General features: G+C 70.6%; 55 protein-coding genes, 1 tRNA gene and 1 pseudogene (1 of these 57 only partly in view). 24 read left to right on the top strand and 33 right to left on the bottom strand.

Annotated elements, in window-relative coordinates; translation table 11 throughout:
- The 5 genes from thrC to argS all read right to left on the bottom strand — a co-directional run.
- A protein-coding gene (gene thrC / locus Acy02nite_RS29230) for a threonine synthase (protein WP_203746559.1) crosses the window boundary here: on the bottom strand, nucleotides 1-741 show its 5' portion. 309 nt of this gene lie to the left of the window's left edge; 741 of the gene's 1050 nt are visible here — the first part of the coding sequence; it begins with the start codon at nucleotides 739-741; the stop codon falls past the left edge of the window.
- 78 nt (nucleotides 742-819) lie between these two features.
- Entirely contained in the window at nucleotides 820-1191 is a 372-nt protein-coding gene (locus tag Acy02nite_RS29225; RefSeq protein WP_203746557.1) for a VOC family protein, read from the bottom strand.
- On the bottom strand, nucleotides 1191-2489 hold the full coding sequence (locus Acy02nite_RS29220; RefSeq protein ID WP_203746547.1) for a homoserine dehydrogenase: 1299 nt from the start codon (nucleotides 2487-2489) through the stop codon (nucleotides 1191-1193). Before Acy02nite_RS29220 ends, Acy02nite_RS29225 begins: the two co-directional genes overlap by 1 nt.
- Nucleotides 2486-3871: a diaminopimelate decarboxylase gene (gene lysA / locus Acy02nite_RS29215; protein WP_203746545.1), complete on the bottom strand. Its 1386-nt coding sequence runs from the start codon at nucleotides 3869-3871 to the stop codon at nucleotides 2486-2488. Before lysA ends, Acy02nite_RS29220 begins: the two co-directional genes overlap by 4 nt.
- A gap of 3 nt (nucleotides 3872-3874) precedes the next feature.
- The gene (argS, locus tag Acy02nite_RS29210) at nucleotides 3875-5536 is read right to left on the bottom strand and encodes an arginine--tRNA ligase (protein ID WP_203746543.1); all 1662 of its coding nucleotides are present in this window, start codon (nucleotides 5534-5536) and stop codon (nucleotides 3875-3877) included.
- A gap of 86 nt (nucleotides 5537-5622) precedes the next feature.
- Between argS and Acy02nite_RS29205 the strand changes: the two genes are divergently transcribed.
- The 5 genes from Acy02nite_RS29205 (at nucleotide 5623) to Acy02nite_RS29185 (ending at nucleotide 9222) form a co-directional block, all read left to right on the top strand.
- Nucleotides 5623-6438 (top strand): thioredoxin-like domain-containing protein, encoded by an 816-nt coding sequence (locus Acy02nite_RS29205; RefSeq protein WP_203746534.1) that lies wholly within the window; start codon nucleotides 5623-5625, stop codon nucleotides 6436-6438.
- Nucleotides 6438-7097: a DUF305 domain-containing protein gene (locus tag Acy02nite_RS29200; RefSeq protein ID WP_203746532.1), complete on the top strand. Its 660-nt coding sequence runs from the start codon at nucleotides 6438-6440 to the stop codon at nucleotides 7095-7097. Before Acy02nite_RS29205 ends, Acy02nite_RS29200 begins: the two co-directional genes overlap by 1 nt.
- A gap of 54 nt (nucleotides 7098-7151) precedes the next feature.
- A tRNA-Arg gene (locus Acy02nite_RS29195) sits at nucleotides 7152-7223 on the top strand.
- Between the two features lie 473 nt (nucleotides 7224-7696).
- Nucleotides 7697-7993: a helix-turn-helix domain-containing protein gene (locus Acy02nite_RS29190; protein WP_239175339.1), complete on the top strand. Its 297-nt coding sequence runs from the start codon at nucleotides 7697-7699 to the stop codon at nucleotides 7991-7993.
- Nucleotides 7990-9222 carry a type II toxin-antitoxin system HipA family toxin gene (locus Acy02nite_RS29185; RefSeq protein ID WP_203746529.1) on the top strand — a complete coding sequence of 411 codons (1233 nt, stop codon included), beginning with the start codon at nucleotides 7990-7992 and terminating at the stop codon, nucleotides 9220-9222. The genes Acy02nite_RS29190 and Acy02nite_RS29185 overlap by 4 nt, the downstream gene beginning before the upstream one ends.
- A gap of 10 nt (nucleotides 9223-9232) precedes the next feature.
- Here the strand turns inward: Acy02nite_RS29185 and Acy02nite_RS29180 are convergent, their stop codons facing one another.
- The 8 genes from Acy02nite_RS29180 to Acy02nite_RS29145 all read right to left on the bottom strand — a co-directional run bounded on the left by Acy02nite_RS29180 (nucleotide 9233) and on the right by Acy02nite_RS29145 (nucleotide 19375).
- Nucleotides 9233-9382 (bottom strand): hypothetical protein, encoded by a 150-nt coding sequence (locus Acy02nite_RS29180; protein WP_203746527.1) that lies wholly within the window; start codon nucleotides 9380-9382, stop codon nucleotides 9233-9235.
- Between the two features lie 146 nt (nucleotides 9383-9528).
- Nucleotides 9529-10740, bottom strand: coding sequence for a glycoside hydrolase family 16 protein (locus tag Acy02nite_RS29175; protein ID WP_203746525.1), 1212 nt, complete (start codon nucleotides 10738-10740; stop codon nucleotides 9529-9531).
- Nucleotides 10741-10753: 13 nt separating this feature from the next.
- On the bottom strand, nucleotides 10754-10912 hold the full coding sequence (locus Acy02nite_RS29170) for a hypothetical protein (protein ID WP_203746523.1): 159 nt from the start codon (nucleotides 10910-10912) through the stop codon (nucleotides 10754-10756).
- A gap of 20 nt (nucleotides 10913-10932) precedes the next feature.
- Entirely contained in the window at nucleotides 10933-12048 is a 1116-nt protein-coding gene (locus Acy02nite_RS29165) for a glycosyltransferase family 2 protein (protein WP_203746521.1), read from the bottom strand.
- Nucleotides 12049-12160: 112 nt separating this feature from the next.
- Nucleotides 12161-13507: a polysaccharide deacetylase family protein gene (locus Acy02nite_RS29160; protein ID WP_203746519.1), complete on the bottom strand. Its 1347-nt coding sequence runs from the start codon at nucleotides 13505-13507 to the stop codon at nucleotides 12161-12163.
- Nucleotides 13508-13958: 451 nt separating this feature from the next.
- Nucleotides 13959-14588, bottom strand: a complete 630-nt coding sequence (lepB, locus tag Acy02nite_RS29155) for a signal peptidase I (RefSeq protein ID WP_203746517.1) — start codon at nucleotides 14586-14588, stop codon at nucleotides 13959-13961.
- Nucleotides 14589-14634: 46 nt separating this feature from the next.
- Nucleotides 14635-17133 (bottom strand): valine--tRNA ligase, encoded by a 2499-nt coding sequence (gene valS, locus Acy02nite_RS29150; RefSeq protein WP_203746716.1) that lies wholly within the window; start codon nucleotides 17131-17133, stop codon nucleotides 14635-14637.
- A gap of 91 nt (nucleotides 17134-17224) precedes the next feature.
- Complete coding sequence (locus Acy02nite_RS29145) at nucleotides 17225-19375, bottom strand: bifunctional polysaccharide deacetylase/glycosyltransferase family 2 protein (RefSeq protein WP_203746515.1); 2151 nt, start codon at nucleotides 19373-19375, stop codon at nucleotides 17225-17227.
- A 97-nt stretch (nucleotides 19376-19472) separates the two neighbouring features.
- On the opposite strand from Acy02nite_RS29145, the gene Acy02nite_RS29140 reads away from it, so the two are divergent.
- Complete coding sequence (locus Acy02nite_RS29140; protein WP_239175328.1) at nucleotides 19473-20498, top strand: glycoside hydrolase family 18 protein; 1026 nt, start codon at nucleotides 19473-19475, stop codon at nucleotides 20496-20498.
- On the opposite strand, the gene Acy02nite_RS29135 is transcribed toward Acy02nite_RS29140, so the two are convergent.
- Both Acy02nite_RS29135 and Acy02nite_RS29130 read right to left on the bottom strand, forming a co-directional pair.
- The gene (locus tag Acy02nite_RS29135) at nucleotides 20495-20761 is read right to left on the bottom strand and encodes a hypothetical protein (protein WP_203746506.1); all 267 of its coding nucleotides are present in this window, start codon (nucleotides 20759-20761) and stop codon (nucleotides 20495-20497) included. The two genes, Acy02nite_RS29140 and Acy02nite_RS29135, sit on opposite strands and share 4 nt — an antisense overlap.
- Nucleotides 20762-20859: 98 nt before the next feature.
- Entirely contained in the window at nucleotides 20860-21624 is a 765-nt protein-coding gene (locus Acy02nite_RS29130) for an isocitrate lyase/PEP mutase family protein (protein WP_203746504.1), read from the bottom strand.
- Between the two features lie 59 nt (nucleotides 21625-21683).
- Here Acy02nite_RS29130 and Acy02nite_RS29125 point away from each other — a divergent pair, with 59 nt between their 5' ends.
- Both Acy02nite_RS29125 and Acy02nite_RS29120 read left to right on the top strand, forming a co-directional pair.
- Complete coding sequence (locus Acy02nite_RS29125; protein WP_203746502.1) at nucleotides 21684-22658, top strand: ArsR/SmtB family transcription factor; 975 nt, start codon at nucleotides 21684-21686, stop codon at nucleotides 22656-22658.
- Nucleotides 22659-22669: 11 nt separating this feature from the next.
- Nucleotides 22670-23386 carry a hypothetical protein gene (locus Acy02nite_RS29120; protein WP_203746500.1) on the top strand — a complete coding sequence of 239 codons (717 nt, stop codon included), beginning with the start codon at nucleotides 22670-22672 and terminating at the stop codon, nucleotides 23384-23386.
- 27 nt (nucleotides 23387-23413) lie between these two features.
- Here the strand turns inward: Acy02nite_RS29120 and Acy02nite_RS29115 are convergent, their stop codons facing one another.
- A complete protein-coding gene (locus tag Acy02nite_RS29115) occupies nucleotides 23414-25180 on the bottom strand; it encodes a serine/threonine-protein kinase (protein WP_239175327.1) in 1767 nt (588 codons plus the stop codon).
- Nucleotides 25181-25236: 56 nt separating this feature from the next.
- Between Acy02nite_RS29115 and Acy02nite_RS29110 the strand changes: the two genes are divergently transcribed.
- Nucleotides 25237-26880 carry a CocE/NonD family hydrolase gene (locus Acy02nite_RS29110; protein ID WP_239175326.1) on the top strand — a complete coding sequence of 548 codons (1644 nt, stop codon included), beginning with the start codon at nucleotides 25237-25239 and terminating at the stop codon, nucleotides 26878-26880.
- Here the strand turns inward: Acy02nite_RS29110 and Acy02nite_RS29105 are convergent.
- Entirely contained in the window at nucleotides 26837-27205 is a 369-nt protein-coding gene (locus Acy02nite_RS29105) for a nuclear transport factor 2 family protein (RefSeq protein ID WP_203746490.1), read from the bottom strand. The genes Acy02nite_RS29110 and Acy02nite_RS29105 overlap by 44 nt on opposite strands.
- A gap of 73 nt (nucleotides 27206-27278) precedes the next feature.
- On the opposite strand from Acy02nite_RS29105, the gene Acy02nite_RS29100 reads away from it, so the two are divergent.
- Nucleotides 27279-27737, top strand: coding sequence for a hypothetical protein (locus tag Acy02nite_RS29100; RefSeq protein WP_203746488.1), 459 nt, complete (start codon nucleotides 27279-27281; stop codon nucleotides 27735-27737).
- Here the strand turns inward: Acy02nite_RS29100 and Acy02nite_RS29095 are convergent.
- Nucleotides 27727-28065: a winged helix-turn-helix transcriptional regulator gene (locus Acy02nite_RS29095; RefSeq protein ID WP_203746486.1), complete on the bottom strand. Its 339-nt coding sequence runs from the start codon at nucleotides 28063-28065 to the stop codon at nucleotides 27727-27729. The genes Acy02nite_RS29100 and Acy02nite_RS29095 overlap by 11 nt on opposite strands.
- A 68-nt stretch (nucleotides 28066-28133) precedes the next feature.
- Between Acy02nite_RS29095 and Acy02nite_RS29090 the strand changes: the two genes are divergently transcribed.
- Genes Acy02nite_RS29090 through Acy02nite_RS29080 form a run of 3 tightly spaced genes read left to right on the top strand, consistent with a single transcriptional unit; the run spans nucleotide 28134 to nucleotide 31182 of the window.
- Nucleotides 28134-28943 carry an alpha/beta hydrolase gene (locus tag Acy02nite_RS29090; protein WP_203746484.1) on the top strand — a complete coding sequence of 270 codons (810 nt, stop codon included), beginning with the start codon at nucleotides 28134-28136 and terminating at the stop codon, nucleotides 28941-28943.
- A gap of 41 nt (nucleotides 28944-28984) precedes the next feature.
- Nucleotides 28985-29611, top strand: coding sequence for a TetR family transcriptional regulator (locus tag Acy02nite_RS29085; RefSeq protein WP_203746482.1), 627 nt, complete (start codon nucleotides 28985-28987; stop codon nucleotides 29609-29611).
- The gene (locus Acy02nite_RS29080; protein ID WP_239175324.1) at nucleotides 29608-31182 is read left to right on the top strand and encodes an MDR family MFS transporter; all 1575 of its coding nucleotides are present in this window, start codon (nucleotides 29608-29610) and stop codon (nucleotides 31180-31182) included. Before Acy02nite_RS29085 ends, Acy02nite_RS29080 begins: the two co-directional genes overlap by 4 nt.
- Before the next feature lie 138 nt (nucleotides 31183-31320).
- Here Acy02nite_RS29080 and Acy02nite_RS29075 read toward each other — a convergent pair whose 3' ends face one another.
- Nucleotides 31321-31677, bottom strand: a complete 357-nt coding sequence (locus tag Acy02nite_RS29075) for an STAS domain-containing protein (RefSeq protein WP_014694448.1) — start codon at nucleotides 31675-31677, stop codon at nucleotides 31321-31323.
- Between the two features lie 323 nt (nucleotides 31678-32000).
- Here Acy02nite_RS29075 and Acy02nite_RS29070 point away from each other — a divergent pair, with 323 nt between their 5' ends.
- Complete coding sequence (locus tag Acy02nite_RS29070) at nucleotides 32001-32996, top strand: helix-turn-helix transcriptional regulator (RefSeq protein ID WP_203746480.1); 996 nt, start codon at nucleotides 32001-32003, stop codon at nucleotides 32994-32996.
- A 3-nt stretch (nucleotides 32997-32999) separates the two neighbouring features.
- Here the strand turns inward: Acy02nite_RS29070 and Acy02nite_RS29065 are convergent, their stop codons facing one another.
- Nucleotides 33000-33356, bottom strand: a complete 357-nt coding sequence (locus tag Acy02nite_RS29065) for a hypothetical protein (protein WP_203746478.1) — start codon at nucleotides 33354-33356, stop codon at nucleotides 33000-33002.
- Between the two features lie 314 nt (nucleotides 33357-33670).
- Here Acy02nite_RS29065 and Acy02nite_RS29060 point away from each other — a divergent pair, with 314 nt between their 5' ends.
- The gene (locus Acy02nite_RS29060; protein WP_203746476.1) at nucleotides 33671-33859 is read left to right on the top strand and encodes a hypothetical protein; all 189 of its coding nucleotides are present in this window, start codon (nucleotides 33671-33673) and stop codon (nucleotides 33857-33859) included.
- A gap of 42 nt (nucleotides 33860-33901) precedes the next feature.
- Here Acy02nite_RS29060 and Acy02nite_RS29055 read toward each other — a convergent pair whose 3' ends face one another.
- Nucleotides 33902-34798, bottom strand: a complete 897-nt coding sequence (locus Acy02nite_RS29055; protein ID WP_203746474.1) for a Gfo/Idh/MocA family protein — start codon at nucleotides 34796-34798, stop codon at nucleotides 33902-33904.
- A gap of 78 nt (nucleotides 34799-34876) precedes the next feature.
- Between Acy02nite_RS29055 and Acy02nite_RS29050 the strand changes: the two genes are divergently transcribed.
- Nucleotides 34877-35242: a hypothetical protein gene (locus Acy02nite_RS29050; RefSeq protein ID WP_203746472.1), complete on the top strand. Its 366-nt coding sequence runs from the start codon at nucleotides 34877-34879 to the stop codon at nucleotides 35240-35242.
- The gene (locus tag Acy02nite_RS29045; protein WP_203746470.1) at nucleotides 35235-35666 is read left to right on the top strand and encodes a hypothetical protein; all 432 of its coding nucleotides are present in this window, start codon (nucleotides 35235-35237) and stop codon (nucleotides 35664-35666) included. The genes Acy02nite_RS29050 and Acy02nite_RS29045 overlap by 8 nt, the downstream gene beginning before the upstream one ends.
- 361 nt (nucleotides 35667-36027) lie before the next feature.
- On the opposite strand, the gene Acy02nite_RS29040 is transcribed toward Acy02nite_RS29045, so the two are convergent.
- From Acy02nite_RS29040 to Acy02nite_RS29015, 6 genes are read right to left on the bottom strand one after another with little or no spacing between them, the layout of a single operon-like run.
- A complete protein-coding gene (locus Acy02nite_RS29040) occupies nucleotides 36028-37494 on the bottom strand; it encodes a glutathionylspermidine synthase family protein (RefSeq protein WP_203746468.1) in 1467 nt (488 codons plus the stop codon).
- 7 nt (nucleotides 37495-37501) lie between these two features.
- Complete coding sequence (locus Acy02nite_RS29035) at nucleotides 37502-37924, bottom strand: hypothetical protein (protein WP_239175321.1); 423 nt, start codon at nucleotides 37922-37924, stop codon at nucleotides 37502-37504.
- 36 nt (nucleotides 37925-37960) lie between these two features.
- A complete protein-coding gene (gene fabG / locus Acy02nite_RS29030) occupies nucleotides 37961-38725 on the bottom strand; it encodes a 3-oxoacyl-ACP reductase FabG (RefSeq protein ID WP_203746466.1) in 765 nt (254 codons plus the stop codon).
- A 51-nt stretch (nucleotides 38726-38776) separates the two neighbouring features.
- A complete protein-coding gene (locus Acy02nite_RS29025) occupies nucleotides 38777-40423 on the bottom strand; it encodes an alpha-amylase family protein (protein WP_203746464.1) in 1647 nt (548 codons plus the stop codon).
- Complete coding sequence (locus Acy02nite_RS29020; protein ID WP_203746462.1) at nucleotides 40416-41390, bottom strand: hypothetical protein; 975 nt, start codon at nucleotides 41388-41390, stop codon at nucleotides 40416-40418. The genes Acy02nite_RS29025 and Acy02nite_RS29020 overlap by 8 nt, the downstream gene beginning before the upstream one ends.
- Nucleotides 41387-41725 (bottom strand): PadR family transcriptional regulator, encoded by a 339-nt coding sequence (locus Acy02nite_RS29015; protein WP_425548222.1) that lies wholly within the window; start codon nucleotides 41723-41725, stop codon nucleotides 41387-41389. The genes Acy02nite_RS29020 and Acy02nite_RS29015 overlap by 4 nt, the downstream gene beginning before the upstream one ends.
- Nucleotides 41726-41807: 82 nt before the next feature.
- Between Acy02nite_RS29015 and Acy02nite_RS29010 the strand changes: the two genes are divergently transcribed.
- Nucleotides 41808-42452 carry a DedA family protein gene (locus Acy02nite_RS29010; protein WP_203746454.1) on the top strand — a complete coding sequence of 215 codons (645 nt, stop codon included), beginning with the start codon at nucleotides 41808-41810 and terminating at the stop codon, nucleotides 42450-42452.
- A gap of 38 nt (nucleotides 42453-42490) precedes the next feature.
- Here Acy02nite_RS29010 and Acy02nite_RS29005 read toward each other — a convergent pair whose 3' ends face one another.
- The 5 genes from Acy02nite_RS29005 to Acy02nite_RS28985 form a co-directional block, all read right to left on the bottom strand.
- Entirely contained in the window at nucleotides 42491-43684 is a 1194-nt protein-coding gene (locus Acy02nite_RS29005; RefSeq protein WP_203746452.1) for a glycosyl hydrolase family 18 protein, read from the bottom strand.
- 29 nt (nucleotides 43685-43713) lie between these two features.
- Complete coding sequence (locus Acy02nite_RS29000; RefSeq protein ID WP_203746450.1) at nucleotides 43714-44973, bottom strand: glycosyl hydrolase family 18 protein; 1260 nt, start codon at nucleotides 44971-44973, stop codon at nucleotides 43714-43716.
- 169 nt (nucleotides 44974-45142) lie between these two features.
- Nucleotides 45143-46543 (bottom strand): carbohydrate-binding protein, encoded by a 1401-nt coding sequence (locus Acy02nite_RS28995; RefSeq protein ID WP_203746442.1) that lies wholly within the window; start codon nucleotides 46541-46543, stop codon nucleotides 45143-45145.
- A gap of 561 nt (nucleotides 46544-47104) precedes the next feature.
- Nucleotides 47105-47824: a YidC/Oxa1 family membrane protein insertase gene (locus Acy02nite_RS28990; RefSeq protein ID WP_203746440.1), complete on the bottom strand. Its 720-nt coding sequence runs from the start codon at nucleotides 47822-47824 to the stop codon at nucleotides 47105-47107.
- 82 nt (nucleotides 47825-47906) lie between these two features.
- The gene (locus Acy02nite_RS28985) at nucleotides 47907-48179 is read right to left on the bottom strand and encodes a DUF6412 domain-containing protein (RefSeq protein ID WP_203746438.1); all 273 of its coding nucleotides are present in this window, start codon (nucleotides 48177-48179) and stop codon (nucleotides 47907-47909) included.
- Between the two features lie 79 nt (nucleotides 48180-48258).
- Here Acy02nite_RS28985 and Acy02nite_RS28980 point away from each other — a divergent pair, with 79 nt between their 5' ends.
- Together Acy02nite_RS28980 and Acy02nite_RS28975 are read left to right on the top strand one after the other, a co-directional pair.
- Nucleotides 48259-49440 (top strand): carboxylate-amine ligase, encoded by a 1182-nt coding sequence (locus tag Acy02nite_RS28980; RefSeq protein ID WP_203746436.1) that lies wholly within the window; start codon nucleotides 48259-48261, stop codon nucleotides 49438-49440.
- A gap of 349 nt (nucleotides 49441-49789) precedes the next feature.
- Entirely contained in the window at nucleotides 49790-50992 is a 1203-nt protein-coding gene (locus Acy02nite_RS28975) for a polysaccharide deacetylase family protein (protein ID WP_239175317.1), read from the top strand.
- 192 nt (nucleotides 50993-51184) lie between these two features.
- On the opposite strand, the gene Acy02nite_RS28970 is transcribed toward Acy02nite_RS28975, so the two are convergent.
- Complete coding sequence (locus tag Acy02nite_RS28970) at nucleotides 51185-51991, bottom strand: Fpg/Nei family DNA glycosylase (protein ID WP_203746432.1); 807 nt, start codon at nucleotides 51989-51991, stop codon at nucleotides 51185-51187.
- 162 nt (nucleotides 51992-52153) lie between these two features.
- Here Acy02nite_RS28970 and Acy02nite_RS28965 point away from each other — a divergent pair, with 162 nt between their 5' ends.
- From Acy02nite_RS28965 to rocD, 4 genes and pseudogenes are all read left to right on the top strand, one after another.
- Complete coding sequence (locus tag Acy02nite_RS28965) at nucleotides 52154-52756, top strand: ATP-dependent Clp protease proteolytic subunit (RefSeq protein WP_203746430.1); 603 nt, start codon at nucleotides 52154-52156, stop codon at nucleotides 52754-52756.
- Between the two features lie 110 nt (nucleotides 52757-52866).
- Nucleotides 52867-53460 (top strand): hypothetical protein, encoded by a 594-nt coding sequence (locus tag Acy02nite_RS28960; protein ID WP_203746428.1) that lies wholly within the window; start codon nucleotides 52867-52869, stop codon nucleotides 53458-53460.
- Between the two features lie 289 nt (nucleotides 53461-53749).
- Nucleotides 53750-54550, top strand: a pseudogene (gene ddaH / locus Acy02nite_RS28955) (dimethylargininase); the annotation flags it as partial.
- Nucleotides 54551-54587: 37 nt separating this feature from the next.
- Nucleotides 54588-55802, top strand: a complete 1215-nt coding sequence (gene rocD / locus Acy02nite_RS28950; RefSeq protein WP_203746424.1) for an ornithine--oxo-acid transaminase — start codon at nucleotides 54588-54590, stop codon at nucleotides 55800-55802.
- The last annotated feature ends 187 nt before the right edge of the window (nucleotides 55803-55989 follow it).

The following is a 55989-nucleotide window of genomic DNA, read 5'->3' as shown; positions in this document are numbered from 1 at the left end:
CCAGCTCGCCGGGTTGCCGATGCGGATCGCGGTGGCGATCGTGGACGGCTGCTCCACCACCTTGCCGTTGACGATCGGCGCGGCGCCGGAGGCCTGGAAGCCGTACATCTTCGGCAGTCGCGTGCTGTTCCCGGCCTCCCTGTCCTCCTGGTAACCCATCCAGTACGCCGAGATGTTGCCGGCGTTGCCGACCGGGAGGCAGTGGATGTCCGGCGCGTCGCCGAGCGCCTCGACGATCTCGAAGGCCGCCGTCTTCTGCCCGTGCAGGCGGAAGATGTTCACCGAGTTGACCAGCGCGACCGGGAAGTCCTGCGAGAGCTTCGAAGCGAGCGCGAGGCAGTCGTCGAAGTTGCCCTCGACCTGCAGCAGCTTGGCGCCGTGCACCAGGGCCTGGGAGAGCTTGCCGAGCGCGATCTTGCCCTGCGGCACCAGCACCGCGCAGCCGATCCCGGCGCGGGCCGCATACGCCGCCGCGGACGCCGAGGTGTTGCCGGTGGACGCGCAGATGATCGTCTTCGCGCCCTCCTCGACGGCCTTGGAGACCGCCATGGTCATGCCCCGGTCCTTGAACGAACCGGTCGGGTTGGCGCCCTCCACCTTCAGGTAGACGTCCGCTCCGACCCGCTGGGACAGCACCGGCGCCGGCACCAGCGGCGTGTTGCCCTCGTGCAACGTGACCACCGGGGTGGCCTCGGTCACCGGGAGCCGGTCCCGGTACGCCTCGATCAAACCCCGCCACATGGTCGTACTCCCTCGCTTCAGACCGGGCAACCGCGCACAGCGTGCCCCACGCATCCGATCTCTGGGACCGGATGTCCACTATTCAGGACGGTGGCTCACGGCCTCGACATTGTTGCCGTCCGGGTCACGGACGAACGCACCGTAGTAGTGCTCGTGGTACTCGGGGTGCAGTTTCGGCTCGTGCAGCACCTCGGCGCCGGCCGCGACCGCCGCCGCGAAGAAAGCGTCGACAGCGGCCCGGTCGTCTGCCGCGAACGCGATGTGCGACTCGCGGAAACCGTCGCCCTCGCTCAGCACCCCGATCCAGAAGTCGGCGTGATCACCGCTGCCGTAACCGATCGCGACCTGGAAATCCATCCGCCGGGCCACCCCCAGCGGGGCGAGCGCCGCGTCGTAGAACGCGGCACTGGCGGCCAGATCCGAGCACTGGAAGCCCACATGGTCGAGCACTAGCCGGCCCCTCCCTCGACGCGCAGCACGCTGGCGATCGAGCGGACGATGTCCAGGCTCGCCAGTTCCTCGACGGTAGCCGCCAGCGCGGCGTCCGGAGCGCTGTGGGTCACGATGACCAATTTCGCGTCATCCGCCCGGCCGGACTGGCGGACCGTCGCGATCGAGACCTCGTGCTGGGCGAAGACCCCGGCCACGGTCGCCAGGACGCCCGGCCGCTCGGCCACGTCGAGGCTGATGTGGTACCGCGTGAGGGATTCGCCGATCGGGCGTACGCGCAGCTTGGCGTAGTTGCTCTCACTGGGCGCCCGGGTGCCGGACAGCTTGTTGCGGGCCGCCGCGACGATGTCGCCGAGCACCGCGCTGGCCGTCGGGCGCCCGCCCGCTCCCCGCCCGTAGAACATCAGCGGGCCGGCCGCCTCGGTCTCCACGAACACCGCGTTGAACGCGTCGCCCACGCCGGCCAGCGGGTGGCTCAGCGGGATCATCGCCGGGTGCACCCGCACGGAGACGGTGTCGTCCCGGCGCTGCGCGATGCAGAGCAGCTTGATCGTGCAGCCCATCTCCTTCGCGCTGGCCATGTCGCCGGCGGTCACGCCGGTCATGCCCTCACGGAACACGTCCGCCGCGGTCACCCGGGTGTGGAACGCCAGCGAGGCGAGGATCGCGGCCTTGGCGGCGGCGTCGAAGCCCTCGACGTCGGCGGTCGGGTCGGCCTCCGCGTACCCCAGCTCGGTGGCCTCCTCGAGGGCCTCGTTGAAGCCGGCGCCGGTCGTGGCCATCGAGGAGAGGATGAAGTTGGTGGTGCCGTTCACGATGCCGGTCACCGCGGTGACCCTGTCCCCGTGCAGCGACTCGCGCAGCGGCCGCAGCAGCGGGATCGCGCCGGCCACCGACGCCTCGTAGTACAGGTCGGCGTTGCCCTCGGCGGCGGCGTCGTGCAGGGTGCCGCCGTCCTCGGCGAGCAGCGCCTTGTTCGCCGTGACCACGCTCTTGCCGGCCCGCAGCCCCTCGACCAGCCACGTCCGGGCCGACTCGATGCCACCGACGACCTCGACCACCAGGTCCACGTCGTCGCGCTTGATCAGGCCCAGCGCGTCCGTGGTGAACAGCGACGGATCGACCGGAAGATCACCACGGTCGCGGCCGAGCCGGCGCACGGCGATGCCGGCGATCTCCAGCGGGGCGCCGATCCGGGCGGTCAGGTCGTCGGCCTGCTCGTGCAGCAGCCGGACGACTTCGGTACCGACGGTGCCGCAGCCGAGCAGGGCGAGGCGGACCGGTCTCGTTGGGCTCATCCAACATCCAATGCAAGCAGGTCGTCCTCGGTCTCGCGCCGCACGATGACGCGGGCCGCGCCGTCGCGCACCGCCACGACGGGCGGCCGAGGAACGTGGTTGTAGTTGCTGGCCATGCTCCGGCAATAGGCACCGGTGCCCGGAACGGCAACAAGATCTCCGGGCTGCACGTCGGCGGGCAGGAATTCATCCTTCACGACGATGTCCCCGGACTCACAATGTTTTCCCACTACGCGGGCGAGCATCGCCTCCGCGCCGGAGCGCCGGTTCGCCAGAGTGGCCGAGTACGACGCGTCGTAGAGGGCGGTCCGGATGTTGTCGCTCATCCCGCCGTCCACACTCACGTACGTCCGGATGCCGTCGACGTCCTTGACCGTGCCCACCTCGTAGAGCGTGAAGACGGCCGGCCCGACGATCGCCCGGCCCGGCTCGATCGACAGGTGCGGCACCCGCAGCGAGGCCAGCTCGCACTCCGACTCGACGATCTTGTTGATGCGCTTGGCCAGGTCGCCCGGCGTGGCGGGATCGTCCTGGGTGGTGTACGCGATGCCGAACCCGCCGCCCAGGTCGAGCTCCGGCAGCTCCACCCCGCGCGCGTCCCGGACCTGCGCCTGCAGCTCCACGATGCGCCGGGCGGCCACCTCGAACCCGCTGGTGTCGAAGATCTGCGAGCCGATGTGCGAGTGCAGGCCACGCAGGTCCAGCACGTTCTCGTCGAGGATCTGCGCGCAGGCCGCGAACGCCGCGCCGCCGGCCAGCGAGAACCCGAACTTCTGGTCCTCGTGCGCGGTCGCGATGAACTCGTGGGTGTGCGCCTCGACGCCGACCGTGACCCGGACCAGCACGCCGGGGCGCTTGTTCAGCTCGCGCGCCAGCTCGGAGAGCCGGGCGATCTCCTGGAACGAGTCGACGATGATCCGGCCGACCCCCGCCTCCAGCGCCCGGCGCAGCTCGGAGAGCGACTTGTTGTTGCCGTGGAAACCCATCCGCTCGGGCGGGAACCCGGCCGCCAGTGCCACCGCCAGCTCGCCGCCGGAGCACACGTCGAGGAAGAGGCCCTCCTCCTCGACGATCCGGACCACGGCCTTGCACAGGAACGACTTGCCGGCGTAGTAGACATCGGCCTCGCCGAACGCGGACGCGAAGTCACGGCATCGGGCCCGCAGGTCGTCCTCGTCGAGCAGGTAGGCGGGCGTGCCGTAATCCGCCGCCAGCTCGGCGACGCTCACCCCGCCCACCTGCAGAGCCCCGGCGTCGGTGCGGCTCACGGTGCGCGGCCAAAGTGCCGGCACGAGGGCGTTCACGTCCTCCGGGGTACGCAACCAGGCCGGCCCGCGGTTGCCGAGGTCGCCGTGCAGCGCCCCGGCCTCGTGTGCGCGCATGCCTTACATCCTCTCCGGCGCGGAGACCCCGAGCAGGTCCAAACCGTTGGCGATCACCGTTCGGGTGGCCTCGACCAGCCAGCGCCGGGCCACGTTCACGTCGGTGACCGGGTCCTCGCCCTTCGGCACCACCTGGCAGGCGTCGAAGAACCGGTGGAAGTCGGTGGCCACCCGCTCCTCCAGGTAGACCGCGATCCGGTGCGGTTCGCGCAGCTCGGCTGCGGTGGCCACCACGGCCGGGAACTGGCCGAGCGTCTTGAGCAGGTTGTTCTCCCGCTCGTGGGAGAGCAGGGCCGGGTCGTAGGTGTCGCCCCGGCTCATGCCCTTGTCGTCGGCGTTGCGCAGGATCGAGCAGATCCGGGCGTGCGCGTACTGCACGTAGAAGACCGGGTTGTCGCTGGAGTGCTTGGTGATCTCCTCGATGTCCAGGGTCAGCATCGAGTCGGTGGAGGACCGGGCCAGCGAGTACCGCGCGGCGTCCGCGCCGACCGCCTCGAGCAGCTCGTCCAGCGTGATGATGTTGCCGGCCCGCTTGGACAGTCGCACCGGCTGCCCGGCCCGGACCAGGTTCACCAGCTGGCCGATCAGGATCTCGATGTTCTTCTCCGGGTCGTCGCCGGCGCACGCGGCGATCGCCTTGAGCCGGCCGATGTACCCGTGGTGGTCCGCGCCGAGCAGGTAGACGCAGCGGTCGAAGCCGCGCTCCCGCTTGTTGATGTAGTACGCCGCGTCGGCGGCGAAGTACGTCTTCTCCCCGTTCGACCGGATCAGCACGCGGTCCTTGTCGTCGGTGAAGTCGGTGGTACGCAACCAGATCGCGCCACCCTCCTCGAAGATGTGCCCCTGCTTGCGCAGCTCCTCGATGGCGTGCTCGACAGCGCCGCCGTCGTGCAGGGTCTTCTCCGAGAACCAGACGTCGAAGTGCACGCCGAAGCGCTGCAGGCTCTCCCGGATCTCGGTCAGCATCAGCTCGTAGCCCCGCGACCAGAAGACCGGCAGCGCGGTCTCGGCCGGCTGACCCGCCAATTCTGGATCGTCGCTGAGGATCCGCTGGGCGATCTCGCCGATGTAGTCGCCGCCGTAACCGTCCTCCGGTGCGGGGTGTCCGTTCGCCGCCGCGTACAACGACCGGGCGAAGCGCTCCACCTGGGCGCCCGCGTCGTTGATGTAGTACTCACTGGTCACCTCGGCGCCGGCGGCGGCCAGGATGCGGCGCAGCGAGTCACCGACCGCGGCCCACCGGGTGTGCCCCAGGTGGATCGGGCCGGTCGGGTTCGCCGACACGAACTCCAGATTGATCCGCTCGCCGGCGAGCTGCTCGTTCCGCCCGTACGCCGGGCCGGCCTCGACGACCGTGCGCGCGATCGTCCCGGTCACCGCGGCGTCCAGCCGGATGTTCAGGAAGCCCGGGCCGGCGATCTCCACGGCCTTGATCCCGTCCCGGCTGCCCAGCTCCTCGGCGAGGGCGGCGGCCAGCTCGCGCGGCGCCACCCCGACCTTCTTGCCCAGCTGCAGAGCGAGAGTCGAGGCGTAGTCGCCGTGCTCGGGATTGCGCGGGCGCTCCACCGCGGTCGTCGCGGGCAGCGCGGCCAGATCGAGGCCGCGCGTCTCGAATACGGCACGAGCAGCTGAGAGAACGGTGTCAGCAAGGTTGGCGGGAGTCACCCGGCCATGCTATCGGGGGTAGACTTCAGCGTTCGGCGGCCACCCGCGCCCCGCCCTTCCCCCTTTTGACGAATCGACGAGGCACGATGAGCATGAGCACGCCGGGGCCCGAACGGGTCCCGTCCACCGTCAAGGTCGGCAAGACCACCGGCCAGGGTAAGCCGCCGACCGGCAAGCCGGGGGCGAATCGGCCCACCGCCGGAAAGGGCGGCAAGAAAGGCCGTAAGCCGGTCACACCGGTCAAGGTGAGCGGCAGCCGCAACTGGGGCCCGATCGCCGTGGCGGGCGCCGTCGTCCTGATCGCCGTCGGCATCATCGGGTACGGGGTGTACGCCTCCGTCCAGGGCTCCCGCGACTGGACCGACAAGCTGGCCGACATCCAGGGCGTCGTCAACTACCGCGCGCAGAAGAACGCGACGCTCGACGACCGCACCCACAAGGACGGCGCGCTCACCTACGTGACCAGCCCGCCCGTCGGCGGCGCGCACAACCCCACCTGGCAGAACTGCATGGGTGACGTCTACAGCGCGCCGATCGCGAACGAGCACGCGGTGCACAGCCTCGAGCACGGCGCGGTCTGGGTGACGTACAAGCAGGGCCTCGCCGCCGACCAGGTGGCCGTGCTGCAGAAGAAGGTCGAGGGCAAGGACTACATGTTCATGTCCCCGTTCGCCGGCCTCGACAAGAACGTCTCCGTCCAGGTCTGGGGCTACCAGTACAAGACCGACGACGCGAACGACAAGGCGATCGACGACTTCATCGCGGCCGCCCGGCTCAAGGCGTCGATGGAGCCCGGCGCGGCCTGCTCCAGCGGCAACACCACCACCGGCCCGATCACCGCGGCCACCAGCAACGGCGCCAGCATGGACAGCGCCACCACCGGAAGCACCAGCGGCAGTTGATGACCCAGGACGTCACCTCCTCGGACGCCGCCCCGGCATCCGAGGAGGCACCCGCCCCGAGCCGCCGCCGGTTCGGGTATGCCGCGGTCGCCCTGCTGCTCGCCGGCATCGTCCTCGGCGCCGCGATCGGCCTGGTCGTCCCCCGGTTCCGGACCCCGGGCACGGACTCGGTCGAGGCCGGCTTCCTCCGCGACATGTCCACGCACCACGCCCAGGCCGTCGAGATGGCGATGATCGCCCACGCCGACTCGGACACCCCGGCCATCGTCACCCTGGCCGCCGACATCGCCACCACCCAGCAGGCCCAGATCGGCTACATGCAGGGCTGGCTGCGCGACTGGGACCTCGACCCGACCGGCGACAAGCCCGCCATGGCCTGGATGCCCGACGCGGCCGGCTCCGTCGTCAACGGCCTGATGCCCGGCATGGCCACCCCGGAACAACTCGCGTCGCTGCGCAAAGCCACCGGCAAAGAGCTGGACGTGCAGTTCCTCACGCTGATGCGGGCGCACCACCTCGGCGGCATCCACATGGCCCAGGAAGCCGAAGACCTGTCGTCGAACAAGGACGTGGACTGGATCGCCACCAGCATGGTCACCGCCCAGCAGGGCGAGATCCAGCTGATCGACGACCTGCTCAAGCAGGCCCAGGCGAGCTGACCGGGACCGGTTGGCGGTGGTTCCGGAGAGCCTGCTAGGCTTTCGAATCACTGGGCCCCCGTAGCTCAGGGGATAGAGCGTCGCCCTCCGGAGGCGAAAGCGCAGGTTCGAATCCTGCCGGGGGCACGATGGGATTGGGCACCTGTTTCTGCGGAAAGCGCGGAACGGTGCCCATCGTGCTTTCTGCCCTGGGGCCCGAGCCCCAGACCCCACGCCGGGGACACCCCGGAGCCCCATCGGGCCCTCCGCGGAGACCACGCACATCGGTTCCGGGTCAACCCTTCACTTCGGACCCCTTTCGGGTACGGCGTGGTTTCCGGCCGACGAGGTCCACGTACATCCTGTGTACGCGGTGAATCCGGGGGCTGACGGATCAGGCGCGCACATCCTCCGTGACGTCCCCGAACACAGCGCCGGGCCGTGCACGCCAACGGTGATGCCTCGAAGGAATTCTTCCACGCTCACGAGGCCTCTCCAGAAGACCCGAGACGACTGCCACGAAGTGCACCTGAACGACGAGCCAGAGCCTAATGGTCGCGATCTTGCCCCTTAAGTCGTATAGTGGTCACTATCGTGAGCCTTAAGACTCGGAGGTGACCATGCCGCGGCCTTCCTCACGAGTGAACGCCGCCGCTGCGAGCATCGGTGAGCAGTTCGTGGTCTGGCGGAAGCTGCATGGGCTCACTGCGGTCCAGGTGGCCGAACGAGCCGGCATCTCACGAAACACGCTCCGTCGAGTCGAGACCGGCGACCCTGGGGTCAGCATGCTGGCCTTCCTGAGCGTCGCCCGGGCCCTCGGCGTACTGGAGGCATTGGTGACAGCGTCCGATCCTTACGAAACCGACCTCGGCCGGGCACGCGCGGACGAAATCCTGCCGATGCGTGTGCGCCGGTGAGCCGCGTTCTCACGTACGTCGAAATCGACGGCCAGACGCGCTCCGCCGGAGCGGCCTACTTCAACCTTCGTCGAGGCCGGTTGACCGCGACGTACTCTTACGACCGCGACTACCTCGGTTTGCCGGGCGCTTACGCTGTCGATCCCTCGCTTGCACTCATGACAGGCTCGTGGCCTGTGCCGAATGGCCTGCCCGGCGCCTTCAGCGATGCGGCTCCAGACCGCTGGGGCCGTAACTTGATCACCAGGCGCCTCCGCAGCGAAGCCGGCGCCGCGGGCCAGGTCGCGCCCACTCCCGACGACCGGGACTACCTACTGGGGGTGAGCGACGAGACCCGGCAGGGCGCTCTGCGTTTCAAGACCGATACGGAGAGCGAATTCCAGCATCCGGCACCCGATGTACCGAAGCTCATCGCCCTTCCCGCTCTGCTGCATGCCGCCAACGCCGTCACACGTGACGATCCGGACAACCTGGAAGCGATCAAGGTACTTTTGGACGCAGGGACCGGTTCGCTCGGCGGGGCTCGGCCCAAAGCCTCGGTCCGGGACGACCACCGGCTCATGATTGCGAAGTTTCCGCACCATGCTGACGACTGGAGTGTCATCGCATGGGAGAAAACTGCTCTTGACCTCGGCGAGGCCGCCGGAATCCGGGTACCGAAGAGGCAGTTGGTCGGCATCGACGGCAGCCCTGTGCTTCTGCTCGAGCGTTTCGACCGGAAGGGCACCCATCGCATCGGTTACATCAGCGCGATGACTCTTCTGGAAGCTCAGGACGGCGACTCCCGTGATTACACCGAGATCGCGGAAGCCATTCCGGAACACAGCTCCGCAGCCGTCGAGGATCTCCGGCAACTGTGGCGACGCATCGCGTTCTCCGTCGCTCTCCACAACACCGACGACCACCTCCGCAACCACGGTTTCCTACGCCACGGTTCAGGATGGAGCCTGGCCCCTGGTTTCGACATCAATCCCAACCCGAACCTATCGGCTCAGCGAGTGACCAGCATCGGTGGCGCAACCAATCCGGCCGACGAGGTCAACGCCCTCCTCGTGTACGCGGAAAGCTTCGCCCTGACGGATAGCCAGGCACGAGCCGTTCTCCGCGAGGTCGCGGACGCCGCCAGTGACTGGGAGTCCGTCGCCCGCAGCAACGGGATCAGCCAGTCGGAGATCACCCGCTTCGAGCGAACGCTGAGCCAAACCATCAATGCCGTCCGCCGCGTCTGACACCGGCTGATCAGCACCCGCCACGGGTCGCGGCGTACCAGGTCCGGGTCGGCGAACGCCTCGTCGACGAGGTGGAACCCGCATAGAAACCGAGGCCGTCCGTCTCGTCGTAGATCATCGCCACCGCGTCCGACCCTTCCAGATCCGGCGGCAGTGCCACCGTCGCTCTCGCCGGCGGCCAACAGCCTCCAGGCGGCCGAGAGCCTGCTCCCGGCAGAACGCGTAGCAGGCGTTGATGCGGGCCTCCGCCTGGTCCCCGGGCAGCACCACCAGGTCGATGCTGAAAGATCAGGCGCGGCGGGAGGGTCAGTGCTGCCAGTGGAGGTAGTCGACCTGCATGGTCTGCGGGAACGGGAGGGCAGGGCTGGGAGCTTTGGGCCAGTCGCCGCCGACCGCGACGTTGAGCAGGACATAGTACGGCTTGTCGAAGAGCCAGGGGTGTCCCGGGGCCAGGTCTTCGGGGGCGAACGAGGCGTAGGCCGTGCCGTCGAAGGAGATCTGGACCGAGCCCGGCCACCAGTCGAGGGCGTAGAGGTGGAAGCCGCTCGACGGGGGTCGCGGAGTAGCCATCGCGACTTCCCGCTGCCAGGGGCGCCCGGCCCGGTCGGGGCCGTGGATGGTGGCGTGGACGGTGGAGGGCTCACGGCGGCCGAGGCTCTCCATGATGTCGATCTCGCCACAGCGGGGCCAGCCGATCCGGGGAGCGTCGGCTCCGAGCATCCAGAACGCCGGTAGCAGGCCGGCGCCGCCGGGTGTCCGGATGCGGGCCTCGAGGTGGCCGTAGGAGGCGGAGAAACGGCTGTTCAGGCGGCCCGAGGTGAACGAGCCGGAGGCGGGGCCGCGGCGGGCGGTGATCGACAGCCGACCGGCGGTGACGGCGAGGTTGGCCGTCGACGCGGTGTAGTTCTGCAGTTCCCGGTTGCCCCAACCGTGGTCGCCGGTCTCCGGGCGCCACTTGGCATCGTCGAGCCACCGGCCGTCGAAGTCGTCGGCGAAGATCGTCCGGAGTGGGGTGGTCTCGCGCCGGACCAGGGTGAGCGTCACCGAGGTGACGGTGATCAGGCCGGACGCCGGCACCAGGCCGACTCTCAGGCTGCCCTCGGCGGCCGGCACGGTCATGCTCACCCGGCGCAGGTGGTGCAGGTCGGCGGTCTGCCGGACCGGGCCGGAGGCGCCCTCGGCCATCAGGGTGAGTGCTGTCGCCGTGCTCTTCCCGACCCCGACCGTGACCAGCCAGGTCCCCCGAGCCGGGATCGGCACCACATAGCAGGGCCGGGATCCGGTGCTCGCCCAGCGGCGCGACCAGCCGACGGCGATCGGGCTCCGGGCCGCCGGGGCCGGACCTCCCATCGTGGAGCAGCCGGAGGCGGACCGCGGGTCCCCGGCCAGGGCCAGGCCCGCGAGCGTGAACACGAGGGCGAGGACGAGGCCGGCCCGGACCATCCAGGGCGACGGCGGACCCGCCGCCGGCGCGACCGGAGTCGCGTCGACGGCGAGCCGATGAGGTGCTGTCGTCAACGGTCGGCGATGCTCAGGGCTTCGCCTTGCCGCCCGGGCGCACGAGCCCGATGAGCGCTCCGACAGCGAAGGTGAGGGTGACGCCGGCCATGATCCAGGCCGGCAGGTTGACGAGTGCCCCGGCGATCGGGATGGTGCCGCCACCGGCGAGGGCCATTCTGCTTCCGTACATCGTGTGATCTCCTGTTGGTCTTACGCAGCCGCTTCGGCCGCGTACTGCATGCTCCAGCGGTCTTTACGGCGCCCGGTGATCCGGCTTCGCAGCACCTCCACCCACGCGGCCACGAACCAGCAGGCGCGCATCCAGGCGAAGGCCTCCTGCGGCAGCAGAACGGCGGCGAGGATGATGTCCCAGCGGTCGCGGTGCGGAATGCGCAGTGCCTGCTTCACGTCGTTGGCGATGAACAGCAGTGGCACGAAGAACCAGACGGGCGCGAAATGCAGGATCCCCAGCGCGGCGTAGAGCGCCGTGAAGAAGATCCAGCCGAACCGGACGCCCGCCGCCAGCAGGCCCGCCGCCTGCTGCCGCCAGTCGAGCCGGGTGTGCTTGTTGTAGCCGAACCGCAGCAGGTCCTCGACCGTTCCGACCTGCCACTTCATCCGCTGCCCCCACAGCGCGCGGACCGTGACCATGGCGTCGGTGTAGGCCCGGACGGTGGGCGACACGTGGCAGTAGTACCCCATCTCACGGATCCGGTAGGTCAGTTCGAAGTCCTCGACCTGGCTGGCGTGCAGCCACGGTCCGTGCCGCTTGTGGGTCCGGGTGACCTCGTGCAGCACCGAGTTGCGGATCGCGCACGCGGTGCCGGCCAGCACCGAGGTCCAGCCACGGCGCAGCGACGAGTCCGTCCACTTGGCGAACTCCGCCCGCTGCAACCGGACCAGGAACGCCGTACCGCGCATGGTGAACTTGCTGCTCGATCCGGCCAGCTTCGGGTCCTCGGCGAACTCCTTCACCCAGTCTCCGATGGCGTTCGGCGGGAGCACGGTGTCGGCGTCGAGGCAGACGACGATGTCGGCGTCCATCGCGTACCGGCGCCACGCCGCGTTCAGCCCACCACACTTCTTGTCGCGGTTGTTGATCGTCCGGGTGACCACCAGCACCTGGTTGTGCAGGGCGGACGCCTTCTCGACGGTCTCGTCGGTGCAGTTGTCGGCCACCACGACGATCCGGTCGGGCATCCGCTCCTGGGCGAGCAACGCCTGCACGGTCGGGCCGATCGAGGACTCCTCGTTGTGGGCGGGGATCAGCACGACGACCTGCGCCGGCCGGTTCCCGTCGACGGTCGAGGTCGAGCCGCCGTACAACGCGCTCGGTCCGTGCTGCCCGAGCCGGCTCGGCCGGGTCAGAATCCGTGTCGGAGCATCAGTGGCAAAGGTGTCACCGGGGAACATCGGGGGCCTTCCGAATGGTCGTGGGTTACTGCGCGGCCAGGGAGTAGTCGTCGGTGACCAGGCTCCCGGTGCCGTTCAGGGCGAGTCCGAAGCTGACCGCGTCGGCGCCGGCGGGCAGCGGCCCGGTCACGTAACCGGCGAGCTTCCAGGTGCTCGACGGATCGACGCACGTGCCGGTCTCCCAGTACTGCCAGGTCCCGGTCATCTCGCGGTAGTACGTGATCACGCAGACCGTCGCAGGGTGGGTGCCGCTCGTCGGCCAACTGCCCTTGAACCAGACCCAGGTCCCGTACCGGACTCCGGGTTCGGCCACCGCCAGGCAGGAGCTGTCCGCGGTGTTCTGGCTGAGCACGAGCTTCCGGTCCCCGCTTGCCCACCGGGTGACGGTCACCTGGTCGGCGGCGACACCCCGGTGAGCGCCGGCGATCCGGGACCACCGGGCGGTGGTTCCGGCGAGATCGGCGCCGGCGTGCTGGAAACAGACCGGCTCGGCGGTGAGGCCGGTGCCGCGGCGCTGCTCCAGTGACGGATTGCGCACCAGGTTCAGGGCAGCGGCGGGCTCGGGCAGCGGCAGCGCCGGCACCACACCGCCGGTGGCGTCGGCGCGGATCGCGGTCGTCGCGCACAGGTGCTGCGCGTTCATGTGGTCGACGATGGGTTGCAGGGCCGCTATCGAGTTGAGGGTCTCCTGGCCGAGACCGTCGTGCATGAGCACGATGGTCCCGTCCCGGATGCCGTTGTACGTGGTGCCGTCGGCCGTGTAGCCGTCGACGACAGCCGACACGATCTGCTCGGTCGAGGTGCCGGCCCAGTCCCTGGGGTCCACGATGTTCGCGCCGGGCAGACCCCACGGCATGACGATCCGGTAACCGAGGCTCCGGGCCAGGGCGTCGGCGTGCGCGTCGATGTCTCCGTAGGGCGGCCGGTACAGCGTCGGCTTCGGCACACCGGCCGCGACGATCGCGGTGGACGCCTGGTTCAGCTCTCGCTTGATCTGATCGTCGGTGAGCGGCGTCGTCCCGGTCGACGCCCCGGTGACAGAAGCATGGTCGTACGTGTGGTTCTGCACCGAATGTCCGCCCGCGACCTCCGCCCGCAGCAACGCGGCCGTCGTGGCCCCGCCGTCGGCGACGTTCTTGCCGACCACGAAGAAGGTGGCCGTGACGCGCAGCGCGTTCAGCTCGTCCAGCATCGCCCGGGAGTGCGGCCCCGGGCCGTCGTCGAAGGTGAACGCGACGTTCCCGCCCGAGCAGTCGTTGCCGAGCGGGCGCTTCGGCTCGCTCGCGGCGGCCGCCTGGAAGACCCCGGTGACCACGGCCAGGCCGGCCGCGACCGGGAAGGCCAATGGCCGCCACCATTGCCTGCGTGTCATGATTTCTCCATTGCGAGAATGACTCGTTCGGGTTTCACGTCGGCACGCGGCGTCGACCGGCGCGTTGCCCGGTGAGACCACGAGATCGCTGTGGAATGCAGGGCATTGATCGCCGTAGCAGCAGGTCATGCGACGTCCGATCGACCTGCCCGGCAGGCGGAGTCACGAAAACCGCCCTGCCGAGAAATAGGCTAGGGCACTTGAACTCTTTTACAAGACACCCAATGGGGGTCGCCCAAAAGCCGGTTCACATACCCGTACGCCATTCTGGATCAAGCCGGAACGGGCAAGGTGGTGGCATTGACCTGGCCGCCCGCGAAGACCGGCCTTTCCGGCTGAGCGAGCCGGGCGTCCGCACGGTGATCGACATGCCCGGGATCTCGGCGACGTGTGCGCCGGCGACCGCCGGGTGCAAGGGGACGGCAGCGGCCAGCGGCCGCTGATATGCGCCCTACTTGCTGGGGACGCTTTCGAAGGTCTTCGGGACCGAGAGGGACGTCCAGTGGGACACCGGCCAGTAGATCGCGAAGGCCCGGCCCGCGACCCGGCTGATCGGGACGGTGCCCTGGTCGGAGTCGAGGTGCGCGCGGGAGTCGGCGGAGTCCGAGCGGTGGTCGCCCATCACCCAGAGGCGGCCGGCCGGGACGGTCACGTCGAACTTGTCGTCGGAGGGCGCGTCGCCGGGGTAGAGATAGTCCTCGTCCAGCGCCTGGCCGTTGACGGTGATCCGGTTCTGGGGGTCGCAGCAGATCACGTGGTCGCCGGGGGTGCCGACGATCCGTTTGATGTACTCCTGCTCGCCCGGGCCGGCGCCCCACGAGGCGGGCGGCTCGAAGACGATCACTTCGCCGCGGTGCGGGTCACGGAATCGGTAGAGGAGTTTGTTCACCAGCACCTTGTCGTTCAGGAGCAGGGTGTTCTCCATCGACCCGGACGGGATGTAGAAGGTCTGGAGCAGATAGGTGCGCACGCCGGCGGCGACTACCACGCCCACGACGATGAGCACCAGGAGCTCGAAGCCCTTGGAACGGTAGAACGGACGACCGGTGATCTTGTCCTCGGACACGGGCGGAGCGTACATCAATCGTCACAGCCCGGCAGGAAACAACCGGGCTGTGACCGATCGATCAGGCCAGTTCGATCTCGGCGGTCAGCGGGCCGTCCGCCGCCTCGGTCTGCACCGAGCGGATCACGCCGGCTGCCAGCACATCCCTGCTGACCAGCGCGAACGCTGCCTCCGGCCCGCGCACGACGAGGCGCGCGACCTCGCTGCGCATGGACTGCTTGGCCTCGGATTTCGCTTTGCGGACCAGCCCGAGGACCGTGCCGGCCAGAGTGAGCAGACCGGCCGGCAGCTCTGGGTCGAGCGCCGTGGCGAACTCGCCGGCGGACGGCCACGGCGCGCGGTGCACCGAGCCCTCCTGCCACCAGGACCACGCCTCCTCGGTGACGAACGGCAGCATCGGCGCGAACAGGCGCAGCAGCGTGCGCAGGGCGACGGCCAGCGCGGTGTGCGCGGAACGCGTGGCGGGGTCCTCCACCGGGCCGTACGCGCGTTCCTTGACGAGCTCCAGGTAGTCGTCGCAGAACGTCCAGAAGAACTGCTCGGTGCGCTCCAGGGCGCGGGCGTAGTCGTACGCCTCGAAATGCCTCGTGGCGTCGGCGGCCACCGCGGCCAGGTCGCCCAGCATGGCCCGGTCCAGCGGCTCGGTGACCTCGCCCTCGTGCAGGTCGAAGCGGAGCACGAACTTGGTCGCGTTCAGGATCTTGATGGCGAGCCGGCGGCCGACCTTCATCTGGCCGGTGTCGAACGCCGTGTCGGTGCCCGGCCGCCCGCTGACCGCCCAGTAGCGCACCGCATCCGAGCCGAACTCCTCGAGCAGGCCCATCGGGGTGACGGTGTTGCCCTTGGACTTCGACATCTTCTTGCGGTCCGGGTCGAGGATCCAGCCGGAGAGCAGCGCTGTCCCGAACGGCAGGCTGCCGAACTCCTGGTGGGCCCGCAGCACCGTGGCGAACAGCCAGGTCCGGATGATCTCGTGGGCCTGCGGGCGCAGGTCCATCGGGAAGACCCGCTGGAACAGGTCGTCGTCGGTGCCCCACCGGCCGGCGATCTCCGGGGTGAGCGACGAGGTGGCCCAGGTGTCCATGACATCCGGGTCCGCGGTGAAGCCGCCCGGCTGATCCCGCTGGTCCTCGGTGTAACCGGGCGCGGTGTCGCTGCTCGGGTCGACCGGCAGCGAGGTGGCCGCGATCGGGGACGAGTAGTCGGGCTCGCCGGCCTGGTCGAGCGGGTACCAGATCGGGAACGGGACGCCGAAGAACCGCTGCCGGCTGATGATCCAGTCCCCGGCCAGGCCGTCCACCCAGTTCTCGTACCGGGCCCGCATGAACCCTGGTGACCAGGTCATCTCCTTGCCGCGCTCGATCAGGGCGGCGCGCAGGGCGGCGTCGCGGCCGCCGTTGCGGATGTACCACTGCCGGGTGGTGACGATCTCCAGGGGCTTGTCGCCCTTCTCGTAGAACTTCACCTGCTGCGTCGTCGGTCGCGGCTCCCCGTCCAGCGCGCCGGCCGCCCGCAGCAGCTCGACCATCGCCTCCTTCGCGGAGAAGGCCGTCTTCCCGGCCAGGCGCGCGTAGGGCTCGGCGTCCACGCCGGCCGGAGGCTGCGGCAGCAGGCGCCCGTCCCGGCCCATCACCGGCCGGGTCGGCAGGTCCAGCTCCCGCCACCAGATCACGTCGGTGAGGTCGCCGAACGTGCAGATCATCGCGATGCCCGAGCCCTTGTCCGGCTGCGCCAGCGGGTGCGCCCTGATCGGCACCTCGACGCCGAAGACCGGCGTGGTCGCGACCGTGCCGAACAGTTTCTTGTACCGCTCGTCGTCCGGGTGCGCGACCAGCGCCACGCAGGCCGGGAGCAGCTCGGGCCGGGTCGTCTCGATATGCACGGAACCGCCGCCGGCCAGCCCGAAGGCGAGCCGGTAGTACGCGCCCTGCCGCTCCCGGTCCTCCAACTCGGCCTGCGCCACGGCGGTACGGAACGAGACGTCCCACAGCGTCGGGGCGTCGGCGAGGTACGCCTCCCCACGCGCCAGGTTGCGCAGGAACGCCCGCTGCGACACGGCCCGGCTGACGTCGTTGATCGTGCTGTACTGCAACGACCAGTCGACCGACAGGCCCAGCTGGCGCCACAGGTCCTCGTACGCCTGCTCGTCGATCGCGGTCAGCCGCTGGCACAGCTCGACGAAGTTGCGCCGGGAGATCGGCAGCGGCCGGCTCGGCGGGGTGTCCGGCGGCACGAACGCGGGGTCGTACGGCAGGGACGGGTCGCACTGCACCCCGTAGTAGTTCTGCACCCGCCGCTCGGTCGGCAGCCCGTTGTCGTCCCACCCCATCGGGTAGAACACCTCGCGCCCGGTCATCCGGCGGTAGCGGGCGATGGCGTCCGCGTGCGTGTACGAGAACACGTGCCCCACGTGCAGCGACCCGCTGACGGTCGGCGGTGGCGTGTCGATGGAGAAGACCCGCGACCGGGGCGCCGAGCGGTCGAAGGCGTAGGTGCCGCGCTCGGCCCATACCTCGCGCCACTTACGCTCGATCCCGTCGAGTGTGGGCTTGTCGGGCACGGATGTCGTTTCGGTCACCGCAAAACTCTACGCAACGCTCCCTGCCGGGTCATCCGCAAATGCGCCTGCGTCCACGGACGTGGCGGGCCGGTCAGGAACGCTGCGTTCCCATCAGGGCGTTGAGCCCGCCGGTGCGCCGCAGCTTCTGCCAGCCCAGCCGGATCCCGCCGAGCGCGGCGAGCGTCGACTGGATCAGCACCAGGTACATCAGCTGCCGGTAGACGAACTGCTGGAGCGGCACCCGCCACAGCGGCTTCAGCGACTCCCCGTCGAGCCGGAACGCGTACCACGTGCTGAACAGCTGGACCGCCAGCATCGCGACCCAGGCGGCGAGGGTCTCCACCGGGTCGAGGAAGAACAGCCCGTAGATCAGGAACACGTCGATCAACGGCGAGAGCAGCGGCAACAGCGTCTGGAACAGCGCCAGGTTGAGCAGCCCGCGCCGCCCGAACCTCCCGCCCGGGCCCTTCTCGAACAGGGCGCCGCGGTGCTTCCACATCGCCTGCATCGTGCCGTAGCTCCACCGGTACCGCTGCCGCCACAGCTGCGACATCGAGGCCGGTGCCTCGGTCCAGGCGCGCGCCCGCTCCTCGTAGACGACCCGCCAACCTGCCCGGATGATCGCCACGGTCAGATCGGTGTCCTCGGCCAGGGTGTCGTCGCTGAGGCCGTTGACCTGGGCCAGCGCCTCCCGGCGGAACGCGCCGATCGCGCCGGGAACGGTCGCCATGCAGCGCATCACGTCGTAGGCGCGGCGGTCGATGCTGAAGCCGACCACGTACTCGATGTGCTGCCAGATCGCCACCATGCTGTTGCGGTTCGCGACCTTGGCGTTGCCGGCCACCGCCCCGATCTCCGCGTCCGCGAACGGCTGGACGAGCAGGCGGACGGTGTCCGGCTCGAACACGGTGTCGCCGTCCATCATCACGACAACCTCGGTCCTGGCGTGCGCGATGCCGTTGTTCAGCGCGCTGGACTTGCCGCCGTTCGCCTGCCGGACCACCTCCACGTTCGGGTGGCCGAGCGCCTCGGCGATCTCCGCGGTCCCGTCGTCGGACCCGTCGTCGACCACCACGATCGTGATCGGGTGCGTGCTCGCCACCAGGGACCTCAGGGTGTCGGCGATGCACTCCTTCTCGTTGTAGGCCGGCACGATCACGGTCACCGGCTCGGTGTACTCCCCACCCCACGGATCCGCGCTCCTGCGGTACCTGTTGGCATGCCTACGACCCAGGATCACCATCAGGATCAGGCGTACGACGGTGAGCACCCCCAGCACCAGCAGCAACCAGGAGAACCCGATCGTCACACCCTTGGCCAGCCGGATCGCGCCGACCAGCCCCGTGCCGATCGCGCGGTCCCCGGCGCTCGCCGCGGGATTGACAGTGCTGTTGCCGGTGAGCGCCGCGACCGTGGTGAACGTGTAGCCCTCCTTCTGCAGGGCCGGGATGACGGTCCTCAGCGCCGTCGCGGTCTTCGACCGGTTGCCGCCGCCGTCGTGGAAGAGCAGGATCGCGCCCGCGTCGTCCTCCGGCATGACCGCGTCCTCGATGTCGGCCATCGTCGCGGCCGACTCCCAGTCCCGGCTGTCCAGGTTGTTCACCACCGTGAGGTAGCCGCGCTCACCCACGTCGGCCATCACGTTCCAGGTCCGGTCGTCCAGCGCGGCGACCGTCGACGAGTACGGCGGCCGGAAGATCAGGCTGGTCACCCCGGCCGCCCCGGCCAGCGCGAACTGGGTCTCCTGCGTCTCCACGCCGCGCCGCCACTCGCCCTTGCCGGACATGTCCGGATGCGTGAAGGTGTGGATGCCGATCTCGTGGCCGGCGTCCTTCACCCGCTCGACCAGCCCCGGGTACTGACCGATCTGCGAGCCGATCATGAAGAAGGTGGCCGGGACGTCGTACTCCTCCAGCACGTCCAGGATCTCCGGCGTGTACGTCGGTGACGGCCCGTCGTCGAAGGTCAGCACGATCTGGTTGTCCGGCACGGTGACCGTGGTCGTCGTGGTGCCGTCCGTCTGGATGATCGGGCCACCCGTGAGCGCCTCGCTCGGCACCTCGCCGGTGTCGCTCGTCGAGGCGGCCGCGCCGTCCTGGGCGAACTCGCCCTGCACGATCCCGTTGACCAGCAGGATGCACGCGAACAGGCCCAGCACCACGGTCAGCACGATCCAGCGCGGGCGTGGCACGGGCACCCGGACGCGCCGGCGGCGCACCCCTTTCGACGTCTCGGCGGACACCGATCTCCCCCTCGCGCCGCGCTGCGCTGCGCCGGCAGGGGTCTTATCGGCAGGAATTCCGCACACATGAGGCATTTGCCGGTGGGATAGTCGCCGGGTGGCTTCACACCGCTTGGCGTACGTCTCGGCCGCCGCTCTCCTGATGGCCGTCAGCGGCTGCTCCTCCGACGACGACAAGAGCACGGCCACCCCTGCGCCGTCCTCCGCGACCGCCCCGGCGAGCACGTCGGCCTCGGCGACCACCATCCCGGCGACCCTGCGGTCGGCGCCCTACGTCGACGTGGTCAGCGGCTCCCTCGACATCGCCGACGTGGCCGCCAAGACCGGGCAGGCGGACTTCACGCTGGCGTTCGTGCTGGCCGACAGCGCCGGCGCGTGCACGCCCACGTGGGGTGGCAAGACCGCGATCGGCGACAGCACGGTGGCCGCCTCGATCGGCGAGATCACCACCGCCGGCGGCAGCGCGATCGTCGCCACCGGCGGGGCGACCGGCACCTACCTGGAGAGCGCCTGCACGCAGGACCAGCTGGTCACGGCGTACGGGACGGCTCTGGACGCGGCCGGCAGCAACCGCCTCGACGTCGACATCGAGCAGTCCGTGACCGTGGAGACGGTCGCCGGGGCGCTGGCCGCGCTGCAGAAGGCCCGCGGCACCGCGATCACCGTGACCCTGCCGGTGGAAGGCATCACCGCGGGCCTCGCCGATCCCGGGATCGAGCTGCTGCAGGCCGTCGAGGACACCGGCGCCGAGGTGACCGTCAACGCGATGACGATGAACTTCGACGCGGCCGGCGGCGGCTGGGGCCGGGCGATGACGACGGCGGCCGAGGCGGTCAAGGACGATCTCGACAGCATCTGGACGGAGAAGTCCGACGCGGAACTGTACGAGATGCTCGGCGTCACCCCGATGATCGGCGTGAACAACTCCGGCGGGACGACGAAGTCCGCCGACGCGACCTATCTGCTCGACTGGGCCGCCGGCAAGGACCTGGGATTCGTCCGTTTCTGGTCGGTGAACCGGGACAACGGCAACTGCACCGACGGCTCGGTGGCCTCGAATTGCAGCGGCATATCGCAGACCACATATCAGTTCACCGACCAGTTCCACGATTACGCGGGTTAGCCCGACGCCGAACTCGCCGCCGCGGTGGCCGTGGCGGTCGCCGTCGCGGAGGCGCCGACGGTCGCCGACGTCGAGACCGTCGCCCTCGCGGTCAGCGCCGAGTCGGAGGCCTGCACCACGCTCGCGCCGACCACGCCCATGTAGAGAGCGGCGAAAAGGGCGACGAGGACGCCGGCGACCGCCAGCAGGCGCTTGCGCCGCCCGGTCGTGTCGACAAAGACCTGAACGCCTTCCTCGGCGGACATCACAGGAGTGCGAATCATCGTTTCCGATTCCTTCCGATTGGTCACTCACGACCCTAGGAATGGAATCTGCGAATCAGCTTTGTGCGACCCCGGCGAATTCTGTCAAGAAATGCTCACTAATCGTTGGCGACACCATTACTGAGAGCATTCAACCGGCCGTAGTCGAGCGCGCCGGTCAACTCCTGATAGGTGCCGGCGCCGAACGTCTCCCGGGCGGCCCGCTCGACCAGCCCGTACGCCGCCTGCGCCACCGCCGAGCCCAGACTGATGCGGGCCACCCCGAGCTTCGCCAGCTCCCCGATCGGCGGCGCGCCCGGGCCGGCCATCACGTTCACCGGTCCCCGGATCGCCTCCACCAGTTCGCCGATGACGTCCGGGTCGGTCACCCCCGGCACGAAGATCCCGTCCGCGCCGGCCTCCAGGTACGCCCGCGCCCGGGTGATCGCCTCGGCCACGTCACCGAGCCCGAACAGCAGCGTGTCGATCCGCGCGTTCAGGAACACGCCCGGCGCGGCCTCGTGCGCCGCCGCGATCCGGGCGACCTGCTCGTCGATCGAGCGGGCGCCGTCCTCCAGGTTCACGCCGGCCACGCCGGCCGCGGCCATCTCGCGCAGAGTGCGGGCCGGGTCGCCGTACCCCGCCTCGACATCCACCGAGACCGGCACGGACACCGCGGCGACGACCCGGCGGGCGGCCGCCACGGCGAGCTCACGGCCCAGGACGTCACCGTCCGGGGTGCCCAGGCTCCACGCCACCCCGGCGCTGGTGGTGGCGACGGCAGCGGCCCCGGCCGCCGCGACGATCCGGGCGCTCGCCGCGTCCCAGGCGTTGACCAGGACGAGCGGGGAACCGGGCTGGTGCAGGGAACGAAAGTCAGTCACGCCGGGAAGTCTGCGCGGGCGCCTCGCCCGGCGACAGGTATTCAGCTCACACTAAAAGCATGGTCGCGATCGCTCTCCCGCCCGACGCCGCCACCCGGATCAGGTTCGCCGTGTCGTGCCTCTGGGAGGTGGTGGCCAGCCTGCGGGGCGTCTCCTCCGTCCATCGGACATGGGCCCTGCGCGACCGGCCCGATCCCGGTGGCCTGCTGGCCCGGCTGGTCCCGCCCGCCGGGGGCTATGCGCCGGACTTCCTGACCCCACCTCCCGGCGGCCCGGCCACCGGCCTCCCGGCCGAACTTGCCACACTGCGCCGGACCGATCCGGAAGTCGTCCGCGAACACCTCGCGCTGATGCCCGGCGGTCGTGACCTCGACCTGTTCCGGGACCCGGCGACCGGGCTCGCGCGGCTCTGCGACGAGATCGCCGCCTACTGGGACACGGCGATCGCACCGGACTGGCCCCGGATGCGGGCCCTGCTCGACGCCGACGTCCGCCGCCGGGCCCACCACCTGGCCACCGAGGGCGCCGCCGCGGTCCTCAACGATCTGCACGAGCGGGTCCGCTGGACCGGCGGCACGCTCCTGGTCGACCAGCGGCACTGCACCGCACCGGACGTACCCGACGGCAGCGGCCTGGTCCTGGTCCCGTCGGTCTTCGCCTGGCCGTCGGTCCTCACCGTCTCGTCGTGGGGGACGCCGCAGCTCGCCTACCCCGCCGCCGGGGTGGCCACGCTGTGGGAGGAGGAGCAGGCGCCGCTGCCGGACGCACTGAGGGCGCTGCTCGGCGCCGGCCGGGCCCGGATCCTGACCGAGCTGGGCACCGCGCTGTCGACGACCGAGCTGGCCCGGCGGACCGGCATCACACCCGGCGGGATCTCGCAGCACCTGCGGATCCTGCGGGCCGCCGGGCTGGTCGCGACACACCGGGAGGGACGGTTGCTGCTGAACTCGCTGACACCCGCGGCGGAGACGCTGCTGGCCGCGGCACGCCAGCCGGGCCAGGCGCTGCCCGCGGATCACCCGGGAAAGGCCTAACCTCAGCGGTCATGAGTTTCGCGCGGAGAATCCGGCCGGTCGTCGATCGTGTCTACGTCGGGGTGAGGTCGGGCAGCCGTGACCGGGTCCGCGCCCTCTATGCCGAACGTGGCCTGCGCCCCGGGTTCGAGAGCAGCTTCTACTTCGGCCTGCTGGCTCGCCCGATGCCGGCGGACGGCTTCGCCGCGGCAACCGTCTACGGCGGTGGTGACATGACCGCGGAACTCGAGCAGGGCATCGCGGTGGTGGACGACGACGGGACCTGGCGGCTCACCGGCCTCGGCCGGGACATCGCCATGGCGGTGCAGCGGGTCGTCGGGGAAGCCGCGGCGCAGCGATGGGATCCCGGCCCGCCGCTGGACGCCATGCTGCCCGGCCCGGCGGCGCTGCCCCGTCTGGCCGACCTGGTCGGGCGCCTGCTGGAGGCCGGGCAGGCCACCGGCGGGCCGGCCTTCCGGGCGCTCGCGCCGGTGTACGAGCCGGTGGACGCGTCCCCGGCGGTGCGCCTCACGACCCGTCTGGGTGCGCTCCGGCACCACCGCGCGGACGCGCACCGCGCGGCCTGGCAGGCAGCCGGCCTGACCGTCGGCCAGATCACGGCGCTGCCCGCCGGTCCTGAGCGGCGAACGATCGACGACGAGACCGACCGCCGGGACGAGCCGATCTATCAGGCGCTCGATCGCGAGGAGAGAGTGGAACTCCTGGCCGGGCTCGGCGCCCTGCCGTGACGGGGTGGGCGACAGCAAGGGCAGGCTCTAGAGCGGCAGCACCACAGCGGACGGCTTGCCCCCGAAACACGTGATCGACATGCGATAACGGCTGATTCCGTTCGCGAAGACCACCGACGCGGTCAGGCCCGGCCCCGGGTCGGCTCCCTCCACCACGAAGCCGTCGGCCGGTTCCCAGCTCAGCACCTGCACGTTCCCGGAGACGCAGATGGCGTTGACAGCGCCGCCCCTCGACACCAGGCGGGTGGTCTCCGGGCCGGCCGAGGTGGGCGGCGCGCTCTCGCCGGCGCTCGGCTCGGGCGCCGGGGAGGGTTCGGCCGAGCCGGGCGCCGGCGAGACGGCGGCGCTGGCCGGCAGGTTGCTGGCCACGGCGGCGGCGCTCCGGTCGTGCCGGGTGCCGCTCGGGCTCGGCGGCGTGGCGGCGGCCGACCGCGGGCGGCCGGGCGGCACCGCGGCCCGGCTCACGGGCGGCACGGCGCCGACCGCCGCCGGGTCAGGATCATCCGCCCGGGTGGCCCACCATCCGAGGAGGGTGAGCAGCAGCGCGACCAGCACCGTACCGGCGAGCAGCAGCCGCCGGTTGTCGTGCCGGGGCCGGCCCGGCCGGGCTCCCGCGATCAGCTCGGTCTCGCCGTCGAGCCGGGTGGGCGGGAGCACCGCCTCGCCCGCTTCGAATCCGGGGATCCACTCCGGGTCGTCCGGCCCGGCCTGCCGGCCGTCGAGCGAGGAGGCAGCAGCGTTCAGGTCCTCCGGCGGGAATCCCTCCGGACCCCGGCCGTCCATCGGCGACTCGCCGGACGGCGTGCCACTCAGCGGCAACGCCCCGGACGGCGGGTCGTCCGGCGAGGGGCCGCCGGCCGGCACAGGCGCGGCGGGGGGCGACGAATGCCGGCCCTCCACGGGCGGCGCCCCGGCGGTGGCGGGCTTCAGGACGGCCGCCTCCGCCGCGTCGCCCAGGATCGCCGACACCTCGGCCGCGTCCGGCCGGTCCGCCGGCTCCTTGGCCAGGCAGCGGTCGACCATCTCGGCCACCGCCTCCGGCACCCCGGGCAGCTCCGGCAGCGGCGCTGGCTCGGCGTACATGTGCGCCGACAGCATCTGGGTCGTCGTCTCCACCGTCCACGGCGACTCGTCGGCGAGCAGGCGGTACAGCAGCACGCCCAGCGCGTACACGTCCGACGCCGGTTCGATCGCGCCGCCGGTGAGCCGTTCCGGCGCCAGGTAGGCGGGCGTCCCGAGCAGCCCTTCGTCGGGCTCGGCCGGCCCGGCGGCCGCCGCGATGCCGAAGTCCACCACCTTCGCCCCGGCCGGCGTGACCATCACGTTGGCCAGCTTGATGTCCCGGTGGACCAGGCCGTCGGCGTGCGCGGCGGCGAGGGCCGCAGCCACCTCACCGCAGATCCGGAAAACCCGCCGGGGCGGCATCGGCGCATCCGCCACACGCTGCTGCAACGTGGGCCCATTGATCAATTCCATGACGACGTACGGAACAGGGGTCCCGTCCTCGTCGGATTCGCCGAAGTCGTAGATCTGCGCGATGTTGGGGTGCGACAGGGTCGCCGCGGCGCGCGCCTCGTGCAGGATGCGCGAGCGGAACCGGTCGTCGCCGGCGTATCGCCCGGCCAGCACCTTCACCGCGACCGGCCGGTTCAGCACCTCGTCGGTGGCCCGCCACACGATGGCCATTCCGCCCCGGCCGAGTTCGTCGTGCAGTCGGTAACGTCCTCCGAGTTTGCGTCCCTCGTCCACTCGTCGCAGTTTGCCGAAATGCTCGGGAATTCGCACATCGGCCATCCTGCGAATGCCATTCATCTTTCATATTCCGCGGCGCGTGGATATCTTCTGAGATCGTGGACAAAGCCTCGAGACGCCCCCGCCCGGCCGATGCCCTGGTGAGCCGGTTCCTCGGTCTCCCGCCCGCTTCGCACGGCTACACGTCGGAGCAGGTGCGGACGCCGATGCGGGACGGGGTGCGCCTGCTCGGCGACCACCTGGCCCCGGGCACCGCCACGCCGAAGGGGACGGTGCTCATCCGGACGCCGTACGGGCGGAGCTTGCCCAATCCGGTGATGAACGGGACCGTTTTCGCGGCGCGCGGCTACCACGTGCTGTTACAGAGCGTGCGCGGGACCTTCGGCTCGGAGGGCGTGTTCCGCCCGATGTCGCAGGAGGCCGAGGACGGTCAGGACACCGTCGCGTGGCTGCGCGAGCAGCCGTGGTTCGACGGGAACCTGGCCACCCTCGGGGCGTCCTACCTGGCCTGGTCGCAGTGGGCGCTGCTGCAGGACCCGCCGCCGGAGTTGCGCACCGCGGTGCTCTACGTCGGCCCGCACGACTTCCGGGAGGCGGTCTTCGGGACGGGCGCGTTCACGCTGGGTGACTTCCTCGGCTGGAGCTATCAGATCGCGCACCAGGAGGACGGGCTCGCCGGGCGACTGTTCAGCATGGTCACGGCGAAGCGCCGGCTGCGGCCCGCGCAGGAGGGGCTGCCACTGGCCGACGCGGCCGAGCCGGTGCTGCTCGGGCGCGCCCCCTGGTACCGGGAGTGGCTGGAGCACCCGGACGGCGACGACCCGTGGTGGACGCCGTACCGCGCGGGCGCGGCCCTGGCCCGCCTGGACATCCCGGTGCTCCTGATCGGCGGCTGGCAGGACCTTTTCCTCGACCAGACGATGGCGCAGTACGAGGCCCTGCGCGCCCGTGGCGCCGACGTCGCGCTGACCATCGGCCCGTGGACACATCTGCAGGCCGGGATGCAGGGCGCCGGGGTTCTGACCCGGGAGAGCGTCGCCTGGCTCGATCAGCACCTGACGAACGGCCCCGCGGCCCGCAAATCACCCGTTCGGGCGTACCGGACCGGCGAGCGCGCCTGGCACGAGCTTCCCGCGTGGCCACCGCCCGCCGATCCGGCGACGTTCCACCTGCGGGCCGGGCGGCGGCTGACCACGACCGCGCCGGACGGGCCGGAGGGCGTCGCCGAGTTCGTCCACGACCCGGCCGACCCGACCCCGTCGGTGGGTGGGCGGACACTGACCGGCTCGATGGGCGTGCGGGACAACCGGGCGCTGGAGGCGCGGCGGGACGTGCTGACGTTCACCACCGATCCGCTGCCGACCGCGGTCGACGTGATCGGGCGCCCGGAGCTCACGCTCACGGTCGCGGTGGACAACCCGTACGCGGATGTCTTCGTCCGTCTCTGCGACGTAGATCCGCGTGGCCGTTCGCGCAACTTCGCCGACCAGTACCTCCGGCTGGACGCGTCGGTGCCGGCCGGCGAGCCGCAGCGGCTGACGCTGACCCTGGATCCGTGCTTCCACCGGCTGCTCGCCGGGAACCGGCTGCGGCTGCTGATCGCCGGCGGGGCGTTCCCGCGCTTCGACCGGAACCGGGGCCCTGACGGGGCCGGGCTCGCCGCCGCCCGGCACACCGTGGACATCGCCGGGTCGGCGCTCACCCTGCCGGTGGCGGCGGCACCTCCATCCACCATTCGGTGAACTGGCGGGCCTGGCCGGTGTGGTCGAGGCGCAGCACCCACATGTTGCGGTACTCCCGGTCGGGGTAGACGGTGCGACCCTCGATCACCGCGAGCTCCTCGGTGATGATCACCGGCTGCCAGGTGAACGTGGTCGTGCCCGGTTCGTCGCGCTGCGCGAGCCAGCCCGCCACGATCGCCTCCCGGCCGACCCACGGCGGTGAGTACGGCTCGGTGAAGTACGCCGCGTCGTCAGCGAACAGATCGCGGATGTCGTCCGGCTCGTTCGACTCCCACGCGCGGCGGTAACGCCGCACCCAGGCGGTCACCGCATCCAGGCTCGTCATCGCGCCTCCTCCCGTCGCGTCAGCCGACCCGTCATTTGACCAGAGCGATCCGGGCGCCGGATAGGGTCACGTGGTGACCGACAACTGGCGCCATCTGCCGGCCCCGGCCCGCCCGGTCGCGGTGGCCGTCACCGCGGCCGTCGACGCCGTCCGCAAGGGCGAGGCGGAGGCGCTGGACGACGCCGTGAACGACCTGGCCGCTCTCGACCCGGCGCACGCCGGCCTGATCCTCGGGACGACGGTCCGCCTGCTGTTGGAGGAGGGACATCCGGACGGGCTCACCGCCGACGACGTCCGCACCGCGCTCGCCTCCTGCGTGCGCGCTCACCCGGACGCGCATCCGCAGGTCGTCCTCTGGCTGCTGGCCGGCGCGCTCGGCGTGCTGGACGAGGACGGCATCCCGGCGCCGCAGCCGGCCGCGCTGGCCCGCAACGCCGCGCTGCTGCTCACCGACCTGCTGGCCGGGCGCGACCCCAGGGTGTGGCTGACCGCCGCGCTGACCGAGATCCAGCACACCCAGCTCAACGACTGACAGTCCGATTGTCCCGGGCCCAGGCGCAGATCGCGGCGAGCGGCTCGCGCAGCGTGCGACCGAGCCCGGTCAGCTCGTACTCGACGTGCTGCGGCGGGTCGGCCTGGTACACCCGGCGGCTGACCAGGCCGTCGGTCTCCATCCCGCGCAGCGTCTCGGTGAGCATCTTCGGGCTGATCCCGGGGATCCGGCGACGCAGGCGGGCGGGGCGTTGCGGCCCGTCGGCGAGCGCGTAGATCAGCAGCACCCGCCACTTCACCGCGAGCCTTTCCAGGGCCTGCCGCGTGACACAGTCCTCCTCCAGCACGTCCGGCACGACCAGGTCCACGCCCCACCCCCATGGGCACCCCGAAGTGCCCTCTGTCCAGCCCGACGCAGGCAGCCTAGCGTCGGACCGTGACCGAGACAGTGACGTTCTTCAGTGACGGACTTCGCCTCGAAGGGGTGCTGCGCACCGCTCCCGGCAATCGTGCGGCAGTGCTCACCGGCCCGTTCAGCGGCGTGAAGGAACAGGTGGTGGCGGAGTACGCGGAGCGCCTCACCGCGGCCGGCATCACCACCCTGGCGTTCGACCACCGCGGCTTCGGCGCCAGCGAGGGGCGCCGTGGGCATGAGGACAGCCAGGGCAAACTGGCGGATCTGCGGGCGGCGGTGGGCGTGCTGGACGGGTACGACCGGGCGCTCGTGGGGATCTGCCTGGGCGCCGGGTACGCGATGCGCGCCGCCGCCACGGATCCCCGGGTGAAGGCGGTCGCCGGGATCGCCGGGGCCTACAACAGCCCGGCCTGGTTCGCCGAGCGGATGGGTCACGTGGCGTACCGGAAAGCCTTGATCGACATGATCGACCGCTACGACGAGGAGCTTCCGGCGGTCGCCCTGGACGGCGAGGCGGCGATGCCGGGCGAGGAGCCGTGGTCGTACTACTCGGCCTGGATCGGCACTCCGGGCTGGGAGAACCGGGTGACCCGCGGCTCGCTGCACAGCCTGATGACGCTGGACGTGCTCGGCGTGCGCCCGTTGCTGCCGCCGAGCCTGATCGTGCACGGCCGGGTGGACGCGTACTGCTCGCCGGAGCTGGCCGAGGCGATGCACGCGGACGAGACGCTGTGGCTGGACTCCAGCCGGCACGTCGACCTCTACGACGTGGACGAGCACGTGACCCGGGCGGTGGGGCGAACGGTGGAGTTCCTGAGCCGGACGCTTTAAAACTTTGCAGAGTCTGCAAAGTTGTGGGTAGCCTCCGGAGCATGAACCGGGACGACAAGCGGCGGCTCACCCGGCGCGCCCTGATCGGCGCCGCGCTCCGGCTCGCCGACGAGCGCGGCGCCGATCGCGTCACGGTGGACGAGATCAGCGAGGCCGCCGGCGTCTCCCCGCGGACGTTCTTCAACTACTTCCCGGCCAGGGAGGACGCCCTCGTCGGCGACCCGCTGGAGGGCGTCACCGACCCGCGGGAGCTGCTGATCGGCGCCCCGCCCGGCCCCGCGCTGGCCGCGGTGGAGGCCGCCCTCGCCCCGGCGATCCGGCTGATCCAGGACGATCGGGAGCTGTGGCTGCTCCGGCTCCGCGTGATCATGAACAATCCGCACCTGCTCCCCCGGCTGGCCGCCACGGCCGCGACCGCCGAGCAGGAGATGACCGCCGCGATCGCGGAACGTCTGGGCCTCACTCCGGGTCACCCCTATCCACCGGTGCTCGCCGCCGTCACGGGCGCCGCCCTCCGGGTGGCCCTGATGCGATGGGCGGCAGACGCACAAAACGGCGCTACGGACGTACCGGAAATGCGCCTTTCTGATCATGTGCACGAGGCTTTCGGCATGGTCGCCGGCGGCCTGGCCGACCCACCCCCATCACCGCACCGAGGAATTCGATGACCGCTACCCCCGTCCCCGCCGACACCGCCGAGGCGGGCGGCCGGATGACCCACCGCGAGGTCGTCCAGGCCCTGTCCGGCCTGATGCTGGGCATGTTCGTCAGCATCCTGGCGTCCACCGTGGTCGCCAACGCCCTGCCGACGATCATCGCCGAGCTGGGCGGCAGCCAGTCCGTCTACACCTGGATCGTCACCACCGAGCTGCTCGCGATGACCGCCACCGTCCCGCTCTGGGGCAAGATGGCCGACCTCTACAGCAAGAAGCTGCTGATCCAGCTCTCGCTCGGCCTGTTCGTGGTCGGCTCGCTGATCGCCGGCCTCGCCCCGAACGTGGAGATCCTGCTGGTCAGCCGCATCGCCCAGGGCGTCGGCGCGGGCGGCATGTCGGCCCTCGCCATGATCGTGATGGCCGCCATGATCCCGCCGCGTGAGCTGGGGCGTTACTCCGGCATGTTCGGCGCGGTCTTCGGCGTCGCCACCATCGCCGGCCCGCTGATCGGCGGCGTCCTGGTGGACACGTCGTGGCTGGGCTGGCGCTGGTGCTTCCTGATCGGCGTGCCGTTCTCGATCGCCGCGATCCTGATGCTGCAGAAGACGCTGCACCTGCCGGTCACCCGCCGCGAGGTGAAGATCGACTGGCTGGGCGCGCTGCTGATCACGGCCGGGGTCAGCACGCTGCTGATCTGGTCCACGCTCGCCGGCCCGCAGCACTTCGCCTGGATCTCCGGGACGAGCGCCGCGTTCGTGGCCGGCGGCCTGGTGCTGCTGGCGCTGGCGGTCTGGGTGGAGTCCCGCGCCGCCGAGCCGATCATCCCGCTGGGGATCTTCCGGCACCGCACGGTCAGCCTCACGGTCATCGCGAGCGTGCTGGTCGGCGTCGCGATGTTCGGCGGCACGGTGTTCCTGTCGCAGTACTTCCAGATCTCGCTGGGCAAGTCGCCGACGGTGGCCGGCCTGATGAGCCTCCCGATGATCTTCGGCCTGCTGGTCTCCTCGACGGTCGCCGGCCAGCTGATCACCAAGTTCGGCAGGTGGAAGATCTTCCTGGTCGCCGGCGCGGTCGTGATGACCGGCGGGATGCTGCTGCTGAGCACCATCGGCGCGGACACCTCGGTGCCGCTGATCTCGGTCTACATGGCCGTGCTCGGCATCGGCGTCGGCATGCTCATGCAGAACCTGGTGCTGGCCGCGCAGAACGACGTGCCCGCCACCGAGCTGGGCGCCACCACTTCGGCGCTCACGTTCTTCCGCAGCATGGGCGGCTCGATCGGGGTGAGCGCGCTCGGCGCCGTCCTGGCCGCCAAGGTCACGTCGCTGGCCACCGAGAAGTTCGGCGCCGCGGCCGGCTCCGGCGGCTCGGCGAAGGTGCCTGACCTGGCCACCCTGCCGCCCGAGGCACGCGCGATCTTCGAAGACATCTACGGTACGGCGACCGCCCACCTCTTCATGATCGGCGCCCCGATCGCGTTCCTCGCGGTGATCGCCGTCCTGTTCATCAAGGAGAAGCCGCTCTCGACGCTCACCGGCGACGAGCGGGCGGCGCAGGAGCAGGCCACCGCGGCCCTGCACTGACCGCCGGACAAGGCTCCGGCCCGCACCGGCAGCTGGAAAAGGCGCGACCCCACGGGGGCCGCGCCTTTTCTCATGTCGGAATCGGTCAGCCGTCGCCACCCACCCGGGTGAAACGGCCGCGGGAACGCGCGCGGGCTTTCAGGAGGGCCGCAGGCCCACCGAGGTGCGCGGCGAGGGTGGCTCGGCGCAGCCGAGCAGGCCGACCAGGCCGGAAACCCAGAGCTGCCGGTAGACCGTGGCACTGGGATGACTCACCACGAGCTTGATGCCGCTGGCGGCCGCGGTGTGGAAACACGCCACCAGGATGCCGATCCCGATGCTGTCGATCAGCATCACGCGCTGAAGATCGAGGCAGATCCTGCTGGGAGTCATGGTCGTCAGAACGTCGTTCACGGCGTCCCGCATGACGTGCGCGTTGTCCAGATCGATTTCGCCGCTCGGGGCGATCTCGACAGTGCCGTCGGCCAGCTGGCGGGTCGTGATCGGCAGATACACAGCTGCCCTCTCTTCTGGCGCCGGGAGGTCCGACACCGACTTGCCGCGGGACACGGTGGGGTCGCCCCGATGAAAAGGTCATCCGCACGCGGCGTTCGCTGGGAGACGCCCATTCACTGGAGACGCCCAGCCGCTGGAGATGCCCAGCCGAACCCGCGTTCCTACAACAATCCGCTGGTCTGCAAGTTACGCCACGTAGGCGCGGAACGCCAGAGTAGTTCATATGGCCGGAATGTGCTGGAACGGTCACTGCGTGGCGACCACGTTGACTGTCCACTGAAACTGGCCGAATACTCACCGTATGCGATGGAGCACCGGACGGCATGGGTGACGCCGGCCCCGGAGCCGGTTCCGCACCGGCCCCGGACAACGTCTACTTCGACAGCGTCGGCGTCCGCGAGGCCCGTGACGTACTGAATCGTTTCTACCACCCGGTGTCCCTGGGAGCGCCCGAGACCACCGACGCCAAGGTCGACGTCGAGGTGATCCAACTCGGACCGCTCACGGTGGGTCATCTCAGGTTCGCCGGAGGCGTAACGCTGATCGCGGCCGAGGTGGACGCGTACCACGTCACCCTTCCGGTCATCGGGCGCGTGCTGGCCCGCCGCAACGGACGGGATCTCACCGCCGGGCCGGCCACCGCGCTCGTCTTCCGGCCCGGCGATCCGGTCTACCTGCGGCCGGAGGCGCCGTCTGCGGAGATCGACGTGCGGATCGAGCGGTGGGCCCTGGAGAGTGAACTCGCGTCGCTGCTCGGTCACCCGATCGAGGGACCGATCGACCTGCCACCCGCGTTCGACCTGACCGGCGGCCCGGCGCACAGCTGGAGCCGGCTGATCCGGCTGCTCCACGACGAGCTGGAACACGAGACCAGCCTCATCTACCAGCCCATGATCGCCGAGCAGCTGTGCAGCAGCGTGCTGAGCGGGCTGCTGCTCAGCGTGCCGCACCGCTACCACGACGAGCTGACCACGCCGGCCGGCGCCGGGCCGCCCCGGGCACTGCGGCGGGTGCTGGACGCCGTCAACGACGAGCCGGACCGGGCCTTCACCGTGGCCGACCTGGCCGGCATCGCGGGGACGAGCGTGCGCTCGCTGCAGGAGGGGTTCCGGCGGCATCTCGGGTGCACACCGATGGCGTACCTGCAGCAGACCCGGCTGGATCGGGCGCACGACACCCTGCGCGAAGCGGACCCGAGCCTGGTCACGGTGGCCGCGGTCGCCAACCGGTGGGGCTTCGCCCACCTGGGGCGCTTCGCCTCGGCGTACCGGGCGAGGTTCGGCGTCTCCCCGTCGGAGACCCTGCGCCGGCCCGGCTGAGAGTCACTCCCCCGGATCGCACCGGCGGGGCTGAGGCACCTCGCCGGCGCGGCGGGCCGACCGCGTCACCGGCGCCCGACGTGCCCCGAAGAGGGGGCCGTGCGACGGCGTCCAATCCCGCCAGGGGGCCAGCACGGGCGCCAGCGCGACCGCGTCACCGTCCCCCGGGCCGCGCAACTGCCGCAGATATCCCTGCACCCGGCCGGCCGACGACGCGCCGGCCTCGACGAGCTGCCGCATGATCCGCAGGGTGTCCGCGTCCGGCGGCTCCTCCGCGTCACGGCCCAGCAGGGCAGCCAGGCCGTTCAGCGCCCGCGTCACCTCGCCCGCGTCCCGCTCCGCGTCCCAGAGCCCGGTCATGCCGCGCCTGCTTCCGGCGTTCCCTCCCGGGCGCCACCGGCACTACCGTGCCCACCTGCAAAACCGTGATCAGTGCAGTCGGCCATGCGGTCCCAGTCCCCTCACCCCACATACGCCGCGCCGGGCCAGGGCCCGGCTCTCGGGACGGTCCGCCCCGGGCGTACATGACAGGCGAAAATGTATTCGGCCCACTACTTTGCGTCCATCCGTAACGCGCAGGTCCTGTCCAGTTAGCGCTCAGTTCGGGCCTTCTTACCCTCACCCGGCGTACAGAATGGGTTCCGGGCAGATCTTTCACACGGAGGTGGACACCCATGAACACGATCCGGACAACGCCGGAGGACAGCGCGCCGCCCGTCTGGCGCACCGGCGCCGAGCAGCCCTGGGACCCCGAGGATCTGGCCGTGGCCCAGGGCAAGGACCCGACGCCGGAGAACGTCGCGCGGGCGCGCGCCGAACTCGAGCGCGACGGCGCCGCCGCGATCGAGCGGACCGTTCCCTAGCCGGGACAGCGTTCCCCAGCAGGGATGGGACGTGTGTCCGGCTCAGGCGAGCCGGACCGTCCGGCCCTGCGCGATCGCCTCGTCCGCGGCACCCAGCACCGCCGTCACCTGCCGGCCGAACCGGACGTCGACAGCGGAGGCCGGGCCACCCGCGGCGGCTGCCAGCAGCTGATCGATCGCACGCCCGAACATGTCCACGGCGTCGAACTCGACGGCCGGCACCGGCCACACCCCGGCCTCGCCGGCGAACTCGGCCGACTGCCGCGCGGCCGCCGCCGGGGCGTCCACCGAAAGGGTGAGCCTGCTGATCGCGCCACCCTCGTGGCGCAGCACCAGCGCCGTCAGGTCCCGCTCGCCCGCCATCCCGGTCACCTCGGTCACCGGCCCGAGCACCGGCAGCACCAGCGACAGGGCGTGCGGCCCGACATCCCAGAGGCCGCCACGCTCACGCCGCCACGGCGAGGCGCCGAACGGGTTGTCCGGCGTGAAGATGGAACCGAGGTGGTCGACCCGCGCCTCGGTCCAGCCGCCCGCCGCGACCGCCTCGGCCAGGAACTTCTCCGTCTCCGGCACGAACCGCCGGGTGAAGAAGACCACCGACGCAAGGTCACGCTCCGCGACGGCAGAGGCCAATTCCGAGGCCTCGTCCGTACGCAGTGAGACCGGCTTGTCCAGGATCAGATGCCGCCCGGCCCGGGCCGCCCGGAGCGCGATCGGCCCCTGAACGTCCGGCGGCAGCGCGATCGCGACCGCATCCACGTCGGCGAGCAGCGCGTCCACGTCCTCGTAGGCGCGGCTCCCGTGCTTGGCGGCCAACTCCTGAGCCTTGGCCGGATTCCGTCCCCAGACACCGGCGAACTCGGCTTCCGGGTGCCGCGCGAGGGCCTCGGAGTGCACCATGTGCGCCCACGGGCCAGTACCGAACAATCCGAAGCGCACTGTTTGCCCACTCTCCTCTGCAAGATCTCCAGGGGCCGGAAGTTACCAGCCCAGGGTCACCTCAGTAACCTGTGCCGGGTGAACGGTCCCCTCTCGGTGGCGACCATCGTCGTCGCTCTCCTCCTCGCGGCGTGGTATTTCCTGCGCTCCGCACTCGACCGCGCGCCCAGCCGCCTCGACCTGCTGACCATGGGCGGGCTCAGCGCCCTCGTCGCGGTCCTCGTCGTGGTCGCCGTGATCGGCCTCTTCGACGGGCCCCGCCCATCCGACACCGCCACGTTCGGCGGTTACCTGATCACCACGATCTGTTTCGCCCCGGTCACCGCCTGGCTGGCCAAGATGGAACCCACCCGCTGGGGCAGCCTCATCCTCGGCGTCGGCGCCGTCGTCCTGCCCGTCCTCGTGCTGCGCCTGCAGCAGATCGCGTCGGTGACCGGTGCCTGACGAACCCACCACCTCCGCCCGGCCCCGCGACGCCGCGCTCGGCACCGGTCTCGGGCGGGTCCTGCTGCTTGTCTACGGCACGTTCGCGCTGTCCGCGAGTGCCCGTGCGCTGGTTCAGATCAGCACCCACTTCGGCGAGGCGCCGCTGGCGTATGTGTTGTCCGCCTTGGCCGGGTTGGTCTACATCGCGGCTACGGTCGGCCTGGCGGTGGGCGGGGTCCGGGGGCGGCTCATTGCGCTGGTGAGCTGCAGCATCGAGTTGATCGGGGTGCTGGTCGTGGGCACCCTGAGCATTGCTGATGCGGTCGCCTTCCCGGATGACACGGTGTGGTCGCGGTATGGGAGCGGGTATGGGTATGTGCCGCTGATCCTGCCGTTCATCGGGCTGTGGTGGATCTGGCGTCGCCGGCCGGAGCGGGGCTAGAAGCGGCCAAGGTGCTGCCGCCGCAAACTGTGGCTGAGTGGGCACGGTTCGCTAGCCAGGCCACCTCCGCCCTGACCACGGTGCTGCCGCCGCGAGCGGTCGCTGGGTGGGCGCGGTCCGCTGACCCGGGTGCGGCATCACGGCAGGCGGGCGGTCGACTGGTACTCAGGGCTGTAATACGTGCCGGAAACAACCGTCAGCACCAGCTCGCCCAGCGCGGCTGGCGCTCAGGGTTGCAATACGTGCGGAAAACAACCGTCAGCGCCAGCTTGCTCCGGGCGGCTGGCGCTCAGGGGTGCAATACAGGTGGGAAACACCCTTGAGGACCAGCCGACGGAACTCGGCTGGTGCTCAGGGATGGTCAGTTCTCGGACTCGATGGCGTGGGGCAGGAAGTTGCAGTTGTCCCTGGTGACAAGGCCTTCGACGCCGAGGCCCTCACGGATGCCCATGCCGGCCGGCTCGCCGTCGATCAGCCACGAGCCGATGACCGGGTGGACCGTGCCCTCCAGCCCGTCGAAGGACGGCAGCTCGCGGAGTTCCTGCACGATGTAGCGCCCGTCCGACCCGTACTCCGAAGGGTTGTCGACGATCGGGGTCCCGTCCCGGACCAGGGTCACCGAGCCACCCTCGCGACCCCAGATCGGCTTCTTCGCGTACGACGTGAGCTGCGCCGCCTTGGACGACTCCGCGAAGTAGGCCGGCAGCAGGTACTTGCCGCGCTCCGGGTCGGAACCGAACAGTTTCCACAGCACCGGGAGCAGCGCCTTGTTGCCGAGCAGCGCGGCCTTGTAGGGCGGCTCGATCCACACCGTGCCGCGTTTCGCGGGGTCGGCCATGTTCCGGAAGAAGGCCTTGCCGCCCTCGTCGTGCCAGAACCACTCCCACGGGTAGAGCATGAAGATCACGTCGATCGGCTGTGCCTCGTGCTCACGGCCGGGCCCGGGCACGAAGACCACCCGGTCGTCGGCAACGTCCCAGCCGATCTGGCTCATCGCGATCAACTCGACCGGGAAGCCGGCCTCCTCGGCCGTGGCCATCAGGTAGGCGACGTTCATCCGGTCCTCGCCGGAAGTGTCCGACGTCTCGTACGCGAAGAAGATCTTGGGCTTTTCCGGGAGCCACGGACGGGCCTCGCGCAGCTTGGCGATGTTGCGCCGCCACGCGCCGGGCTCGGCCGGCTCGCCGCCCGGGGTCGCTTCCCAGCCGACCAGCCGGTCGTGGATGGAGTTCCACTGCCGCCACTCGTGCCGGGTGACCCCGGTCTGGTCCATCCAGTGCCACTGGATCACCGCGGCCTCGACCAGGGACGTCGGCGTCTGCGCGTTGAACTCCAGCAGCTTGGGGGTGCTGCCGGCGCCGTGGTACCACAGGTCGAAGCGGCCGTAGATGCTCGGCGAGAAGTCCGGCGTCTGCATCGGCGTGCGCATGTCCGGGTCCTTGTCGTAGTGCGTCCACGTCTCCGCGTCGCCGTCGAACCAGGTCCGGATGATCTGCTCGTGCGTGTACTCCGGGATGCCGATGCGGCTCAGGAAACACGCCTCCGGCGTGCAGATCGAGGACATGAAACCCTGCCTGCGGCCTTCGACGGTACGCCGTGGGCACTGCTCGACCATCCAGTCGCCGGCCTCGAGGCACATGTCGTACAGCGTCGCCGTGGCCGCCTCGAGCTCCTCGATCTCGGCGGCGGTGAAGTCGTAGTACGGCCCCTCCTGCCAGTACGAGTACATCGACCCGTCGGGCAGCACGTCGTCGTTGTAGGTCAGCCCGAGACTGAAATTGGTCAGCCGCCAGCCGTCCCGGACCGGACCGTACGGAATGCGTCGCATCTACTGATCATCCACCCGAGGAGCCGTGGCCCGAGGAGCCCTTGCTGCCGCTGCCACCCTTGCCGACGACGCCCGTCTTGACGGTGCCGTTGCCGACCCGGCCGGTCGACGGCAGCCCGTACGTGCTGCGGGAGGCCGAGTCGTTGTAGGCGAAGCGGCTGCCGCCGGAGGGCAGTTTCTCGCCGACCCGGTAACCGGAGCGGTAGCTCGGCGAGTGGTAGATGTAATACCCGCCACCGCCGCCGTAATAGGCGCCGCTGCGGTGGGTGTCGTCGCAGTAGTCCTCGTCGACGATCACACCGTTCTCGTCGGCGCAGTAGAAGCCTTCGTCGTGATAGCGGTCGTTGTCACAAGCCGCCGCGCCGCCCGCGGCGAGCAGCAGGAATGTGCTGGTCAGCGACACGCTGCGGGAACTCATGCGTCGGTTCATCACTTCTTTGTAGCCGCTCTCAGCAAGTTGCCAGCATCAGTCTCTCGGCCCACCGGCCACGTAAATCACCTGACCGGACACGAATCCGGCGCCCTCGCTCGCCAGGAACGAGACGGTGTTCGCCACATCCTCGGGACGGCCCGCGCGGGCCACCGGGATCTGACCGATCGACGCCTTCTCGAAGTCGGCGAAGTCGACGCCCATCCGCGCCGCGGTGGCCCGGGTCATGTCGGTGACGATGAATCCGGGGGCCACCGCGTTCGCGGTGATGCCGAACTTGCCGAGCTCGATGGCCAGCGTCTTGGTGAAGCCCTGCAGCCCGGCCTTGGCCGCCGCGTAGTTCGCCTGACCGCGATTGCCCAGCGCCGAGGTGCTCGACAGGCTCACGATCCGGCCGAAGCCCGCGTCGACCATGTGCTTCTGCACCGCGCGGCTGAACAGGAACGAGCCCTTCAGGTGCACGCTCATCACGATGTCCCAGTCGTCGTCGGACATCTTGAAGAGCAGGTTGTCGCGGAGCACGCCGGCGTTGTTGACCAGGACAGTGGGCGGGCCGAGCTCGGCCACGACCCGCTCCACCGCGGCGGTCACCTGTTCCGGCTTCGACACGTCGGCGCCGATCGCGACCGCGGTGCCGCCGGCGTCGTGGATCGCGGTGACCGTGTTCGCACAGGCGCCCTCGTCGAGGTCGACGACCGCCACGGCGAGGCCGTCAGCGGCGAGCTTGAGTGCGATGGCCTCACCGATGCCGCGGGCGGCTCCGGTGACGATGGCGACCCTCGACGATGCGGACTGCGACACTGCGGCCTCCCGTTGTGATCTTCGCTGCTCCCTGCCGCACTCTAATCCGGGTCAGGCAGTTCTGCGCACGCGGATCCACCGGTATCCGTATCCGGCCACCGGAAGATCGGCGAGCTTGCCCGGGTCCGGGTACTCGGAGTCGGCGAGCACGTCGTTGGGCAGCTCCGCGGTCTCGCCGATGCTGCTCAGGTCGACGGTCACGTCGTCCGGGCCGAGGTTGTGCAGGAACAGCATGGTGCCGGTGCCGTCCTCAGCCCGGTGCACGAGCAGGCCCTTCGGCACGGGCACGTCGACGTACGAGCAGGTGCCGCTGCCGACCTCGGGCGCCTCGCGCAGCGTGCGGATCATCCGCTCGAACCAGGAGAGCAGCGAGGTCCGGTCATGGCGCTGCAGGGTGACGTTGACCTTCTCGTAGCCGAAGTCCCCGTCCGTGATCATCGGGCGGACCAGCTGATCGGGTTCCGCGCCGGAGAACCCGCCGTTGGGCATGCCGGACCACTGCATCGGGGTGCGGATGGCGTCGCGGCCCTCGAGCTTCAGGTCGTCGCCCATGCCGATCTCCTCGCCGTACCTCAGCACCGGGGTACCGCGGAGACTGAACTGCAGCGCGTACGCCAGTTCGATCCGCCGCCGATCGTTGCCGAGCATGGGGGCCAGGCGCCGGCGGATGCCCCGGCCGTAGAGCTGCATGTCCTCGTCGGGGCCGAACCTCGCGAAGACGTCCGCGCGCTGCTCGGCGGTGAGCCGCGACAGGTCGATCTCGTCGTGGTTGCGCAGGAACGTCGCCCACTGACCGCCGGGCGGCAGCGTCGGCGTGTCCCGCAGCGCGTCGATGATCGGCTCCGGATCCTCCCGGGCCAGCGCGAGCACCATCTTGGCGTTCAGCATGAAGTCGAAGAGCATGTGGATCCGGTTGCCCGAGCCGCCCTCGTCGCCGAAGTAGGTGACCAGCTGCGCGGGCTCCACATTGGCCTCGGCGAGCAGCACCGCGTCGCTCTTGCGCCACTGCAGGTGCGAGCGCAGCTCGGTGAGGAACGCGAAGTCCTTGGGCGCGTCCGGGTTGCCCGGGTCGGTCTCCTCGATGATGAACGGCACCGCGTCCATCCGGAACCCGGCCACCCCCAGCTGCAGCCAGAACGCGCAGATCTTCTTGATCTCCTCGCGCACCTCGGGGTTCTTGATGTTGAGGTCCGGCTGGAACTTGTAGAAGCGGTGGTAGTACCAGAGCTTGGCGGTGCGGTCGTAACTCCAGGTCTCCGCCTGCTCGCCGGGGAAGACCATGCCCTGGTGGCGATCCGCCGGCTCGGTCTCGCTCCAGACATACCAGTCGCGGTACGGCGAATCGGGCGACGACCGGGCGGAGACGAACCACGGGTGCTTGTCCGAGGTGTGGTTGACCACCAGGTCGATGATCACCTTGATGCCCCGGTTGCCGGCCTGGTGCAGCAGCTCGGCGAAGTCCCCGAGGTTGCCGAACCGCGGGTCGACGTTGTAGAAGTCGGCCACGTCGTAACCGTCGTCGCGGTCCGGCGACGGGTGGATCGGGTTCAGCCACAGGCAGGTCACACCCAGCCGGGCCAGATAGTCGAGACGGCCGATCAGTCCGGGGATGTCCCCGCAGCCGTCGCCGTTCGAGTCGGCGAAGGTATCGATGTCCAGGCAGTACACGACCGCCTGCTGGTACCACCGGTCACTCATGCACCTTTACATGTCCGCCCGTCCCCGCCGCAAAACGTCGGGCGAACCCGGCCGCGGCGACCGCGACGATCCCCAGCGGCGCCAGGGTGAGCGCCACCTCACCCGCGGTGACCGTCTCCGGCACCCAGGTGGTCGTGCCGGCCAGCACTGTCGAGTCCCAGGTCTGCAACAGCACGATCGGCGCCAGCAGCATCCCCGGGAACACCAGCGCCACGCGACGGCGCACCGGCGGCTCGAGCCCGATCGTCACGCCGGCGAACAGCGCCAGTGGCAGCCAGACCGAGAGATCGTCGACCTGCAGGAACGGCAGCCGTTCGGCCCAGGCGGCGAACAGGGAGACCGACACGGCGGCCGCCAGCATCCCGAGACCGAGGCGGCCGGCCAGCACCCGGGCCGGGCGGGCCGTCCGCGCGGTGGCGAAAGCGGCCGCCACCAGGATCGCCATGCTCGGCACCCAGGCCAGGCGCATCGCCGCCCACGGGGTCAGGCCCACCCAGAACGTCAGGGTGCCGAGCTCGACCAGCAGCGTGACCCCGGAGAGCACGGCCGCCGCACGGTAACGCCCGGCCAGCGCGGCGGCCGCGACCGCGAGCCAGGCCACCGCGCGTGACGCCGGGTCGGCCAGGCCCGCGGCACCGCCGAGCGTCGTCGGGACGTGGTGCAGCCGGTCGGCGATCGCCTCGGTGACCGTGGCCACGGCGAAACCGCCGATCAACAGGGCCACGAAGAGGGCGCTGAGCGCGGCGGCGTCGCGCCACGCCGTACTGCAATCGGCCCTTGCTTCTCTGCTGAAGCGGACCGCGAGGCCGGCGCGGAGCAGGTCGAGGGCATCGGCCGGGCGAGGGAGGCGCCGGCCCGGCGGCGAGCCGGCGAGCAGGACGCCGAGCATCTCCTCCTGGTAGACCTCGCGGTGGGCCGCGGGATAGACCCGCAGCAGCCGGCGATACGTCTTCTCCAAGGTGGTCATGCGGTGGCTCCCCCGAGGCCGGCCCGACGGATCTTGAGGCGGCGCTCGGCAATGGTGGCCTGCTGGCGCAGGCGGGCGGACTCGGCGGCCAGGCTCTGCTCGCCGGCCCCCGTGAGCCGGTAGTAGCGCCGCAGCCGGGACTGGACGACCTCCTCGCGATCGACCTCGATCAGGCCGTCGAGGCGCAGGCGGTCGAGCGCGGCGTAGAGCGTCCCGGCGCGCAGCCGGACCCGCCCGCCGGTCATCGTGGCCACGTCCTCGATCACCGCGTATCCGTGCCGGGGCTCCTCGGCCAGGGCGGTGAGCACCAGGAACGTCGGCTCCCGCATCGGCATGTCTGTCACGGCGGGAAGAATATACCGATCATCGGTATATACGGAAGTGGTTGCCCGGCGGTAGATCGGGTACGGAGGATGAATGGCTGAATTGACCGGGCTGGCCGGGTGGGTCGCCTCCGTGATCGACTCCCTCGGTGAGGCGGGCGTCGGCCTGCTCGTGGCGCTGGAGAACCTGGTGCCGCCGATCCCCAGCGAAATCGTGCTGTCCATGGCCGGTTTCCTGGCCAGCGAGGGCCGGGTGAACCTGACCCTGGTCTGGGCCGCCGCGACGGTGGGCGCGCTGGTCGGCGCCCTGCTGCTCTACTGGCTGGGCCGCGGCCTCGGTGAGGAACGGCTGCGCCGCTGGCTGGACCGGATCCCCCTGGTCGATGCCGACGACCTGAACCAGGCGGATCGCTGGTTCGAGCGGCACGCGAAGGCCGCGGTGCTGTTCGGGCGGTGCGCCCCGGTGGTCCGCAGCCTGGTCTCCGTCCCGGCCGGGGCCAACCGGATGCCGCTCGGGCAGTTCGCCCTGTTCACCGCGATCGGCAGCGGGGTCTGGAACGCCCTGTTCGTCGGCGCGGGATACGCGCTGGGGTCGCGCTGGCAGGACGTCGAGCAGTACAGCCACTGGTTCGACTACGCCATGTGGGCGTTCTTCGCCGGCGCCATCGGCTGGTGGATCGTCAAGAAGGTGCGGAAACGGCGGAACGCGGCCGCCCGGGTGGACGACCGCGTTTCCTGATGCCGTACGGGAAAACCGGTGTTGATCTCTAAGTCAGCTCAGAAGCCCGCGCTGACCTTGGTGAACGCCCAGTCGGCCTGCGCGATGCCGGAGCAGTCGGAGACCACGCCGCCGCCGGCGCAGCCACGGTCCCGGTTGACCGACCAGAAGGTGAAGCGGGCCAGGCCGTTGTTCTTGGCGTAGTCCCGGATCCGGGTCCAGGTGTCGACCGAGGTGACCTCCTGCTGGTCGGAGAGGCCGTTCATGCCGGAGATGCCGATGTGCGAGTACGCCTGCGCGTCGGTGTAGCCGAAGGTGGTCTTGACCAGGTTCTTCAGGCCCTCGGTCGCGCCGACGGTGGAGGCGTACATGTCGGCGCCGCCGCCGAAGTCGAACGGCATCTGGGTGAAGATGTCGATGTTCGCGCCCAGCGCCTTGGCCTGCTGCACGAGCCGGGTGCCGTAGTAGTTCGGGCCGGTCGGCGAGGTACCGAACGTGACGATGGTCTTCACCGACGGGTTGTTCGCCTTGATGATCTTCAGGGCGCCCAGGATCCGGTCCTGCACCGCGGTGTTCTCGAACTCGTCGGTGTTCTCGATGTCGATGTCGATCGCCTTGAGACCGAAGGCGTTGATCACCTTCTGGTACGCGCCGGCCAGGGCGTCGGCGGTCGCGCAGTTCGGGCCGAGCTTGTTACCGCTCCAGCCGCCGATCGACGGGACGACGTCCGCGCCGGCCGCCTTGATCTGCGAGATGTAGCTGGCGTGCACGCCACCGGTCAGGCCGGACTCGCCGTCCCACACCGGGTTGCAGCCGTTGGCCAGCACGAACGCCATCGTGAACGCCTTGATGCCGGTGGCGTTGACGATCGTCGCGGGCGCCGGCGGGTTGCCCCAGCCCGGGTAGACGTACGGCGCCGAGGCCATCTTGGTGCCGGTGGTCGGCGGGTTGGTGGTCGGGCCGGTCGGCGGGGTGGTGGTCGGCGGGGTGGTGCCGCCGCCGCAGGTGCCATTGTCGATCCAGACGTCCCACTGGCCGCTGTGGGTGGACGGCGACTCGTTCTGGGTCCACCACTTCGCGGTGAAGTTGTGGCCGCTCTGCGAGGCGACGTTGTCCTTCACGTAGGTGGCGGACGCCGACCAGGCCGGGGCACAGGCCGTCGCCGCGCTGGCGAACGTCATCGGGAGTACGGCCGCGGCCGTCCCGGCCGCGAGAACCGCGGAGATGAGAGCGATCTTCCTGCTGGTACGCATGGGGGTGCTCCGTGGGGGTGAGAGGGGGATCAGGGCAGGGTGGAGAGGTGCGGGTCGATCGTGTTGGCCCAGTTGTTGCCGTTGGTGACATCCCAATTGATCGACCAGGTCATCGCGCCACGGATGCCCGGGTAGGTGGCCGGCGGCTTGAACGTTCCGCAGTTCGTGCCGCGGGCCAGGCAGTCCAGGGCGGCGTTGACCACCGACGGCGCGACGTATCCGCCGCCCGCGGCGCTGGTGCTGGCCGGCAGGCCGAGCGAGACCTGGTCGGGCCGCAGGCCGTTCTGGGTCTGGATGCAGGCGAGCGCGGTCAGGAAGTTCTCCGAGCCCTGGCTGTACGCGTTCATCTGGTCGCAGCCGAGCATCGCGCCCGAGTTGTAGAACTGGGTGTGGACGACCGTGAGGATGTCCTTGATCGACAGGGCGAGCGCGAAGTACGAGGAGCCGGTGCTCTGCATGTCGATGGTCTGCGGCGCCATCGTGATGATCAGGTTCGCGCCGGCCTTGCTGCGCAGACTCCGCAGCGCGCTCGCCATGTAGGTCGGGTTGAGCCCGTTCTCCAGGTCGATGTCGACGCCGTCGAAGCCGTAGGTCTGGATCAGCGACCAGACCGAGTTCGCGAAGGCGGTCGCCGCCGCGTCGCTGGAGACGCTAACCGAGCCCTTCTCCCCGCCGACCGAGATGATCACCTTCTTGCCGCGCGCGTGCAGCGTGGCGATGTCCGCCTTGAACTGCGCGTCGGTGTAGCCGCCGACCGCGCTCGCCAGACCGCTGTCGAGGGTGAAGCTCACCGCGCCCGGGGTCGACGTGGCGTCGGCGAAGGCGACCGCGATCAGGTCGTACGTGGCGGGGACGGCGGCCAGCTTGAGCGGGGCCGCGCCGTTCACGAAGTTCTGCCAGTAACCGGTGAGGAAGTGCGCCGGGAGGCTTCCCGTCCCGGTCGGCTGCGTGGTCGGGCCGGTGCTCACGGTCGGGCTCACCGTCGGGCTCACGGTCGGGCTGCTGGTGGGACTGCTCGTCGGCGTGGTTCCTCCGCCGCACGTCCCGTTGTCGATCCAGACGTCCCACTGACCACTGTGGGTGGCCGGCGACTCGTTCTGCGTCCACCACTTCGCGGTGTAGTTGTGGCCGCTCTGCGAAGCGACGTTGTCCTTGACGTAGGTCGCGGTCGAGCTCCACGCTGGGGCGCAGGCCGCCGCCGCCGAGGCGTCGCCCGCGAACCAGGTGGCAGTGCCGGCTGCGGCCACCGCGGTGACCGTCGCGAGAAGAACCGATCGGGAGCGCCTCATAGCTGTCCTTCCATGCGCCTCCGGTGAGATGGTTCAATCTTTAGGACTGTTAACAGTAAATGTAAAGAGGGTATGAACCTTAAATATCTTTAAATCTCGATCCGTTACGCAGACACGACGATGGGCCGTGGCCCGCTGTTCAGCAGGCACGGCCCATCGACATCCCTGGCTACTTGCGGAACTGAATCCAGTTCACATTGATGAAGTCGGCCGGCTGTCCACTGGTGAAGGTCAGGTACACCGTGTGGCTTCCGGTCACGTTGGCCACGTTGCCCGGCACCGACGTCCAGGTCTGCCAGCCGCCGGTGTTGCTCAGCGCGAAGCTGCCGATCGGCGCGCTGCTCCGGCTGTCGACGCGCACCTCGACCAGGCCGCTCACCCCGCCCGCCGCGCCCGAGGCGACCCGGCCCACGAAGTCCCGCACCCCGCCGGTCCCGAAGTTCACATTGTTGAACTGCAGCCAGTCACCGTTCCCGAGGTTCCCGACATCCTGACCACCCTCGGAGCACGTCTCCACCGTCACGTTGCTCGCCGCGTTGTGGGACTCGGCCTGAATCTGCGCGTACGCGTCGCGCGTCCCGCCCGGCGGAGTGCTGCTCGGCGGGGTGCTGATCGGCGGCGAGCTGCTCGGCGGGGTGCTCGGGCCGCCGCCCGACGACTGGTACACCGCCACGTAGTCGACCAGCATCGGCACGCCGGACTGCGTCTCCGCGGTCGGCCCGCCCCCGAACGCCGCCGGGAAGCCGCCGCCCATCGCCACGTTCAGGATCACGAACATGCCGTGGTGCGTCGCGTTGTTCCAGGTGGTCGCGTCGATCTGGGACGAGTTGAGGGTGAAGTAGTTGTTGCCGTCCAGATACCACCGCAGTTGCTCCGGCGACGTGCTGCGGTCGAACTCGATCGCGTAGGTGTGGAAGCCGGTCTGACAACCCGAACACGCCCGCTCGCCGCTGCCCAGCCCGGTCGTCTCGTTGCAGACGCCGCCCGGGTTCGTCCCGCAGTGCAGCGCCGCGAAGACCGAGGACCGGCCGTTGATGTCCTCCATGATGTCCCACTCGCCGATGCCCGGCCAGTTCGTCGCGCCGACCGGCCGCGCCGCGTCACCCAGCGCCCAGAACGCCGGCCAGTAACCGGCCGCTGCCGCGCCGCTCACATTCGGTTGCTGCAGCCGCGCCTCGATCCGCACCCGGCCACCGGCCGGCGCCGCGAAATCGGTCCGCTGCGTCTCCACCCGCCCGGACGTCCACTGCCCCGACGAGCTGCGGATCGGCTTGATCGCCAGGTTGCCGGCGCCGTCCTGGTAGACGTTCGCGGTCGAGTCCGTCATCGTCTCGACCTCGCCGGTGCCCCAGTTGGGAGCGCCGCCGGGGTAGCTGGTGCCGATGTCGTACAGCCAGTTCGTGCGGTTCAGCCCGGTGCCTGCCGCGCCGGTGAAGTCGTCGCTGAACACCAGCGACATCCCGGCCGGCGGTGGGGGCACGGCCGCCTCTGCCGTGTTGACGAATGTCACGGATGCCACGATCGCCAGCGCCGCGGCGCCGACAGCCAGGAGCCTGCGGGGAACTGCCATGGGGAACGCCTTTCCGAGGGGGAGGTGTGAGAGCGCTCTCTCAGAAAAGTTTCACGCTTGTTTCAGCGAGTTGTCAACGAATGTCTATGCCCGTTCATATTCATGAAGATCAGATTCAAGATCTTGTGGTCCCGCGACCGCTGTGGTCCTTCTCCGCTGCTCCCGCGGGGACCCTTCCGTGCCCGGAACGCCACGTGCGCTCGACACCGGGCCGCGGCGCGTCGCCAGGTCCCGGCTGGTTCTCATGGGCGTTATTCGTGCCTCATAACGCCCATGAGAACCAGCCGGGAGGGCGAGCCGCGTCGCGAGAGGTACCGAAGCGGCGCTCGCGGGGTGTGGCCGGCGAGCGGCGAGGTGCGGAGTCGCGGGCGGCGAGGTGCGGGCGGTGGGCTGCCGGACGCGGGCCGCCGGCCGCGGGCAGCCGGGGCGAGGAGCGGGCTCGGTGGGCCGTGGGCGGCCGGGGCGAGAGGGGCGGACGGGCGGGCCGCGGGCGGGCGGGCCGCCCGATCGCCGGCCGTGGGCGGTCGGGGGCGGCGTGTGGGGTGTGGGGTGGCGGTGTGGTCAGCGGGCGGTGGGGGTTGGGGTGGGGACCAGGCGGCGGCGGACCAACTGCTCGGCGGCGGTCCAGGCCGAGGACGTGACCAGGTAGAGGGCTCCGGCCAGCGGGAGCCAGGCCACGGCCAGGACGCTGAGCCACGGGAGGTACTTGAGCATCTTGGCGGTCACGGCGGCGGCCTGCTGGCTGGGGTCGGCGGACTGCGGATCTGCGGACTGCGGGACGGCGCTCAGCTGGGTGACGGCCCGGCGGGAGGACCACCAGGCGAGCGCCGTGGAGATGGCGAGGAGGACGGCGAAGACGGGCAGGCCCGCGGAGAGGTGCGCGGTCAGCGGGACTCCGGCGATCGCCCCGGGCGGCGGGTCCAGCGCGACCCGGTACATGACCATGAAGAACGGGGCCTGGACCAGCGCGGGCAGGATCCCGGCGAACGGCCCGATGCCGTGCTCCCGCTGCAACGCGAGCGTGGCGGTGGCCAGCTCCACCGGGTCCTTGTGCTTCTTGCGGAGCTTCTCCACCTCCGGGGCGAGGACGGCCCGGCGGCGTTCGGTGCGGATCTGCAGGTAGGTGAGCGGGGTCAGGGCCGCCCGGACGAGCAGCGTGAAAACGACGATCGCGAGGGCGGCCGCGAGGGTTCCGGCCGGCGGTTCGAGGTGGGTGGCGAGGCCGGTGATGGCGGTGTGCGCGGCGTCGACGACAGCGTGGAAGAGACCGGTGACAGACATGGACGTACCCCAAGGGTCCGGAAGCGGAGTGGACACCGAGGCGGCAGCGCAGCAGAAGCCGTGGGTGAGAAGGTGGCGGTTGCTAGGCGGCCGCGGGGCACCCGGTCGGGGCTCGGGGACGCGGACGACCGGCGGCGTCGGGGTCGAGCAGGCGCGGGGACGACGTGCGGGATCGGCGGGCGAACGCCCGCAGGCCCGGAACGAGGGTCGCGAACAGGACGGGGACGGCGACCGCGGCGACGACCAGCAGCGCGGCGGTGACCAGGGCCAGCGCGAGAACCAGGCGCGGCCCGCTGCTCAGGCCGGGCTCGAGCACGGCGGTGCCCGCCAGCGCCCAGCACCCGAGAAGCAGCATGGCCGTCAGCCTAGCCCCGCTCGGCAAACGCTGGTGACCTGCGGTTTCTCGAATGTGCACGAGGGGTAATCGCTCGCCCATGGAAGCCGCTGCCGAGGGCACGACGACTATCGACCCGCGACTGGCCGCACGCGCCGAGAAACGGGACCTTCTGACGCTGGGGATCGAGGAGGAGTACCTGCTCGTCGACGCGGTGGAGCCCCGCGGGGTGGAAACCGTGGAGGCGGTGCTGGACGAGGTGCCCGACGAGATACGGGCCAGCGTGCAGCACGAGTACGTACGCAGCCAGATCGAGGTGGCGAGCCCGCCGCAACTCGAGCTGCTGGGACTCTACGAGGCGATGACCACGCTGCGGACCGGCCTGGCCGACGCCGCCGAACGTGCCGGGTCACGCCTGCTCGCGGTCGGTTGCGGGCCGGCCGCCGGGCCGAACACCCGCCTGGTCGACAAGCCGCGCTACCACCAGATGCGGGAACGGTTCGGCGATCTGTCGCCCGGTCAGGGCCTCTGCGGGACGCACGTGCACGTGAGCATCCCGGATCCGGAGACCGGCGTACGCGTGCTGAATCACCTGCGTCCCTGGCTGCCCGTGCTGCAGGCGGCGGCCGCGAACTCACCGCTGTCCGGTGGGCGCGACACCGGGTACGCCAGTTGGCGCTCGATGATGTGGGAGCGCTGGCCGACGGTGGGCCCCACGCCGTACCTCCAATCGCATGATCATTATCTGACGCTGATTGCGGATCTCGAGGCGAGCGGCGCGATGCTCGACGAGGGAATGCTCTACTGGTACGCGCGGCTGTCCGCGAACTACCCGACAGTGGAGATCCGGATGGGCGACGTGACGCCCACCCTGGACGACGGGATGCTGCTCGCCGCGCTGGCCCGCGGGCTGGTCTCGACCGCGCTGAACGAGGTGCGCGACGGGATCGACGCGCCGGACGTGCCGCACACGCTGCTGAGGGCCGCGCACTGGCGGGCCGCCAAGGACGGGCTCGAGGGGCTCGGCCTGGACATCGCGAGCCGGGAGCTACGGCCGGCCTGGCGGCTGCTGCGGCAGCTGATCGACTACGTGCGGCCGGAGCTGGAACGGCACGGCGACGCGGAGCTGGTGACCGTCCTGAGCGACCGGCTGCGGGACGGTGGGACGGGCGCGGCACGGCAGCGGGCACTGCTCGCCAAGGGGGTGCCGGTGGCCGGGGTCGTCGACTGGCTGGCCCGGACGACCCGTGGCGAGACGGTCAGCGACGAGAATCTCAGTTGATCAGCAACACAGATTGCACACAGCTTTACGGTGAGTGAGCAGCCTAAACGACGATGAGTGACGGCGCGATGACCGATCTGGTATCGCGCCTGATCTTGTGAACCGGTAGGCATGACGAATGCCGCCGCACATCTCGCCGCAATTGACGAGCTCCGGCGACGTAGCCGCGACGGGTGGGCGGCACCGTCGGCCGGATTCCGCCGACGGCTCGGAGACCGTGTCGCGGGTTACGCCCCGCACAGAAGTCCTGGGGCCGTCGCTGCGTTCCGCTGTGGACGCTCCCGGGCCGGCCACGACCACGACGCGGGCCGCTCGTCATCGCGCGGGCGACACCGGGTCGTACAGCACCGTGCGTTCTGCCGAATCGAAGCAGGCGCGACGCGCGCGGCACTCCTCGGGCGAACCGCGAGCCCGCGCCCGTGGTCGCGGCCGCGATCGCGATCGCGGGAAGCGGCCCGTCACCGGCTCGCACCGCGCCCCCGGCACGCTCCCCCTGGAAACCTGGCTGCAAGCGGCCAAGAACCGGCCGACGACAGTGCTCGGCACGCTCGTCGTGGCCGGTCTGCTGATCACCGCGGTGCCGCTGTCGCAGCCGAGCCGGACCGATCCGGGGTCACTGACCGCCGCCGCGCAGGCGGCCGCCTCGGCCCAGGCCGCGGAGCAGCGCGACAAGGCCGCCGACGCCGCCGGGCGGCAGGGCGATCCGCAGGCCGAACCGGTCACCGGGAGCACCGCCAAGCCGACGCCGGAGGCGACCGTCACCAGCAAGCCGGCCCCCGCCGACCCGGTCACGCCGGTGCCGCTGGGCGCCGGGCCGGGCAAGTCGCTGCTCACCACCGGCGGGCAGCAGGTCGCGCTGACCTTCGACGACGGGCCGGACCCGGAGCAGACCCCGAAGATCCTCGCCATCCTCCAGCAGTCCGGGGTGAAGGCGACGTTCTGCCTGGTCGGCGAACAGGCCAGGCGGCATCCGGACCTGGTGCGGCAGATCGTCGCGGCCGGTCACACGCTCTGCAACCACACGTTCAACCACGACCTGACGATCGCGAAGAAGACGCCGGCGCAGATCCGGGCCGATCTGGCGAAGACGAACGCGGCGATCCGGGCCGCGGTGCCGGACGCGGCGATCCCGTTCTTCCGGGCGCCGGGCGGCAACTTCACCGACCGGCTCGTGACCGTCGCGCACGGCGCCGGGATGGCCTCGCTCTACTGGGAGGTCGACCCGCGCGACTGGGAGCACACTGAGAAGGAGACCGACGCGCAGCACATCGACCGCGTCGTCGCCTCGGTGAAGAAGGGCGTGCGCCCGGGCGCGATCGTGCTGTCGCACGACTTCAACCAGCCGGACACGATCGCGGCGTACAAGGAACTGGTGCCCTGGCTCAAGCAGCGCTTCGAGCTGGGCGTGCCCTCCGGCACCGGCGAGACTCCGCGCACCCCGCCCTCAGCCGAGCCGACCCCACCCACCCCGGCCCCGTCCGCGAGCACGCCGACCGAGCCCGCCGCCCCCACCACGCCCCCTTCAACACCCCCCAGCGGCAACCCAGGCTGAGCCCGCGCCCGCCGCCGTCGTCGTCACCCTGGCCAAGCCCGGTCGAACCCCAGCCCCAACGCATTGCGCCCGCCGATGTCGAGAGGCCCGAAAACGGCTAGGCGAAGCCGTGGTCGTTTTCGGGCCTCTCGACATCGGCCGCCAAGGGCGCAATGCCCGCGAGCCGAAGGCAACGCCGGTAAGCACAGCCGGTCAGCACTGACAGGTCGGGCACCAGTAGAGATTGCGGCCGGCCAGCGGGCCGATCGCGATCGGCGTGCCGCAGACCAGGCACGGCTGGGCGGTGCGGCGGTAGACATAGACCTCGCCGCCGTGCCGGTCCACCCGCGGCGCCCGGCTCATCGCCTCCGGCGTGTGCTGGGTGTGCACGGTGTCGATCCGGCCGCGGGCCACGCCCTCCTTCATCAGCGCGCGCAGGTCGTCCCAGAGCGCCGTCCACAGGTCGCGGCTGACCGCGGTGCCCGGGGTGAGCGGTGACAGGCCGGCCCGGAACAGCACCTCGTTGGCGTAGATCAGCCCGCAGCCGGCCACGATGGACTGGTCGAGCAGTAGGGCGAAGAGCGGCTTCGTGCTGGATTTGATCCTCGGGTACGCCCGGGCGGGGTCGGCGTCGTCGCGCAGCGGGTCGGCGCCGAGCCGCCCGCGCAGCGCCTCGACGGCCGGGGGCTCGAGCACCTCACAGGCGGTCGGCCCGCGCAGGTCGAGCCAGTGAGTGCGGCCCAGCATCCGCATCCGGACCTGCCCGACCGGGTCGGGCAGCGGCGGCTCGCCCTCGGTGAACTTGCCGTAGAGCCCCAGGTGCACGTGCAGGGTGCGGTCGCCCTCGTAGTGGTGCAGCAGGTGCTTCCCATACGCCTCGGTGTCGCGCAGCAGCCGCCCGTCGAGCAGGGCGGCGCCACTGGCGAACCGGCCCTGCGGGCTGGAGACGGCCACCGGATGCCCGGCGAACAGCTCGCGATGGCGGGTGGCGAGGCGGTGAATGGTATGTCCCTCCGGCACCCGCCAAAAGTATCCGTCCCGGGGCGCACCGGCCGATCGCGCGTGACCAGGACCACGCATTCTGCCGTGAGCGGATTCGCCCTGAGGGGAATCGCTGGGTTTCGACACGCTGAGTGGGAGAAGGTGTGAGACGTAGAAGAGCGGATGCGAAAGGGTTGACCCATGAGTGTTGAACCGACCATGCGCGGCGGCGCGTCCTTCGACGACCAGGTCTTCGAGCGTCTGCTCCGGGAGCGGATCATCTTCCTCGGCAGCGAGGTGAACGACGAGGTGACCAACCGCATCTGCGCGCAGATGCTGCTGCTGGCCTCGGAGGACGCCGAGCGCGACATCGCGTTGTACATCAACTCCCCCGGTGGCTCGATCAGCGCCGGGATGGCGGTGTACGACACCATGCAGTACATCAAGAACGACGTGGCCACGATCGCGATGGGCATGGCCGCCTCGATGGGCCAGTTCCTGCTCTGCGCCGGCACCCCCGGCAAGCGGTATGCGCTGCCCCACGCCCGGGTGATGATGCACCAGCTCTCCGGCGGCATCGGCGGCACCGCGGCCGACATCGCCATCCAGGCCGAGAGCATGCTGCACATCAAGCAGGTGATGAACGAGCGGATCGCGTTCCACTCGGGTCACACCCCGGAGGAGATCGAGCGGGACTCCGACCGCGACCGCTGGTTCACCGCCCAGCAGGCGAAGGACTACGGGCTCGTCGACCACGTGATCAGCAGGGCCTCCGACGTGAACGCGGTGTCTTCGCTGGTCTGACCAGGGCTTGTCACACGAGGGGCGCACGAAAGGTGCGCTCCTCGTGTCGTTTCCGGATGGTCCGGGTATAGAGCGACGTCAGACAACCACCGTTCGAAGGAGGTGCTGACGTGAGGATGCCGACCTTCTCGCGTACGGCCACGACCGATACCGACGAGACGACCCGGGTTCCGGTGCAGCCCCGCCGGGACAACGACGCCACCACGCAGAACATCACCAGGACGCGCACCGACGAGAGCACCACGCAGACCCTCGTCAAGCCGCGGACCAGCACGGTCACGCCGCCCACCGAGGCCGAGCGCAAGCCGATCGCGGTCGGCGGCCCGGTCGGCGCGGACCGTCCCGCGGCCCGGCCGGTGACCGAGCCGGCCCGTCCCCGGCGCCCGCGGACCAGCGGGCTCGCCACGCTCGGCCTGATCCTCAGCGTCGCCGGGATCGCGCTGGTGCTCTCCGGCCCGCTCGCCGGTTACGGCATCGGGGTGGCCGGCCTGGGCCTGCTGCTCTCGCTGGCCGGGCTGAGCGCCACCCGTAAGCAGCACGTGGCCGGCAAGGGCGACGCGCTGATCGGCATCGCCGTCGCGATCGGCGCGATCGTGCTCGGCATTCTCGCCCTGAACGGGCAGCTCAGCTGGCTCGGCACCGACATGCACCCGGCGTCGGATCTGCGGGAGTGGCTTGACGCACAGTTTACGAGCCGGTTCTGACGGGTACCTGACATTTACCGGCAGCGATGCGCTGCTCGGAACGCTCTATCGGAACCGGGACGACCTCTGGTCGGCCCGCCCCGAATTCTCCGGCGGTTCGCCGGGCCTGATCCGGCGGTTCGCCGGTCGACCCGCACAGGCGTCGGGAGTGGCACGAGAATGCCGCCCCCGACGCCTGTGTGGTATCCACACAACGAATCGACGGCCTCCCCCGCGATCACGCAATGATCCGCCGGAGCACGCAACATCACGCCGGGGTACGTGGACGACCCGCACCCCTAGCGTTGCCTGCATGACCGCCAAGCGCCGCTATCTGATGTGCCGGCCCACCCATTTCGCCGTCACCTACCGGATCAACCCGTGGATGGACCCCACGGCGCCGTACGACAACGCGCTCGCCGTCCGCCAGTGGGAGACCCTGCGCCAGACGTTCCTGGAGCTCGGGCACACCGTCGACCTGATCGACCCGCTGCCCGGCCTGCCCGACATGGTCTTCGCCGCGAACGGCGGGACGATCGTCGACGGCCGCGCGCTGGGCGTGCAGTTCCGGGATGCCGAGCGGGCCGACGAGGCGCCGGCGTACGCGGACTGGTTCCGTGGCGCGGGCTTCGAGGTCGAGATGCCCAAGCACACCAACGAGGGCGAGGGCGACATCCTGCTCGCGGGGGACGTTCTGCTGGCCGGCACCGGGTTCCGCACCTCGCACGCGTCGCACGCCGAGACGCAGGAGTTCCTGCGCCGGCCGGTGATCACGCTGCAGCTCGTGGACCCGTCGTACTACCACCTGGACACGGCGCTCTGCGTGCTGGACGAGACCAACATCGCGTACCTGCCGTCGGCGTTCTCTCCGGGTTCGCAATCAGTGCTCCGGCAGCTCTTCCCGAATGCGATCATCGCAACGCCCGAGGACGCCGAGGTGCTGGGCCTCAACGCGGTCAGCGACGGCCGCACCGTGGTGCTGCCGGTGCAGGCCACGAACCTGACCGAGGCGCTGCGCAAGGGCGGCTACCACCCGATCGGGGTCGACGTGTCCGAGCTGCGCAAAGCCGGTGGCGGCCCGAAGTGCTGCACGCTGGAGGTCCGGCCATGACCGACCGCACCGAGCGCACGGCTGAGGAGCAGAATTCATGACAACCATCGATTTCCGTACGCCGGAAGCGCTGGCCGACGCCGAGCGCTGGACCGCGCACAACTACCACCCGCTGCCGGTCGTGGTCGCCGAGGCCGAGGGCGCCTGGGTCACCGACGTCGACGGCCGCCGGTTCCTCGACATGCTCGCCGGTTACTCCGCGCTGAACTTCGGGCACCGGCACCCGGCGCTGATCGCGGCGGCGCACGCCCAGCTCGACCGGCTCACCCTGACCAGCCGCGCGTTCGTGCACGACCAGTTCGCGGCGTTCTGCGGCGGGCTCGCCGAGCTGTGCGGCAAGGACCTGGTGCTGCCGATGAACACCGGCGCCGAGGCCGTCGAGACCGCGATCAAGGTGGCCCGCAAGTGGGGCTACCAGGTCAAGGGCGTTCCCGACGGGCAAGCCGAGATCATCGTGGCGGACGGCAACTTCCACGGGCGGACGACGACGATCGTCAGCTTCTCGACGGATCCGGAGGCGCGGGCGGACTTCGGGCCGTACACGCCGGGCTTCGTGGTCGTGCCCTACGGCGACGCCGCCGCGCTGGCCGCGGCGATCACCCCGAACACCGTCGCGGTGCTGGTCGAGCCGATCCAGGGCGAGGGCGGCGTGCTGATCCCGCCGGCCGGCTACTTCGCTGCGGTCCGGGAGGCCTGCACGGCGAACAACGTGCTGCTCGTCGCCGACGAGATCCAGTCCGGGCTCGGGCGGACCGGGAAGACGTTCGCGATCGAGCACGAGAACGTCATTCCTGACATGTACGTGCTGGGCAAGGCGCTCGGCGGTGGGATCGTGCCGGTCTCCGCGGTCGCGGCGAACCGTGACGTGCTCGGCGTCCTCAAGCCCGGCGAGCACGGCTCCACGTTCGGCGGCAACGCGCTGGCCTGCGCGGTCGGCAGCGCCGTCGTCGGGCTGCTGCGCACCGGCGAGTTCCAGGAGCGGTCGGCCCGCCTCGGGCAGCGGCTGCAGGACGGTCTGTCGGCGCTGATCGGCAAGGGGCTCGTCGGGGTCCGCTGCCGTGGGCTGTGGGCCGGGGTGGACATCGACCCGGCGCTGATGACCGGGCGGCAGGCGTGCGAGCGGCTCGCCGAGCGGGGTGTCCTGGCCAAGGACACGCACGGGTCCACGATCCGCCTCGCCCCGCCCCTGGTGATCACCGAGGAGGAGCTGGACCACGCAGTCGCCCAGCTCGCCGCCGTCCTGACCCCCTAGCCCGGCTCCCTCCACAGCGCGAGCCACGCTGCGGAGCCGGGCGGCGGCAGTTGCGGTGAGTCGCCGACCAGCTCGCGTCCGTTCGAGGCGCGAGCCGCGCTGCGGGACCGGGCCGCGGCGCGGCTCGCGGTCCCGGCTGGTTCTCATGGGCGTTATGAGGCACGAATAACGCCCATGAGAACCAGCC

Source organism: Actinoplanes cyaneus (assembly GCF_016862095.1).
GTDB classification, from domain to species: Bacteria; Actinomycetota; Actinomycetes; order Mycobacteriales; family Micromonosporaceae; genus Actinoplanes; species Actinoplanes cyaneus.
Note: the sequence above shows the minus strand (reverse complement) of the source record. Positions and strands in the feature narration are given on the sequence as shown.

Coding starts and splice junctions, on each gene's coding strand:
- Acy02nite_RS29220 (WP_203746547.1), bottom strand. CDS start 2,489: ATGAGCCCAACGAGACCGGTCCGCCTCGCCCTGCTCGGCTGCGGCACC.
- lysA (WP_203746545.1), bottom strand. CDS start 3,871: ATGCGCGCACACGAGGCCGGGGCGCTGCACGGCGACCTCGGCAACCGC.
- Acy02nite_RS29205 (WP_203746534.1), top strand. CDS start 5,623: ATGAGCATGAGCACGCCGGGGCCCGAACGGGTCCCGTCCACCGTCAAG.
- Acy02nite_RS29200 (WP_203746532.1), top strand. CDS start 6,438: ATGACCCAGGACGTCACCTCCTCGGACGCCGCCCCGGCATCCGAGGAG.
- Acy02nite_RS29190 (WP_239175339.1), top strand. CDS start 7,697: ATGCCGCGGCCTTCCTCACGAGTGAACGCCGCCGCTGCGAGCATCGGT.
- Acy02nite_RS29170 (WP_203746523.1), bottom strand. CDS start 10,912: ATGTACGGAAGCAGAATGGCCCTCGCCGGTGGCGGCACCATCCCGATC.
- Acy02nite_RS29160 (WP_203746519.1), bottom strand. CDS start 13,507: ATGACACGCAGGCAATGGTGGCGGCCATTGGCCTTCCCGGTCGCGGCC.
- lepB (WP_203746517.1), bottom strand. CDS start 14,588: ATGTACGCTCCGCCCGTGTCCGAGGACAAGATCACCGGTCGTCCGTTC.
- Acy02nite_RS29135 (WP_203746506.1), bottom strand. CDS start 20,761: ATGATTCGCACTCCTGTGATGTCCGCCGAGGAAGGCGTTCAGGTCTTT.
- Acy02nite_RS29125 (WP_203746502.1), top strand. CDS start 21,684: ATGGTCGCGATCGCTCTCCCGCCCGACGCCGCCACCCGGATCAGGTTC.
- Acy02nite_RS29120 (WP_203746500.1), top strand. CDS start 22,670: ATGAGTTTCGCGCGGAGAATCCGGCCGGTCGTCGATCGTGTCTACGTC.
- Acy02nite_RS29115 (WP_239175327.1), bottom strand. CDS start 25,180: ATGGCCGATGTGCGAATTCCCGAGCATTTCGGCAAACTGCGACGAGTG.
- Acy02nite_RS29105 (WP_203746490.1), bottom strand. CDS start 27,205: ATGACGAGCCTGGATGCGGTGACCGCCTGGGTGCGGCGTTACCGCCGC.
- Acy02nite_RS29085 (WP_203746482.1), top strand. CDS start 28,985: ATGAACCGGGACGACAAGCGGCGGCTCACCCGGCGCGCCCTGATCGGC.
- Acy02nite_RS29080 (WP_239175324.1), top strand. CDS start 29,608: ATGACCGCTACCCCCGTCCCCGCCGACACCGCCGAGGCGGGCGGCCGG.
- Acy02nite_RS29070 (WP_203746480.1), top strand. CDS start 32,001: ATGGGTGACGCCGGCCCCGGAGCCGGTTCCGCACCGGCCCCGGACAAC.
- Acy02nite_RS29065 (WP_203746478.1), bottom strand. CDS start 33,356: ATGACCGGGCTCTGGGACGCGGAGCGGGACGCGGGCGAGGTGACGCGG.
- Acy02nite_RS29060 (WP_203746476.1), top strand. CDS start 33,671: ATGAACACGATCCGGACAACGCCGGAGGACAGCGCGCCGCCCGTCTGG.
- Acy02nite_RS29040 (WP_203746468.1), bottom strand. CDS start 37,494: ATGCGACGCATTCCGTACGGTCCGGTCCGGGACGGCTGGCGGCTGACC.
- Acy02nite_RS29035 (WP_239175321.1), bottom strand. CDS start 37,924: ATGAACCGACGCATGAGTTCCCGCAGCGTGTCGCTGACCAGCACATTC.
- Acy02nite_RS29025 (WP_203746464.1), bottom strand. CDS start 40,423: ATGAGTGACCGGTGGTACCAGCAGGCGGTCGTGTACTGCCTGGACATC.
- Acy02nite_RS29020 (WP_203746462.1), bottom strand. CDS start 41,390: ATGACCACCTTGGAGAAGACGTATCGCCGGCTGCTGCGGGTCTATCCC.
- Acy02nite_RS29015 (WP_425548222.1), bottom strand. CDS start 41,725: ATGCCGATGCGGGAGCCGACGTTCCTGGTGCTCACCGCCCTGGCCGAG.
- Acy02nite_RS29010 (WP_203746454.1), top strand. CDS start 41,808: ATGGCTGAATTGACCGGGCTGGCCGGGTGGGTCGCCTCCGTGATCGAC.
- Acy02nite_RS29005 (WP_203746452.1), bottom strand. CDS start 43,684: ATGCGTACCAGCAGGAAGATCGCTCTCATCTCCGCGGTTCTCGCGGCC.
- Acy02nite_RS29000 (WP_203746450.1), bottom strand. CDS start 44,973: ATGAGGCGCTCCCGATCGGTTCTTCTCGCGACGGTCACCGCGGTGGCC.
- Acy02nite_RS28995 (WP_203746442.1), bottom strand. CDS start 46,543: ATGGCAGTTCCCCGCAGGCTCCTGGCTGTCGGCGCCGCGGCGCTGGCG.
- Acy02nite_RS28990 (WP_203746440.1), bottom strand. CDS start 47,824: ATGTCTGTCACCGGTCTCTTCCACGCTGTCGTCGACGCCGCGCACACC.
- Acy02nite_RS28985 (WP_203746438.1), bottom strand. CDS start 48,179: ATGCTGCTTCTCGGGTGCTGGGCGCTGGCGGGCACCGCCGTGCTCGAG.
- Acy02nite_RS28980 (WP_203746436.1), top strand. CDS start 48,259: ATGGAAGCCGCTGCCGAGGGCACGACGACTATCGACCCGCGACTGGCC.
- Acy02nite_RS28965 (WP_203746430.1), top strand. CDS start 52,154: ATGAGTGTTGAACCGACCATGCGCGGCGGCGCGTCCTTCGACGACCAG.
- rocD (WP_203746424.1), top strand. CDS start 54,588: ATGACAACCATCGATTTCCGTACGCCGGAAGCGCTGGCCGACGCCGAG.